Genomic DNA, 53,359 nt, shown 5'->3' with positions numbered 1-53,359 from the left:
CGAGGAAGAACAGCATCGCCGGATGCTGCTCGACCGCCTTCAGCATGTCGGCGAAGCGTCCGAGCACATGCGGCCTGATTGCCTCGCGCTCGAACGCGCCGGCCCAGATCCGCGCCAGCTCGCCCTTGGTCGCGGAAATGCAGAAATGGTTGGACCAGAACGCGACGAGACGCTCGGTGAAGCCGCAGGTGGCCAGTGTCGCGCGCTGCAGGCGCGCCAGTGCCTCGGCGCGGAAGGTCTTCTGAATCACGTTGAGCGGTTGCGGAGCCGGCTTTGCCGAAGGCGGTGCGACCGCACTGGGCTGTATCGCGTCCGGCTTTGCGACACTGTCCGCCGGCTTTGTCTCGGCCATCTGGCCGGCGACCTCCGTTGCTGCCGCATTCAGCGAGAGATTGCGGCGGAGCCCTGGCTTCTGATCCGTGGGCGCAGGCGACGGCGTCTCGGCGGGCGCGGCCGCCTTGGCCGTTTCGCGCGCCTGCCTGACTTGATCCTGATAGGCGAAGACTGCCTGCCCAAGTTGCTGTGTCGATTGCAGACCGGGCGCCTCCAGCAACACCCCGCTTGCGCGGACGAGCTCCGCCTTCACAAAGCCGCGTGGATCTGAGGCGGCATTGATGAGATCGCCGGAGGCGCCGCCGCGGGCGCCGAGGCCAAAACGGTTGAGCGCGACGAGCGCGGCTTGCGAATCGCGGGCCATCAATTTGTCCTTCGCGTGCCGAGAGCCGCTTTCGGAGTCCGCATGCGACGCCTAATATACAGCAGCGACCGATGAACCCGACATGAAAATCACGGCGAAGCTTCGACGGAAATCATGACAAATTCGAAAGATTTCTCAGCCCCGGAACCGCGCCGCCTCGCCTGCGCGCGCTGCGGCACCGAGTTCGGCTGCGATCTCTCGGGCACCTGCTGGTGCGCGGAGGAGACAGCGAAGCTGCCGATACCGGTCGAGAGCGAAGACTGCCTGTGCCGGGAGTGTTTGAGGAAAGCGGCGGAGGAAGCCCATAGCCCGGATGGAGCACGCGCGTAATCGGGGGATCGTTCCGTCGACGGCGGCCCCGGATTTCGCCGCGCTCATCCAGGCTACGAAACTAGACTGGATGCCCCGGCGATTTCCGCGCAATGCCGTCGAACGCGTCGAGCAGTTTTTCGCGCCAGGCATAAACCGGATCATCCGGCTCGAGCAGCTTGAACGGGCTGACCACGCGCGCCCATTGAAAGCCTCCGAACACGATATAGTCGGCATAGTTCGGCGTAGCGCCGCCGATGAAGGGCTGCTTCTTGACGGTCTGTCGCATCACCTCCAGCGATTTGCGGAACGCGACCACGCCGGTGTCGCGGCTCGCCATGACCTGTTCCAGGCTGTTGCCGCCGAAGCGCGCCTCGCGCGACTGGCGGAAATAGGCGGCATCGACTTCGGCGAGATTGTTCGGGATGTCGGCCACGATCAGCGGAAAGATGCCGCCGACGATCGCGATGTCGCCCCAGGCGTTGAGCATGCGCGCCATGGCACGGCCGCCTTCGCCGCCGAAGAGCGACGGACGGTCCGGGAAATTGTCTTCGAGGTAATTTGCGATCGTCCAGGAATCGACGACGGGCTTGTCGTGATGCAAGAGCACCGGCACCTTCTCCGAGCCGTGCGGCGCGATCGCGCTCTTTTCGGTGAAGCGCCAGGGCAGCGATTGCGCGGACAGGCCTTTATGCGCCAGCGCCATCCGCGTGCGCCAGCAATACGGGCTAAACGGGCGCGCGGGATCGATGCCGACGAGTTCGTAGAGCTTGAGTGACATGGTGGTCTTCCGTCATCGCGAGCGCGAGCGAAGCAATCCAGACTGCCGCCGCGAAAGACATTCTGGATTGCTTCGCTCGCGCTCGCAATGACGATGTGATGAGGCATCACCGCCCGTACGTGCGCAGCAACCTCTCGCCGTCTTCCGTCACCGCGATGACCAGCCCGAGACCTGGCAGGGTCTCGCGCGAGACGAGCCCGCGATCCGCGGCATCTTCCCAGATGGTCAGGCGCGGGCAGGAGGTCTTCCAGGTCGCGATCACCTCGGCATAGGCGCGCGGCTCGCGTGCGATCCATTCGACGAAGTCCAGCACCAGCGGATCGGCTATCTCGCTCATTGCAAACCTCCCTTTTCGAAGGCGGCCAGCACCGGTGTGCGAACCATCAACCAGCCGCCATAGGCGATGTAGTAACAGGCAATGGTGGTGATCAACTTGTTGGACCAGGCGATGAATTGCTGGTCGGTCATGGCTTCCAGGATGCGCCGCGCCAGCGTGGTGCCGAGCATCGAGGCGGCGATCGCGACGCCAGCGAGCATGGGATCGAGGCTCGCAGCCTGGTCGATGATGCCGCCGAAATAGATCAGCTTGGTGAAATGGCTGACGAGCTGGCACATCGCTTTCGTCGCCACCTTCTCGCGCCGGCCGAAATCGCCGCCGAGGAAGAAGGTATCGAGCAACGGCCCCGACACGCCGGTCATCAGCATCAAGCCCATGCAGATCATGCCGTAGACGGTGCCCTGCCAGAGGCTGTCGGGATTAGGCTTGATGCTCGCGGGCAACAGCCGTGCCATGAATGGGGTGATGCCGAGCAGCAGCAGCGCCATCGGCTTGTCAGGTACGTAGCGGGTGAGCGACCAAGCCGCGAGCGCGACGGCAGCGCCGACCATGTAGTTCGCGACCGGCCGCCAGCGGATATGCGCACGCCAGAGAAACGCGCGCCAGCCGTTCGAGGCCATCTGCGTGATCGCATGCAGCACCATTGCGGTCGGCAGCGGCATCAGCGCCAGCAGCACGCCGATCAGGATCAGCCCGCCCGCCATGCCGAACAGCCCCGACAGGAACGCGGTGGCCACCATCAGCAATCCGAGGGCCGCGATCATGATGGGCGTCACGAAGATTCCTCTCGGCAGGCATGGGGGTGCAGGCTGTCTCAACTCCTCGCCCCGCTTTTCCAAGGCGGAGAGGCGGAAGCGCTACCCGGAAAAAATCAGTCTGAAACGACGCTGCAAAATCTGCCCTGCTTGCTCCACCTTCGCAAACTGAGTTATCTTGGCCTGGCCTCAGCTTTCCTGAGGGTCCTGGACAAGGTCTTGCATTTGCGGCGCCTGTTGTTTCTCAACGGCATCAAGGCATTCGAAGCGGCGGCGCGGACCGGCAGCTTTGCGGCGGCCGGGCTCGAGCTGAGCGTTTCGGCGGCCGCAGTCAGCCGCATGGTGCATCTGCTGGAAGAGCGGCTCGGCGTCGCGCTGTTCGAGCGCAAGGCCAACAAGCTGGTGCTGACGCAGGCCGGCCGTGCCTATCAGAGCGGGCTGACGCCGATCTTCGATGCGCTGGCCAGCCTCACCGCGCAGGTGACCGCCCCGGCAAGCGTGCGCGTGCTCACCATCGGCGTCGGCCACACCTTTGCGATGCGCTGGCTGATCCCCCGCCTGTCGGAGTTTCGCAGCGAGGAGCCGGACATCGAGGTGCGCTTCACCACCGGCGGCGCATCCGTGCCATTCGGCGAGGACTGGAGCTGCGGCATCAAGCTCGGCACCGGTGACTGGCCCGGGCTGGTCGCCGAGCCGCTGTTCGCCGGCGATCTCACCCCGGTCTGCGTGCCCCGCCTCGCGAGCGGCCTGAAGCGCCCGACCGATCTCAAGGGCCCGAGCCTGATCCGGGTCGAACATTCACCCGAGGACTGGCCGATCTGGCTGAAGGCCGCAAACCTCCCTCGCATCAATCCGCGCGGGCCCGAGTTCCAGTTCTACGGCCAGGCGCTGCAGGCCGCTGCCGACGGGCTCGGCATCGCCATGGGCATCCGCCCCTATATCGACGACGACCTTGCCGCCGGCCGGCTGGTCGCCCCGTTCGACCTCTCGGTGCCCAAGGGCATGCGCTGGTATCTGGTCTATCGCAGTTTCCAGACCGAGCAGCGCGACTTCGCCGCGTTCCGCCGCTGGATCATGCGCGCGGCCTCGGAACCCGCAGCCCGCCCCGTCAAGCGGACGGGCCGTGTCACCGGGCGAAACTGACGCGGAACGGCAAAAAAGCCCGCCCCCTGTGAACGGCTTCACATTCCGCCATCCGCAAATGTGGTCTCCTGACCCTCCGAAAAGAAAGTGGGACCGACAAGAAATGACGACGCTCTACGACGGTTTTGACATTGAATCCTTCGAGGCGGGCAAAGGCCTCTGGCACGCCCGCATCCGCCGCGCCGACCTCAGCCCCGTTGCCATCGACGGCGTGCTGTTTCCGGCCATGGAAGTCGGTTTCGCCTGGCCCGATCCGAGCGCCGCGATCGCCGACGCCAAGCACCACATCGACCGCTTCCGGCGCCGGGCCGACAGCGACGACGAATAAGCAGGCCGGACGGCAAGCAACCAGACAACACGGCGAATAGGGGGGAACCGGGTCATGTCAGTCATCGAAATCGAAGACACGTCGCGACCGAGGATCTACAGCCGCGATGTGTTGTCGAAATGCCCGGAATGCAGCGGCGATCTCGAGGTGCTCCGTGTGATCGGCGGCCGCGCCGGATGCGAGTATTGGGCGATGCGCTGCGAGGAGTGCGGCGGTATCCACCTCGACATCCTCGAGCCGTATCTGGCGAGCGGGGACGACAAGGGTCCGCTGCCGGCGGCGTGAGCCCTGCTCTGCTGCCAACCTGCTGTCAGCAGGCTGCATGGCGGCGGTCATTCGCCCTTTTCTGAGGAGCGGACTCGTCCCATATTCGCCCCATGGCGAAGAAACCTGCTCCCCCGAAATCCCCCAAATCCAAGGCCCCGAACTCGAAGGCACATCGGCCCGATGTGCAGCCGATTGGGCCGGCGCTGGCTGAACTTCTGAATCCCGCGATCAATCGCGGCGACGCCGGGCTTGGATCGGGCACCGGGCTGCAGCCGCCGCCGGACAATTCGCGCGACCGCCGCTCGGGCGGCGAGGCTGCGGCCCATCGCGCGCGGGCCTCGACGCCCAAAGACCTGCAAAAGCAGTTTCCGCATGATAATGCGCGGCCGATACCGCTGCGGTCCAACCCGCAGCCGCCGGGCTCCCGCGACACCGGGAGCGGTGGCTTCGACGAGACGCCGCAGGCCAATTACGGCACCGCGGCCACGATCCCGACGCTCGATCCGGAACTGGCGCGGCAGCTCGGCCTGCCCACCGAGGAGGACGATGCCGAAGCGCTGGCGCGTCCACCGCGCAGCAAGCTGGAGGCGCTCGGCGTCAAGGCGACCGCCGACGCGCTGGAGTCGCTCATCCGCGAGGGCCGGCCGGAGTTCCGCAAGAACGACGGCTCTACCAAGGTGTGGACCCCGCACCGGCCGCCGCGGCCGGAAAAGTCCGAAGGCGGCGTGCGCTTCGAAATCAAGTCGCCCTATGAGCCGCGCGGCGATCAGCCGACCGCGATCAAGGAGCTCGTCGAAGGCATCCAGCGCAACGACCGATCGCAGGTGCTGCTCGGTGTCACCGGCTCCGGCAAGACCTACACCATGGCCAAGGTGATCGAGGCGACGCAGCGCCCCGCCATCATCCTGGCGCCGAACAAGACGCTGGCCGCCCAGCTCTATGGCGAGTTCAAGAGCTTCTTCCCGGACAACGCGGTCGAATATTTCGTCTCGTATTACGACTACTACCAGCCGGAAGCCTACGTCCCGCGCACGGACACCTACATCGAAAAGGACTCCTCCATCAACGAGCAGATCGACCGCATGCGCCACTCGGCGACGCGCGCGCTGCTCGAACGCGACGACGTCATCATCGTCGCTTCGGTGTCGTGCATCTACGGTATCGGCTCGGTCGAGACCTACACCGCGATGACCTTCGCGTTGAAGAAGGGCGAGCGCATCGACCAGCGCCAGCTGATCGCCGACCTCGTCGCGCTGCAGTACAAGCGCACCCAGCACGATTTCACCCGCGGCACGTTTCGCGTGCGCGGCGACGTCATCGACATCTTCCCGGCGCACTATGAGGACCGGGCCTGGCGCGTGAACCTGTTCGGCGACACCATCGAGACCATCGAGGAGTTCGACCCGCTCACCGGCCACAAGCAGGACGAGCTCGAATTCATCAAGATGTACGCCAACTCGCATTATGTAACGCCGCGCCCGACGCTGGTGCAGGCGATCAAGTCGATCAAGGCCGAACTGAAGCAGCGGCTCGACCAGTTGCACAACCAGGGGCGCCTGCTCGAAGCGCAGCGGCTGGAGCAGCGCACCACATTCGACCTCGAGATGATGGAGGCGACGGGCAGCTGCGCCGGCATCGAGAACTATTCGCGCTATCTCACCGGGCGCCTGCCCGGCGAGCCGCCGCCGACGCTGTTCGAATACGTCCCCGACAACGCGCTGGTGTTCGCCGACGAGAGCCACGTCACTGTGCCTCAGATCGGCGGCATGTTCCGCGGCGACTTCCGCCGCAAGGCGACGCTGGCCGAATACGGTTTCCGCCTGCCCTCGTGCATGGACAACCGTCCGCTCCGCTTCGAGGAATGGGACATGATGCGGCCGCAGACGGTCGCGGTGTCGGCGACGCCCGGCGGCTGGGAACTGAACGAGAGCGGCGGCGTGTTCGTCGAGCAGGTCATTCGCCCGACCGGCCTGATCGATCCGCCCGTCGACATCCGCCCTGCCCGCACCCAGGTCGACGATCTCGTCGGCGAGGTGCGCGCCACCGCGCAGGCCGGCTACCGCTCGCTGATCACGGTGCTGACCAAGCGCATGGCCGAGGATCTCACCGAATATCTGCATGAGCAGGGCATCCGCGTCCGCTACATGCACAGCGACATCGACACCATCGAGCGCATCGAGATCATCCGGGACTTGCGCCTGGGCGCGTTCGACGCGCTGGTCGGCATCAACCTGTTGCGCGAAGGCCTCGACATCCCCGAATGCGCGCTGGTCGCGATCCTCGACGCCGACAAGGAAGGTTTTCTACGCAGCGAAACATCCTTGATCCAGACCATCGGCCGCGCCGCGCGCAACGTCGACGGCAAGGTGATCCTCTATGCCGACCAGATGACGGGCTCGATGGAGCGCGCCATCGCCGAAACCAACCGCCGCCGCGAAAAGCAGGTCGAGTACAACACCGCCAACGGCATCACGCCGGAGAGCGTGAAGAAGCAGATCGGCGACATCCTCAACTCCGTGTACGAGCGCGACCACGTGCTGATCGAGGTCGGCGGCCACGACATGACCGACGACGTCATCTCGATCGGCCACAATTTCGAAGCCGTGCTCGGCGATCTCGAAACCCGCATGCGCGAAGCCGCCGCCGACCTGAACTTCGAGGAAGCCGCCCGCCTGCGCGACGAGGTCAAGCGCCTGCGCGCCACCGAGCTCGCCGTGGTCGACGACCCCACCGCCAAGCAGCGCGTTGTGCAGGGCAAAGCCGGCGCCTATGCCGGCAGCAAGAAGTACGGCGATGCGGCCAACCTGCCCGTCAGCGCGATGAAGAAGAAAACGGTGAGCTCCGCCCTGAAAGCCAGCGGCGGCGGCAGCGGCTCGAAGGTGCACAAACCGCATCTCGACGAGATGCACGGGCCGGAGTCACTGCCCTATCGCGAGAAGCAGACGCTGCCGGCAAAACCTTTCGGCAGCACGAGCCGGATCATCCAGCCGACGGATTCAAGGCAGTCGGGGCCGGAGTTCGGCCCGGCGCCGAAATCGACGGGCGGAATGCCGGGGCGACGCGGCGGGTGGAAAAAGAGGTAGGTTGCGCGGTATCAACCGTGCCATTCGTGGCTATGGATTCTCAGATGCGCAATTGCGCATCATAGCTCTCCGCGTTGCGGCGCTCCGGAACGAGAGGTCGCCCTCACCCCACACTCACTGCCAGCAGCGACAGCAGAAGCACCGAGGCCACGAGCTGCACCGACGTTGCGGGCCTGACGCGCCAGCGGGCGATCTTCTCGGAGAAGGACAGGCTCGCGTCGAAGAAATTCTTCTCGTAGCCGTTCTTCAATTTCGGGAATCTTGTTCCAAGCCAGATGACGAGGCCGCTGTAGAGCAGCGTCGCCATGACAACGGTGAGCGCGCGATGGCCGCCGCGATCATCGCCAAGCAGCTTCGCTATCAGCGATGCTGCCGCGAAGATCGGGAAGCCCTGCAGAGTCGCGGTCAGCGCAAAGCCTTCGAGCCAGTTGAGCGGGCCAAATTTCGGCGCGGTGATCGAGGTCATGATGCCCTCACCCCACGCTCGCCGTCACCACGGCCATCACCGACAGCAGCAGCACGATGGTCACGAGTTGGAGAGAGGCGACCGGCTGCGTGCGCCACGCGGTGATCTTGTCGGACAGCGACAGGTGGGCCTCGAAGAATTTCGGCTCGTAGACGGTCTTGAAGAAGCCCGGGAAGCTCGGGCCGAAGGTCACGGCCAGCATCGCGTGGGCGAGCGAGGCGATGGCGACGAAGATGGCCACGCCGGGGTCGCCGGACAGGTCGTGGTTGCCAGCGAGCTTGAGCAGGAACGCGGCGGCGGCGAAGGTCGGGAAGCTCTGCAGTGTCGCGGTCAGCGCGAGGCCTTCGAGCGCGTTGTGCAGGCGGGACTTTCTGGCGGTGGCAATGGCGGCCATGGCACGTCTCGCTGATGACATGGGGATGACGATACGCGCGGAGGGCCGGGCGTGATGTGAGATGGGTCACGCGCCTTTTGGGCTCCGGAACGGGAGCGAAATGGATCCCGGGGGTCGCGCCAGATGGCGCGCCCCGGAAAGACAGAGAATTACAGCTTCCCCTGCCCGTTCACCTGGCTTTGCTGCTGGCGCTGCTTGTCCTGTTCCTTGGCGTGGTGGCGGCCGTAGAGGCAGCCGGCGGCGGCGCCCAGCACGCCGTGATGGCCGGCATAATGGCCGGCGACGCCGCCGACGATGGCGCCCTTGATGCAGCCCTTGGCGTTGGCGGCGGAATTTGCGCCGAGCATGAGCAGCGCGGCGGTGACGGCGAGAAGCGGCGATTTCATGGGTCGATGTCTCCGAATGCGGCGGTTGGACGCTCAACGAGCGGGGGAGGGTCCGGGTTCCCCATCCGGACGAGGCGCGCCCGCCGATAGGCCCGCGGTTGTGCATGGTACAGGGTTGCGCAACCCGCAAATTGCACCCCATGAACGCGGCATGGCGCCGCCGCGTCAAACTCGGCAAGCCACCTGTGTTTTTGCGGATTGATGGACCCGCGACGCCCAAGGTAGCGTTTACATTCCACGTTCAACGAGGGCGGGAGCGGCATGACGGTCGAAATGCTGAACAAGCAGCGCGTGCTGCATCTGCTCGACGCCTTTGCGCGGGGCGATCTCGAGGCGGCGCTGGCGTGCTGTACCGAGGACGTCGACTTCCTCACCCATGCGCCGATCGACGTGCTGCCGCACATGGTGCCGCGCCACGGCAAGCAACAGCTGCGCGAGCTCTGGCAGACGATCTGGTCGCGCTATTCCGAGGTCCGCTACAAGGCGCGGCACATCGTTGCCGAGGCCGACCAGGTCGCGACCTACATGCACACCTACTTCAAGAAACGAAGCAACGACCGCATAGTGCAGTTCGACATGGCCGTGTTCTACACTTTCCGCGGCGGACTGGTGGCGGAGATCCGCGAGATCATCGATTCCTACGATCTGGTGCAGCAGGTGCTGGAGCGCGAGATCGGGCCTTTGATCGAGGGGCGGCAGCCGGATTAAGCCTTCCCCCGCCCTGGAACCCGGGCGCAAGGCGACCCACACCTGGAAATACGGGGTCCTGTTGCAAATCTCACATATTGCCATCAATTGTGCATTGCAAAAATGTGAATTGCGTTTTGGCCGAAACCACCTATTTGTTTGCATACAAATGAGTTGAGCCCCACCGCCGGACTGCGCCTGGGGTCGTTTTCCGTTTTTATCGCAAGCCAGCGTCAGGACTGCCCAAAATGACAGAGCACAGCCTCTGGCGTTTCTCGCGCGCGTTGCACCGCGCGATCAACGACCGGCATTTCGAGGACATCGAGGCCCTGATCGACGAGGACGTCGAATGGGCGCTCTACGGCCCGATCGACATGTTTCCGTTCCTTGGCGCGCGCCAGGGCAAGGACGCCGTGCTCGAGGTCATCCGCCAGCTCGGCGACAATTTCCAGGTCCGCCGCTTCGACCGCGAGAGCATCATGCTCGGTGTCGATTCCGCCGCCTCGATGCTGCGCTACTCGCTGACGGCACTGGATTCCAGCAAGCCGATCAGCTTGCGGGTCGCGCAGTTCGCCCAGTTCAAGGCGGGAAAGCTCACCAGCATGCGCGTCCTGATCGACACCTTCGACCTGGTCGAGCAGGCACTCGGCCGCGCCATTCATCTGCCGAAGATGACCAGCGTCGGTTGAGGGGGACACCAACGGGCCCCGTTTTTCGGGACCGATGACGATGCCTGACGCGACGTCCTGGCCTCCAGCCCCGCCGGATGCCGTCGCATCGAGAGCTGTCGTCGGGCGCGCACCTCTCGCGCGGCCCGTTGGTTCGCGTCCGCATGCCACAATTTCGCAACGATAAATCCGCATTGATGCAAGCAGACCGAATGGCGCATGGTCATCACCAGGGACCGCCTTATATTGGCGGCCAACATGCGTTGGGGTTCGCGGGCAGGACGATGGAATTCTCGACAGGTTTTGGCTGGACCAGGCTGCCGGTGGCGGCCGCGTTCATCTTGGGCTCGGTGCTGACGGCTTCTGCGCAGATCATTCCGCCCTTCTCTCCACCCGCGGCCGTGGCCGACGACGACGAGAGCGAGACGGCGGAGGCGCCCGACGTCAACGACCCCGACGTGATGAAGGGCATCGACGTCGACAAGCTCGACTGGAGCCAGCTAGCGGTCGACGCCGGCACCGGCATCGACCCCATGGCCGCCAAGAAGCGCGCGCAGGCCGCCGCCAAGGATGGCCTCGACTGGTCGTCGAACGCCAATGCCAACGGCTCCTCGGCGGTCACGGTGAGGCAATCCGTTTTCTCGTTCTGGGATACGCGGATCGGCGCTGACATGACGGTGGCGAGCGAGCCGCGGACGATGTCCGAGCTGCTGGCGCAAAAGGCCAGCAATGGCGGCAACCTGCCGCAATCCTCCGGCAGCGCCTGGGCGACGGCAACCGGGCCCGGCGCGGGCGTGATCTGGGACAAGACCGCGGTGGAAGCCCGAGTCGATCCCGGCTCGGAACAGAGCAGGCTCGGAGCGTCGCTGATCAAATCGGTGCCGCTGTCCGGCGACACCTCGCTGACGCTGCAGAACGGCTACAGCGTCAACCAGCAGGGCACGAGTGCGGTCCCCGGCCTCGGCGGCCACGTCACCCGCAATTACGAGACCGACCAGTCCGCCAAGGTCACCCTCACCGACACCGGCACCAGCGTCACCGCCGGCCAAACGCTGTCGACCACCGACGACAAATGGCTGCGCAAGGTCGGCGCCGAGCAGAAGCTGTTCGACAACGTCACCGTCTCCGGCTCGGTCGGCGAGACCTCGCAAGGCGCGATCAACAAGAGCGTGACGGCGGGCTTCAAGAAGAGTTGGTGACGCCTGCGCCTCTCCCCAGAAGCGGAGCGCGAGCGAGTCGCGCACCGGCTGTATCGAGGCGTTCAGATTCTCGTAACCATACGCCACGGCAAAACCCCCGAATGGTCCGCCCTTGCCGCATCTCGGCCCATTTGCGGCCAAAATCGGAAGAGCAGATGAGCGTGCCTCACAGAATTCGTCGTGCGGGGGACACTCGCGCTGCGCTCAACGCGAACAGGGGAATAACGATGAACGCCATGCGTCCGGAAAAGACCGAAGCCGCCGAAACCGAGACGGTCGACACCAACCTCGCTGCAGTCACCGAAGTCGAAGCCGGCATCCGCGACTTCGTCCGCAACGATATCGCCTATCTGCGCCGTCCGGCGGCAACGACCACCGACGCGCCGCCGCTCGACCCGAGCGCGGAAGCCACCGTCACCAACGTCAACTCGCTGATCCAGCGCGTCGCCGGCACTTCGCTCGCCGAAATCGAGAATTTGATCTCCGAACTCGAGAGCCTGCGCGACCTGCTGCATGCCGAAGGCCAGCGCGTCCAGCGCGAGATCTCCGGCTACGCCCAGCTCAGCCAGGCCGCGATGAAGTCGACCCGCATGATCGCCGACAACGTCGCGCAGTGGAAGCGCGCCGCCGACGGCCTGCGCAACAGCTGATCGCAAGCACCACTCATCATCAGCCGCCGCGTTCCGAAAGGGGCGCGGCGGTTTTGATTTAAAGAGATGTGATAAGGGGACTGTCTCTCCAAGGGTGGTGTCATCATCCGCGCAAGCGGGTGATCCAGTACTCCGAGACAGTGAGGCAGGGACCGAGACGCCGCGGCTGACTGGATGCGCCGGTCAGGCCGCGGCATGACAGCGGAGAGTGAAGCGACGAAGAGTCGGGCATCGCGGCGATGGACACGCATTCACACCGTCAACGTGGCCCGCATGGTTCACTTTGAACCGTCCGCCGCTCTCCGACGACCAATGCCGAGCGCCCGTGCCGCTGCGGCCGGGCCTGGGGACATTTCACATGGAAAGCATTCGGCCCGACACCACGGACCCCATACCCTTGCGGCCCGCGCCGAATCAATTCGGCACGATCATGCTGCGCTTTGTCGGGTTGTTGACGGTTGCGATCGCCGTCCTGGCGTTCGTCTATAGCCGCTGAGGTACGGCCGGATTACCGGCCGCGAAAGATTAACGAATGCTTACCGGCTCACGTCGACAGCCGAGGCTTCCAGGGTGTAGGCGCCATCAGCATAGCCCTTCACCACCATGCCGGCGACCAGCATCACTGCCAGTGTCGCGGTAGCAAAGAGAAATCCGACAAGCTTGAGTGCGCCGCGATCTGCCATGGTCCTCGTCCCCTGTACTCTGCCCAATTCGTTTCAATTAGACAGCGACAGGTTCATAATTAGTTAGCAACTCGATGGTTCCGCCAACTGCTTCGCGGTAACCATCTTGCGCAGGCTTATGGCAGCCGGTCGGAATCGCGTCCATAGCGCGCGTGCAACACTCGCGCATCATTCGCCGCGTTCATCCTGGAACAGATCTAACCGCTTTTCGCACGCCTCGGCACGAAGGCGCTGGCGGTGATGGAATAGACATCCTCGCCGCGCTGGTTGGTGCCGGTGGTGCGGGCAGTCAGGATGCCCCAGCCGGGGCGCGAGGCGGAGGTGCGCTTGTCGATGACGACATTGACGTAAGCGACGGTGTCGCCGGCGAGCACCGGCCGGATCCAACGCAGGTCGCGAAAGCCCGGCGACGGCCCCCAGACCGCGACCTCCTCGCCGCGCGCTGCGGCCTCGCGCGCCAGGCGCTGGCCATCGGCGACAAGCAGGCTCATGCAGGCCGAGCCGACATGCCAGCCCGAAGCGGCAAGCCCGCCGAACAACGAGTTCTTGCCCTCCTCCTCGTCGAGATGGAAACGCTGCGGATCGAATTTCGCGGCGAATGTCTTGATGGATTCAGCGCTGAAATCGTAGGTGCCGATCTCGCGGCGGTGGCCGATCTCGATGTCTTCGAAGAACCGCATCAGACAGCCCCCTCGCGCCGCTTGATTAGGATTGGCGAGGTCATCTCACCCAGCGCCTCCCCCTTGGCGTTGCGCACGGTGCATTTGAACTTGACGATGCCGAGTTCGGGCCGGCTCTTCGAGGGGCGTGCCTCCAACACGTCGACGTCGAGCGTGAGATCGTCGCCGGGCCGGAGCGGCGACAGCCAGCGCACCTCGTCGACGCCGGGCGAGCCGAGCGAGGCGGCCCGGGTGATGAACCCGTCGGCCATCATCCGCATCATCAGCGAACACAGGTGCCAGCCCGAGCCGGAGAGTCCGCGCAGCATGCTCTTGGCTGCGGCCTCCTCGTCGAGATGCATCGGCTGCGGATCGAACTCGGCGGCAAAGGCCAGGATCTCGTCGCGGGTGACATGGCGCGGGCCGAATGTTCCGAACCGGCCGGGCGGGAAATCTTCGAAGGTCAGGGTCATCTTGGGAAAGCTGAGAGGGAATGACAGATTGTGGCCGCACTTTGCGGCAATCTCAACCCGCCGGCCCGCATGGCTCGTGCTACATAAGGGGTGGCGGCGTTGGTCCTGAGTCGGATCAACCGAGGGCCAAGATCCATTTACCAAGGCCCGATGCCCTGGGGAGAGCAATGTTTTCATTCAGCGATCTGTTTCAGTGGGACCGCTTCATCACGCCGACGATCATCAAGACCTTCTATTGGCTGGTGATCGCGCTGATCTGCCTGTTCGGCCTCTCCGGCATCTTCTCAGGGCTCGCTGCGATGGCGATCAGCCCGTTCGGCGGTTTTTTGGTGCTGCTGTCGTCGATCGCGAGCGTCGTCGTCGGAATCGTGTTCTCGCGAATCCTCGCCGAGCTGATCCTGATCGTCTTCCGCATCAACGAGCATCTCGGCGCGATCCGCGACCAGGGCGGCGGGCTGCGGTAAGGACCTCCTGTCCCGGACGCGGCGCGGCATGAAATAACGCGAAACAGAGCCAGGACCCATCGCATCCGCAATCAATGCTGCTGGGCCCCGGCTCTGCAGCGCACCGCTAAAGAAGCGCTGCGCTCCGTCCGGGACACGCAGCCAGCGTCTTTACGTATTGAACCGGAAATGCATCACGTCGCCGTCGGCGACGACATATTCCTTGCCTTCGAGGCGAAGCTTGCCGGCATCGCGGGCGCCGGCTTCGCCGCCGAGTGCCACGTAATCCTCATACGCAATCGTCTCGGCGCGGATGAAGCCCTTTTCGAAGTCGGTGTGGATCACACCGGCCGCGGCGGGAGCCTTGGTGCCGCGATGGATGGTCCAGGCGCGCGCCTCCTTCGGGCCTACGGTGAAATAGGTGATGAGGTCGAGAAGCTGGTAGCCGGCGCGGATCAGTCGGTCGAGACCGGCCTCTTCGAGACCCAGCGTCTCCAGGAAATCGGCGCGCTCCTCGCGCGAAATGGTGGCGATCTCGGATTCGATCTTGGCCGAAATGACGACGGCAACGGCGCCTTCCTTGGCGGCCTGCTCCTGCACCGCCTTGGAGAAGGCATTGCCGGTCGCGGCCGAGCCTTCCTCGACATTGCAGACATAGAGCACAGGCTTGGACGACAACAGGCCGAGCATGCCGAAGGCGCGCTCCTCCTCCGCCTTGCGCTCGACGAGGCGCGCGGGCTTGCCCTCGCGCAGCAGCACCAGCGTGCGGTTGACGAGGTCGAGTTGCTCCTTGGCGTCCTTGTCGTTGCCCTTGGCCTTCTTGGCCAGGTTGTCGACGCGCTTCTCAAGGCTGTCGAGGTCGGCGAGCATCAGCTCGGTCTCGATGGTCTCAATGTCGGCGAGCGGGGCGATCTTGCCCTCGACATGGGTGATGTCGGAATCCTCAAAGCAGCGCACGACATGCGCGATGGCGTCGACCTCGCGGATGTTGGCGAGGAACTGGTTGCCGAGGCCTTCCCCCTTGGAGGCGCCGCGGACGAGGCCGGCGATGTCGACGAAGGTCAGCCGGGTCGGGATGATCTGGCCGGACTTGGCGATCGCTGCGAGCTTGTCGAGCCGCGGATCCGGCACGGCGACTTCGCCGACATTCGGCTCGATGGTGCAGAACGGATAGTTCGCAGCCTGCGCCGCGGCCGTCTCGGTCAGCGCATTGAACAAGGTCGACTTGCCGACATTGGGCAATCCGACGATCCCGCATTTGAATCCCATGGTGATCCTGGCCTCCGCGCTTCGCGCGCAAATGTCTTCCGCATTCGTCATGCGCGGGTTTGACCCGCGCATCCATCGTCTTCGAAGGATGGATCGCCGGATCAGGTCCGGCGATGACAGGTGTTATTCCTTGCCGTTGTCGTCCTTGGTCAAGAATCCCTTCGCCTGCATCGCAAGATGCACCCTGTTGGCGAAGGTCGCGTCCGTGCCCTTGGCGACCAGTGCGGCGTGCTCGGCGACAGCGTCGCAGAGCGTCGCCACCCAGTCGTTGTCGGCCTTGGCGAAGTCCGACAGCACGTGGCCGTGCACCAGTTCCTTGACGCCGGGATGACCGATGCCGAGCCTGACGCGGCGATAGTCGTTGCCGATATGGGCGGAGATCGAGCGCAACCCGTTATGGCCGGCGATACCGCCGCCGATTTTCACCCGCACCTTGCCCGGCGGCAGCTCGAGTTCGTCGTGAAACACAGTGACGTCGCCCATGGCGATTTTGAAAAAGCTTGCGGCTTCCTGAACGCTGCGGCCGGAATCGTTCATGTAGGTCGTGGGCTTGAGCAGGATCACGCGCTCAGGTCCGAGCGTGCCTTCCGCGGTTTCGCCCTGAAAGCGACGGCGCCATGGTGCGAAACCATGACGCCGCGCAATCTCGTCGACGGCCATGAAGCCGATATTGTGCCGGTTACGTGCGTATTTCGCGCCGGGATTGCCGAGCCCAACAAACAGTCGCATCACGCGGCGCGCCCCTCGCTCGGCGCGCGATCAGAGACCGCGCGCCAGCTTTGAGAGATTACTTCTTCTTGTCGCCGCCGGCGGGAGCCTTGGCAGCGGCCGCCGGAGCAGCAGCACCAGCAGCCGGAGCAGCACCAGCCGCCGGAGCAGCCGCAGCAGCGCCAGGAGCTGCCGCCGCAGCAGCGGCCTTCTGCTCTTCGGCGTAGCCGGACGGCGGCACGATGGTGACGAGGGTCGCGTCCTCGCGGGTCAGCGCCTTCACGCCGGCCGGCAGCTTGACGTCCGACAGATGCAGGGAGTGACCGATTTCGAGCGAGCCGACATCGGCCTCGATGTACTGCGGGATGCTCTCGACGCCGCATTCGATCTCGATCGCATGAGCGACGATGTTGACGGCGCCGCCGCGCTTCACGCCGGGCGAACCTTCCGCCTTCACGACATGCAGGGGAACGCTGATGCGGATGGTGGCGCCTTCGCCGAGCCGCATGAAATCGACATGGATCGGGAAGTCCTTGACCGGATCAAGGTGATAGTCGCGCGGAATCACGCGGTGCTTCTTGCCGTCGAGGTCGATGTCGACCAGCGTGGTCAGGAACCGGCCGGCGAGGATGCGCTGGCGCAATTCACGATCGTCAACGGAGATCGGGAGCGGGGGTTGCTTGTTGCCGTAGATCACTCCGGGCACTTTCCCGGCGCGACGCTCAGCCCGGGCGGCCCCCTTGCCGCTCTTCGGACGTGCGGTCGCCTTCAATTCCTTGACGGTCGTCGCCATGTCGTTAAGTCCTTGTTTTTGCAAAAGTTAATGGGCCGCAGCGCGGCCCATGGCATCGTTCGCAGCAAGCCTCCAGGGGTGCGGGGGCCACGAACTGCCGGGCTTTTACCCGGAAGATGCGGACATGACAAGGAAATGCGAGGATTTTTTGCCGCCGGTGGGGCCCGGAACCCGTCATGGCCGGTCTTGTCCCGGCCATCCGCCTCTTGCGGGACTGGAGGTGAGAACGGGATGCCCGGGACAAACCCGGGCATGACGACCTCAGCTAGCCGCTCCGCCGAGCTTGTCCTCCAGCGCCGCGATGCGCGCCTTCAGCGCCTCGTTTTCTTCGCGCGCCAGACGGGCCATGTCCTTGACCACCTCGAACTCCTCACGCTTGACCAGATCCATGTCGCGCAGGAATTTTTCGGCCTGGGTGCGCATCACCGTGTCGAACTCGCGCTTGACGCCCTGGGCGGCGCCGGCGGCATCGTTCATCAGGCGGCCGATCTCGTCGAAAAACCGGTTGTTGGTCTGGGTCATCTCGGTCTCCTGGCGGCCTCAACTTTGCGCGAACTCTCGAAAAGACAATGGCAATCCGAGCGGTACGGTTCAAGGCCCGATCGGCGGTATCCTTGTCATGAACCGGTTTCCTTGCAATCGTATTCGACGTCCCTGCATAAGAAGAATCACAAGGTGCATGAGATGATCGACCAGCAGATCGCAATTCCCACCAGGGACGGCCATACCGCAACCTTCATCTCCCACCCCGAACGCGGCGGGCCGTTTCCGGTCATCCTGTTCTACATGGATGCGCCCGCGATCCGCGAGGAGCTGCGCGAAATGGCGCGCCGGCTCGCGACCTCAGGGTATTACGTGATGCTGCCGAACCTCTATTACCGCTCCGGCGTGATGGAGCTCGGTGCGCTGCCGGCCGATCCGAACGCGCCGGAACGCAAGCGCATGTTCCAGCTGATGGGCTCGCTCACCATTCCCATGATCATGGACGACACCAGAGCGCTGCTCAGCTATGCCGAAGGCCAGACAGCCGCGAACACCAAGCTGGTCGGCACCGTCGGCTACTGCATGAGCGGCCGCTACGCGGTCAACGCCGCCACGCATTTTCCTGATCGCGTCAAGGCGGCCGCCTCGGTCTATGGCGTGCAACTGGCAACGGATCAGGACGACAGCCCGCATTTGGCCGCGGCCAAGACCACAGCCGAACTCTATTTCGCGTGCGCCGAGACCGACGTCTATGCGCCGCCGGAGATCGTCGAGAAGGTCAGAGAGGGCATGAAGGGCGCGAAAGCCGAGGTCGAGATCTATCCCGGCACCCATCACGGCTTCGCCTTTCCCAAGCGCCCGGTCTACGACCGCGACGCGGCCGAGCGGCATTGGGAGCGTCTCCTGGCGCTCTACCGCCGTAACCTCGTCCAGGTATAGAAGGCGCGATGCCCTTTCTGCTCATCGACTTCCCCGCATTCAAGCCGATCGCGCTCGAGATCGGCCCGTTCGCGATCCGCTGGTATGCGCTGGCCTATATCTGCGGCATCGTGTTCGGCTGGCTCTATGCGCGCTCGCTACTGAAGAAAGAGCGCCTGTGGGGCGGCCCCGCGCCGATGTCGCTGCTGCAGATCGACGATTTCATCCTCTGGGTCACGCTCGGCATCATTCTCGGCGGCCGCACCGGCTACGTGCTGTTCTACAATCTGCCTTTCTTCATCGAACATCCCGCCGCGATGTTCAAATTGTGGGAGGGCGGCATGTCCTTCCATGGCGGCTTCCTCGGTTGCGTCGTCGCCGTGATGTGGTTCGCCTATCGCAACAATATCTCGATCCTGTCGCTCGGTGACATCACCACCGCAGTCGCCCCGGTCGGGTTGTTGCTCGGGCGCATCGCCAATTTCATCAACGGCGAATTGTGGGGCCGCGCCACCGATGCAAGCCTGCCCTGGGCGATGATCTTCCCCCACGATCCCACGCAGCTGCCGCGCCATCCGAGCCAGCTCTACGAGGCCGGCATGGAAGGCATCCTGCTGTTCACCGTGCTCGCGGTGATGATCCGGCTCGGCGCGCTGAGGCGGCCGGGCATGATCCTGGGCGCCTTCATCCTGATCTATGGCCTGTCCCGGATCGCCGGCGAGCACTTCCGCGAACCGGACGCGCAGCTCGGTTTCCTCTGGGGCGGATTAACCATGGGCATGCTGCTGTCGATCCCGATGCTTATCGTCGGCCTCATACTTATTGTATTGGCAGTCAGGCGCGGCGCGCCGAAGCCCGCACGGGCGATTGGTTAATTCATTTCGAGAAGATCACCGTGACCGAACAGCCGCTACTCAACGAGATCAAGGCGCTGATCAAAGCCTCAGGCCCCATGCCGGTCTGGCGGTACATGGAACTGTGCCTGATGCATCCGCGCCATGGCTATTACGTCTCGCGCGATCCGCTCGGACGCGAGGGCGACTTCACCACCGCGCCCGAAGTCAGCCAGATGTTCGGCGAATTGCTCGGACTATGGACCGCCTCGGTGTGGAAGCAGATGGGCTCGCCGCAATTCCTGCGGCTGATCGAGCTCGGCCCCGGCCGCGGCACCATGATGGCGGACGCGTTGCGCGCGCTTCGCGTGCTGCCGCCGCTCTACCAGGCGCTTCATGTCCACATGGTCGAGATCAATCCCGTGCTGCGCGAGCGGCAGGGTGCGACGCTGTCGGGCGCGCGCAACATCGCCTGGCACGACAGCATCGACGATGTGCCTGAGGGACCAAGCATCATCCTCGCCAACGAATATTTCGACGTGCTGCCGATCCACCAGATGATCCGCCACGAGAACGGCTGGCATGAGCGCGTGATCGAGCTCGACGGCAACGGAAAACTTCAATTCGGTGCGGCCCCCGAGCCGACGCCACGCTTCGACGTGCTGCTGCCGCCTCTGGTCCGCGCCGCGCCCGTCGGCGCCGTGTTCGAATGGCGGCCCGACGGCGAGATCATGAAGCTCGCCACGCGCGTGCGCGACCAGGACGGCGCCGCGCTGATCATCGACTATGGCCATTTGCGCAGCGATGCCGGCGACACGTTCCAGGCGATTGCACGCCATACCTTCACCGATCCCTTGAAGGCGCCGGGCCAGGCCGACGTCACCGCCCATGTCGACTTCCAGGCGCTGGCGCGCGCGGCCGAAGATGTCGGCGCGCGCGTGCACGGGCCGGTGACGCAAGGCGACTTTCTCAAGCGCATCGGCATCGACACCCGCGCCGCCGCCTTGATGCAAAAGGCAACGCCGGAGGTCGCCACCGACATTTCGGTCGCGCTGAAGCGCCTGACGGACACCGGCCGCAGCGGCATGGGCTCGATGTTCAAGGTGCTCGGAATCTCCGAGCCGCGGCTGACCGCCATTGCCGGCCTCAGCGATCTCGAACAGGCCGGAGGCAATTGATGACCCTCACCTCGTCGCTGCTGGCAGCTGCACCCGGCCTGCGCCATGCTTTCTTCACCCGCGAAGGCGGCGTCTCCAGCGGCATCTATTCCGCGCTGAACGGCGGGCTCGGCTCCAACGACGATCAGACCCTCGTCGCAGAGAACCGCCGCCGCATGGCCGAACATGTCGGTGTGGCCCCGGACCGGTTCCTCAGCCTGCACCAGATCCATTCGCCCGACGTGCTGATCGCCGAGACGCCGTGGCCGAACGGGCCGCGGCCGAAGGGCGATGCGCTGGTGACAAACACGCCCGGCCTCGCGCTCGGCGTCTCGACCGCCGATTGCGGGCCGGTGCTGTTCGTCGACCCCCATGCGCGCGTGATCGGCGGCGCGCATGCCGGCTGGAAGGGCGCGCTGACGGGCGTGCTGGAATCCACGATATCGGCGATGGAAAAACTCGGCGCCACCCGCAACGGGATCATAGCCGCGATCGGCCCGCTGATCCGACAGGACAGCTACGAGGTCGGCAACGAGTTCGTCGCGCGCTTCATCGAGGCCGATGCCGACAACGCAGTCTTCTTCATCCCGTCGGTGCGCGAGGGACACGCGATGTTCGACCTCGCCGGCTTCATTCGCAACCGGCTCGAGGCCGCCGGTATTTCGATGATCGACGACCTCGGCCTCGACACCTACGCCGACGAGCGCTTCTTCAGCTATCGCCGCTCGGTGCATCGCAAGGAGCCGGACTACGGCCGTCACGTTCACGCGATCGCGCTCGAACCGTGAACACAGCGGCAACCCCGTGTCATTCCGGGGCGATGCCCTGATGCGATGACTGTGGCCTGTGTCGCCCGCGCCCTAGACCTTAATCGATTTTAACGATATCGCTGCCCTCCATAATGAGGGACGCGTCATTCATCATGGGCCGTGCGGGTTCGCGCGTGCTGGCGGTCTTGCTGCTGACGGCAGCGACCGCGCTCGGCGGCTGCGCCGGCGGCGGTGGGGCTGCCAACTCCTATGCAATGGCGCCGAGCGCCGGCTCCGGGGCGACGGTCGCCTTCGAATCGATCGACGGGCCGCCGCCGCAGGTGTTCGACCGCATGGTCGGCGTGCTCGACAGCGAATCCAAGCTGCGCAGCCTGTCTGTCGTCTCCCGCGAAGGGACCGCCGCCTATCGCGTGCGCAGTTATCTCTCCGCCCAGGTGGTGCGCGGCAAGACGGTGATCGCCTGGGTCTGGGACGTCTACGACGCCAACCAGCAGCGGGCGCTGCGCCTCTCCGGCGAGGAGCCGACCGCCGTCAAGGGCGGCCGCGATCCCTGGAACGCGGCCGACGACCTCGTGCTGCGGAAGATCGCCCAGGCCGGATTCAGCGGACTTTCCAACATGATCAACGGAACCCCGGATGCACCGAGCACGGCGCCGGGCCTGCGGGGACCAGCGGTCGCGAGCGTCGCTCCGATCGCGCCCGAACCCGAGATGCCGGCCGCGGCACTCGGCTATGCCGAACGATAACCCCCGCTAAACCACGGCCTCAAGTTGCGGCCAAGCCGTTGGCCCGACTCATGATTTTCGAAGGGAAAACGTAGCCTCCCGGGTTGCCATCGCAGCCCCCGGCCTGATATTTGCTCGCCCGTCGTAACCGTGCTTCCAGTGGGATCTGAGATGTTGAACGTCGTATCCAGCAAAGCGCGGGAGGAAGCATCCATGTCGGGCAAGAACGGCTCCATCAAGCTCGTCGCCGGCAACTCCAACCCGGCCCTCGCGCAGGCAATCGCGCAGGGCCTGGACCTGCCGCTGACCAAGGCGGTGGTGCGGCGTTTCGCCGACATGGAAATCTTCGTCGAGATCCAGGAGAACGTCCGCGGCTCGGACGCCTTCATCATCCAGTCGACCTCGTTCCCGGCAAACGACCATCTGATGGAATTGCTGATCATCACCGACGCGCTGCGCCGCTCCTCGGCGCGCCGCATCACGGCGGTGCTGCCCTATTTCGGCTATGCCCGGCAGGACCGCAAATCGGGCTCGCGGACACCGATCTCGGCCAAGCTGGTCGCCAATCTGATCACGCAGGCCGGTGTCGACCGCGTCATGACGCTCGACCTGCACGCCGGCCAGATCCAGGGCTTCTTCGACATCCCGACCGACAACCTCTACGCCGCGCCATTGATGGTGCGCGACATCAAGGAGAGGTTCGACCTCTCCAAGACGATGGTGATCTCGCCCGACGTCGGCGGCGTGGCCCGCGCGCGCGGCCTCGCCAAGCGCATCAACACCCCGCTCGCGATCGTCGACAAGCGCCGCGAGAGGGCGGGCGAATCCGAGGTCATGAACGTGATCGGCGACGTCGCCGGCTACACCTGCATTCTGATCGACGACATCGTGGACTCCGGCGGCACGCTGGTGAACGCGGCCGACGCGCTGATCGCCAAGGGTGCCAAGGACGTTTATGCCTACATCACCCACGGCGTGCTTTCCGGCGGCGCGGCCGCCCGTATCGCCGGCTCCAGGCTGAAGGAGCTCGTGATCACCGACTCGATTTTGCCGACCGACGCGGTGACCAAGGCGCCGAACATCCGCACGCTGCCGATCGCCAGCCTGATCTCCGACGCGATCGCGCGCACGGCGGCAGAAGAGTCGGTGTCGAGCCTGTTCGACTAGTATTCCGGTCCCGGGTTCGCAGGGTGGGCTAAGGTGCGTTGCGCCGTGCCCACCTTTTCTTTTGAGATCAGGATGGTGGGCACGCCTGCGCTTTGCTCTCCCTGCAGAACCCGCGCTCTGGCGCGCCGCAGCACGCCTTGCAGCCCACGGGTTGTTGCCGCCCGCCGCCCATGACATCATCCGGATACCGAGTCATCTCTGCCCTCTGGATCCCTGATGCCAAGCCGGAAATTTGCCTGGGAGAAGCTGTCGGATGACGAGTTGCTCAAGCAGCGCCTCTCCAGCCTGAGGGTGACGGTCGAAGGCACCTGGCTCGAGGACTGCGTCAGCACGCTTCATGAGGAGCTCGAAGAGCGGGGCATCCGGCTGCGACCACACACATGGATCTCGAGCGAGTGGTTCAGCCCGGGCGATGTGCCGGGCATCGCCATCCCCTTCTATCTCGCCCATCCCCGTCTGATGAAGCTTGAGAAGAAGATGATGTTCGACGTCGAGGGCGGGACCTGGCGCGAATGCATGGCTATCCTCCGCCACGAGGCCGGCCATGCCGTGCAGCACGGCTACCAGCTGCAGCGTCGCCGGCGCTGGCAGCGGCTGTTCGGCCCGTCGTCGAAACATTACCCGCGCTACTACCGGCCCAATCCTGCCAGCAGGCGCTACGTCCAGCATCTTCGGCTGTGGTACGCGCAGAGCCATCCGGACGAGGATTTTGCCGAGACCTTTGCGGTGTGGCTGCGGCCACGCTCGAACTGGCGGACGCGGTATGCCGGCTGGCCAGCCCTGAAGAAGCTCGAATATGTCGACGAACTGATGAGCGAGATCGCGGGAAAGCGGCCGCCGATCACCACGCGAGAGCGCGTCGATCCGCTGGGTCGGCTCAGCCAGACGCTCGAAGACCACTACAAGAAGAAGCAGGCGTTCTACGCCTTCACGCCACCGAAGACCTACGACCGCGACCTCTCCCGCCTGTTTTCGGCCGATCCGCGCCATCACCGCTCGAAGCCGGCTTCGGCCTTGATCCGGCGCCACCGCGCCCACATCAGGCGATTGGTCGCGCGATGGACCGGCGAAAACCAGCTCACGCTCGATGCCGTGCTCGACGACATGATCTCCCGCTGCCGCGAGCTCGATCTGCGCGCCGTCGGCCCCGAACAGAAGCTCGTTCTCGATTTCATCGTCCTCGTGACCGCCAAGACGACGCACGCGCTGTTTGGCCCGTCTCGGCGCAAATGGATCGCGCTATGAGACGCTTTCGCATTCTGGTCCTGATGCATCCGGACTTCATGCCTCCGGACTCCTCCGACGGATACACCGCGCAGGAAATCAACAATTGGAAAACGGAATACGACGTCGTCAGCACCTTGCGTGCGGCCGGCCACGAGGTCCGCGCGCTTGGTGCGCAGGAGGAAATCAAGCCGGTGCGCGAGGCGATCGAGGAGTTCAAGCCGCACGTGGTCTTCACGCTGCTGGAGGAATTCCACAACAACGTCGCCTTCGACCAGCACATCGCGAGCTATCTCGAGCTGATGAAGGTCCCCTATACCGGATGCAATCCGCGCGGCCTGATCCTGGCGCGCGGCAAGGACCTGTCAAAAACCCTGGTGCATCACCGGCGCATCGCGGTGCCGGCCTTCGCCGTTTTTCCGATGCGACGCAAGGTCAAGCGGCCGACGCATCTTGCGCTGCCGCTGATCGTCAAGAGCCTGAACATGGATGGATCTGCCGGCATTTCCCAGGCCTCGATCGTCGACACCGACGAAAAGCTCGCCGAGCGCGTCGCCTTCATCCACGATCGGAGCGAAACCGCCGCCATTGCCGAGCAATTCATCGAGGGGCGAGAGCTTTACGTCGGCGTGATCGGCAACAATCGTCTGCGCGTCCTGCCGGTCTGGGAACTGAAATTCGGCAGCATGGGCGGGCGCAGGTCGCGGCACATCGCCACCGAAAAGGCCAAGCACGACACCGACTATCAGGAGAAGGTCGGCATCGTCGACGGGCCGGCGAAAGACCTCACGCCCGAAGTGACCGCACGCATCCAGCGCGCGGCGAAACGCATCTATCGGGCGCTTGGCCTCGACGGCTACGCGCGTATTGATTTTCGTCTCACCGTCGACGGCACGCCGTATTTCATCGAAGCCAATCCGAACCCCGAGATCGCCAAGAGCCAGGAGTTCGCCACGGCGGCTCAACATGCCGGGCTCAAATATCCGGATCTCCTGCAGCGCATCCTGACGCTCGGCATCAGCCGGGCCAAGGCGGGGGTGTCACTGGGGTGAGATCCGAATTCAGCCAAAGCTCGGTAGCACGACGTCCTGCAAGAGCGCGATTAATATGGCAGCCTGCTCCTGCCCCGATCGCCGATAATTTCCGCAGTGGATCACGAAGGTGAGATCACGCCCCGGAACCACGTATAGATATTGGCCGCCCCAACCGATGCCGCAGAACCAATGCAGCGGTTGCGGAGTGGCGAAATCGCCCATGTACCATTGATAGCCGTAATTGCGACCAACTCGGGTCTGGATAACAGGCGTGGTCACGCGCTTCACCCAGTCGGCCGGAACGATGGACTTTCCAATCCAGCTGCCATTCGCCAGCATGAGCTGTCCGATCTTGACGAGATCGCGCGGCAGGAGACGCGCGCCTGACGCCGCGCGTGGTTCGCCGTCACGGCCGATGCTCCAATCGGACGGGCCAAATCCCATGGGATCGAACAAGACACGACGACAATAGGCCGGTAGGGCTTCGCCGGTGCCCTTGGCGATGAGACGCCCAAGCAGTGCAGTGGCGCCGCCGCAATAGGTCCATTTCACGCCGGGCCCTTCGGCGATCGGGCGCTCGAGGATGAAGCGGTAGCGATCGGGCGCGGCTTCCATCGCCATCTCGCTGTTGCGCGGATCGCCATAGGGAATGGTGAGTTCGTCCCATTCGAAGCCAAGCGTCATCGACAGCACATGACGGATCGTGATCTTGTCGCGGCCGGGCTGCGCGGCTAGATCGGCGTATTCGGGGAACTGCGCATAGAGCTTCGCGTCCGGCGGCGGCACCTTGCCTTCAGCAAGGGCAACTCCATAGGCGAGACCGACGACGCTCTTTGACACCGAGCGCAGATCGTGCAGCACATCAGGACCGAACACGACATGGCCGACCAGCCGGTCCCAGCCCTCGTCTTCGCCCTCCCCGTAATGCTCGAACACGAGCTGGCCACCCTGGCTCACCAGGAACGCATGCATACCGGGCAGCTTTCCCGCCCGGTGGAGGCCGGCGAAACGTTCGGCGACATCGGCCGACGCAGCAACGGCAGGCATAGCCCATGGGATAGCCACGTTGGCGCCAAGGCCCGCCAGCAGATGACGACGGTTGAGATAGGCCATAGGTTCTTCCCTCCAGAAGCGGGTATTCACAGGTACCTTGCAACGCATGGTACCTTGCTATATAAACCCGCTCGGAAGCTGTGTAGTCAAGGAGGAAATGGTCGAGGCGACGAATCAGGTTCAGCTCAAGAAGGGCGCGCTGGAGCTCTGCGTGCTCGCTCTACTCGCGCGCGGCGAGAGCTATGCCTATGAGATCGCGAGCACGCTGTCGGCCGGCGTCGGCATGGGTGAAGGCACGATCTATCCGCTGATGCGGCGGATGCAGGATGACGGGCTGGTCGACACCCGCCTCGAGGAATCCAGCAGCGGTCCTCCGCGCAAATATTATCGGCTGACGGCCGCCGGCCGCGCCGCCTTCTCCGCGCAGAAGCGCGAATGGCGAAACTTTTCGGACGCCGTGGACCGGTTGCTCGGAGATTCCAAATGAACCGCGCCGATTTTCTGAGCATTCTCGGAGATGGGCTTGCGGGACTTCCCGCCGCTGAGATCGACGACATCCTGGCGGATTACGCCGCCCATTTCGAGGAGGCCCGTGCGTCCGGCCGGGCTGAGCATGAGGTCGCTTCCGCGCTCGGCGACCCCAGACGACTGGCGCGCGAGTTGCGCGCCGAGACGGGATTACGGCGGTGGGAGAACCATCACTCCTTCCGCAACTCCACGGCCGCGCTGTTTGCGCTCAGCGGCCTGGCCGTGGTCGACATCGTCCTGCTGCTGCCGCTGCTGCTCGCCGTGCTACTGATCCTGATCGTAATCGCTTTCGTGATGTGCGTGCTTGGAATCGTCGGCATCGGCTTGCTGATCAGCGTCTACAAGTACGCGGGCGACGGACGGATCTTCGAGCTGATCTTGCGCGGGCTCGCGGGCGTCGCGCTGGTCACCACGGGCGCAGGTTTCGCTGCGTTGCTGGCACTCGGGCTCAATGCTGCTGTCCGGTGGCTCGGTAACTACGCGCGGCTGCATTATCGGCTGCTCAAGCCGGAGCGGACGGGCGCATAAGTCAGGATGCATGGTCATCCGGGGCGGCGAGGTCGCCGCCCGGAACAACCTTGTCGTGGCTACACGATCCCCGCCGCGACCTGGCCGCGCAGGCGCTCGAGGCCGAGCAACGTCTCCGCACAGGCCGCCGCGACCTCGACGCCCTTGATCGCAAAGTGCTTGCGGAAGAAGTCGTAGTGCACCTCGGTCTCGTGGAATTGCTGCGGCGTCAGCACCGCGGAGAACACCGGCACTTCGGTGCGCAGCTGCACATCCATCAGCGTCTTGATCACGGTGTCGGCGACGAACTCATGGCGATAGATGCCGCCGTCGACGACCAGGCCGGCCGCGACGATGGCGGTGTAGCGCCGCGTCTTGGCGAGGACCTGAGCATGAAGCGGGATCTCGAACGAGCCCGGCACCTCGAACACGTCGACATGGGTGAGGTGGCGCGCTTCGGCCTCCTTGATGAAGGCGATGCGGGCCTCCTCGACCACGTCGCGGTGCCAGCAGGCCTGCACGAAGGCCACCCGCTGCGGCTTTGCAAAGCGCGGGTGGTCGGGCGCCGGGTCGTGCGGAACCGGCGGTGGAGTGACTTCGGAAGTTTCGGCTTTGGGGTCTTGCAGCATCTGATTCATGGCTTTCCTCGGTTTAAGGACCAGAATCAGGGCACACGGAACGACGAACAGCCGCACCCTGCGATGCGTCTGCCTTCGACCGTTCTCTTTCATCCGGACTTTAACCGTCGGCTTCGGAGTTGCACCGAATCTGCTGACCCTTCCCCTCGGGAGAGTCCCCTTCAGGACATCCCTCACGGAAGGCGCTCGCGGGCTTGGGCCTTTCGGCCCTTACCGCCGGTGGGGACTTTCACCCCGCCCTGAGAACATCGGCCGCCCGGGATGAGCGGCCTGACCGGAAATATGACGCTGTCCGGCGGCCTCAGCAAGCGTGTTCCTCATGGGGAGAGCGCATGGTCCCATGCCGCCATTGAGGTCCTCTTGGCGCCACGGCCCCTCGCGGGGCGGAATTAACGATTGGCACGGGGCTTCGGAATCCGATTCCGGTTTGTTCTCATCGTTAAGAATTGTGGCCGAGAGATGAGCTGTGGACGAACGAGTCCTGACTTGTGGACGGACTCGGCAGCCAGTTGCGCAGATTCCGCAAATCACATCACTTGATCCGCGACAGGCCCGCACCGATCCGAGGGGATCGCAAGAGCGACCCCGAGGGGAATCGCGATAGCGACATTGAGGGAGCGTACCGGGCCGACCGCGTGCGTATCAAAGACAACAAAAAGGCAAGAGGTCGAGACGGCATGTCCCTGCTCGAAGGCACTATCGATTCCAGAAGCCATCCGCTCGCGGTGGTCGAGGATATCGCTGCCAGCAATAACTGGCCGTTCGAACGCTCCGGCGAAGACGAACTCACCATTGTCTCGAAGGGACAATGGACCGACTACCAGATCTCCTTCACCTGGATGGGTGAGATCGAGGCGCTGCATCTGGCCTGCGCCTTCGACATGAAGATTCCGGTCGCGCGCCGCGGCGAGGTGCAGCGGCTCGTTGCCGCGGTCAACGAGCAGCTGTGGGTTGGCCATTTCGATCTGTGGACCACCACCGGGATGATCATGCACCGCCAGGCCCTGGTATTGCCGGGCGGCCTCACCGCCTCGACCGCGCAATGCGAAGCCATGCTTGCCGGCGCCATCCACGCCTGCGAGCGCTATTTCCCGGCGTTCCAGTTCGTGGTGTGGGCCGGCAAGACCACGGCGCAGGCCATGGATGCGGCGATGTTCGACACGGTGGGAGAGGCATAAGGTCTCGCCCGCCTCTCCGCCGGCGTCCCGGACAAGCCAGACGCAGATCCGGGACCCGCACCGTGTGATGCCTCCATGGGACACGCGGCTTGTTGCCAACACCTGCATCCACTAGAACCGCCTGTGGCAACGCGACGAGCACGAGCGCTCGCGCGGGGACGACAGCGTACGTGTGGCAGCAGCGATGACGAACAACCTCCTCCAGAACATCACAGGCACCATCCTCCTCGCCGGCGCCGGCAAGATGGGCGGTGCGATGCTGACCGGATGGCTTTCGGGTGGACTCGATCCGCGCCGCGTCGCCGTGGTCGATCCGCACATATCGCCCGAGATCACCGCGCTTGCCGCCAAGGGCGTCGCGCTCAATCCCGACGCGGCGACGGCCGGCAAAGTCGAGACGATGGTCGTGGCGGTGAAACCGCAGATGTTTCGGGAGGCCGGCGCAACGTTGAAGCAATTCGTCTCGGACACCACGTCGGTGGTGTCGATCATGGCGGGAACCACGATCGCTTCGCTACAGCAGGTCTGCGGCGGCGCCGTGGTGCGCGCAATGCCGAACACGCCGGCCGCGATCGGCCGCGGCATCACCGTTGCGGTCGCAGCCAACAATGTCAGCGCCGCGCAGCGCGCGGTGGCCGACTCGTTGCTGCGCGCCACCGGCTCGGTGGAATGGGTCGACGACGAGAGCCTGATGGACGCGGTCACCGCCGTCTCCGGCTCCGGACCGGCCTACGTGTTCCTGCTCGCCGAAGAGCTCGCCCGCGCTGGCGTCGAGGCCGGATTGCCCGAAGCACTGGCGACCAAGCTCGCACGCGAGACGGTTGCCGGCTCGGGCGAACTGCTCCACCAGTCGGAGTTGCCCTCGAGCACGCTGCGCCAGAACGTCACCTCGCCCGGCGGTACCACCGCAGCCGCACTCGGCGTGCTGATGGGCGAGCCGGGTCTGCGCGAGTTGATGATCCGCGCGATTGCCGCGGCGACGCAGCGGTCGAAGGAATTGGCGAAGTAGGCAGAGAGCGCTTCGGACCCGGCCCCGGGGGAGTCCGAATGCGCGACGATCCTGGCTGTTGCCGACAGGGAGAGCGATCGTGAACCTCTACGCGAAACTTCTTGAACGACAAGCCAGTGGTCGCCCCATCAGGATCGGACTGATCGGAGCGGGCAAATTCGGTGCGATGTACCTTCATCAGGTACTACGCACACCCGGCGTCCATCTCGTCGGAATTGCCGACCTGTCGCCGTCTCGCGCCCGCGAAAACCTGAACCGTGTCGGCTGGCGCCCCGAGCAATTCGCCGCGACCTCGCTCGAGGATGCCCTCAAGAATGGGACGACCTTCCTGACCGACGATTGGGAAGCGTTGATGAACTGCGACGGCATCGAGGTGATCGCCGAATGCACCGGAAATCCCGTTGCGGCGGTCGAACATTGCCTTGGCGCCTTTGCCAACGGCAAGCCCGTCATCAACGTGACCGTCGAGGCCGACGCCTTCTGCGGACCGATCCTCGCGCAACGAGCAAGGCAGGCCGGCGTGATCTACAGCCTCGCCTATGGCGATCAGCCGGCCCTCGCCTGCGACCTCGTCGATTGGGCAAGGGCCTGCGGTTTCCCGGTCGTGGCGGCCGGCCGCGGCCACAAATGGCTGCCGCATTACCGGGAGTCGACGCCTGAAACGGTCTGGGACCATTGGGGCCTTTCCGCCGAGCAAGCCGCGCGCGGCGGCATGAACCCGAAGATGTTCAACGCATTCCTCGACGGCTCCAAGCCGGCGATCGAATCCGCCGCGATCGCAAACGCCACCGGGCTGCAGGCGCCCTCGCAAGGCCTCGCATTCCCACCGGGATCGGTCGACGACATCCCGACGCTGATGCGCCCCCGCTCCGAGGGCGGCGTCCTGGAATCCAAGGGACAGGTCGAAGTCGTGTCCTGCCTGACGGCGGACGGCAAACCGATCCCCAACGACATCCGCAAGGGCGTCTGGGTCTGTTTCGAAGGCGACAGCGAATACATCCGCAACTGTTTTCAGGAATATAGCGTCGTCACCGATCCGAGCGGCCGCTACATGAGCTCCTACAAGAAGTGGCATCTGATTGGTCTCGAGCTCGGAATTTCGGTTGCCTCGATCGCCCTGCGCAAGGAGGCGACGGGGGTCGCAACGACGTTCAACGCCGATGTTGCCGCGACGGCCAAGAAGGATCTGCGCGCAGGAGATACGCTGGACGGAGAAGGCGGCTACACGGTGTTCGGCAAGCTGAATCCGGCGAGCACCTCGCTCGCAAAGGGCTATTTGCCGCTCGGGCTTGCTCACAATGTGCGAGTGACCAGGGCAGTCGCAAAGGATTCCTGCATCACCTGGGCCGATGTGGCGATCGACGAGACGTTGCCCGCCGTGCGCATTCGAAGGGAGCAGGAAGCGTTCTATTCGTCGCAGGGAGCGCGCTAGAGTACCGTAGGGCGGCCAAAGCGAAGCGTGCCCACGATCTGTATCCATCAAGAAGGAATGGTGGGAACGGCGCTTTGCGCCTTTGCCCACTCTACGGCAGCTACTAGCAGCGCGTCCTTGTTGGCTACGCCCCGAGCCGCTTGTTGAACATCTCGACATTGACAAGCCCGCGCGCGTGGCGGCCCTCGCCGAGCTTGCGCGTGCCCTCGAACGCCTCGACCTCGAACCGTATGACGCGGCGCTCGACCGCGACGACTCTCGCGGTGGTCCGCACCGTTGCGCCGACGAGCGCAGCGGCGAGATGGCGGATGTCGACCTCGGTGCCGACAGTGACCCAGCCCGGCTGAAGCGCCGAGCGGATCGCATCGCCCGACGTCATCTCCATTTCCAGGATCATCATCGGGGTCGCATAGACCATCGGCATACCCGGCACGAAATGCCCGACCGTTCGCTCCGCCGGGACCACCAGCGTGCGCGCGGCGCTCATGCCGATCGAGATGTAATCGCGTGCGTCCATGGTTCTTGCTCTATGTCGTCCCGGACAAGCGAAGCGCAGATCCGGGACCCATAGCCACAGGATCGAATTTGGCGAAGACTCGGAATTACCAACTCGTCCATAACCACCCCCTGTGGTTATGGGTCCCCGCTTTCGCGGGGACGACATCCGTGATCGACGCTAAAGTGGCGGCTACTTCTTCGCCGCCGCCGCGCGCTCCACGAAGGTCTTGCCGCCCTTCATCTTGTGACGGAGCGGGGCTTCGTTGATCTGGATGACGACGGCATCGGCGTCGACGCCGAGATTCTTCACCAGCGCCTGGGTGATGTCGCGCATCATGCCGGCCTTCTGCTCGTCGGTGCGGCCTTCGGCCATGCTGACAGTGATCTCAGGCATTTCGTTCGCTCCCTCTTCTCTCTCCGTCGTAGCCGGGCTCGTCCCGGCCATCCACGGTCTTCGCTATCAAACAAGACGTGGATGCCCGGGACAAGCCCGGGCATGACGACGCCAGTGAATGGCTAGCCCCAGCCCACGTCATGGCGGGCCAGGACCTCGCGTACCTTGGCGACGAGATCTGCTTCGCTGCACGAAAACTGCGCCGGGCGGCTCTCGCGCCATTCCTGGTTGGAAGCGATCGCGGCCGCCGCCTTGGCGCCCTCGACCAGATCCTTGATCTGCACCTCGCCGCGCGCCTTTTCATCCGAACCCTGAATGATGACGCAAGGCGAGTTGCGGCGGTCGGCATATTTGAGCTGGTTGCCCATGTTCTTGGGATTGCCGAGATAGAGCTCGGCGCGGATGCCGGCGCTCCGCAAGGACGCCACCATCTTCTGATAATCGGCGACGCGGTCGCGGTCGAACACGGTGACGACCACGGGGCCGAACTCCGGCTTGGTGTCGAGCTTGCCGAGCAGCGTCAGCGCGGCCTGCAGGCGCGACACGCCGATCGAGAAACCGGTCGCCGGCACCGGCTCGCCGCGGAAACGCGAGACGAGGCCGTCGTAGCGACCACCACCGCCGACCGAGCCGAAGCGAACGGGACGGCCTTTGTCGTCCTTGGTTTCGAGCAGGAGTTCGACCTCGTAGACGGGGCCGGTGTAATATTCGAGGCCCCGCACGACGGAGGGATCGATCTTGATGCGATCGGCGCCATAGCCTGCTGCGATAACGAGCTTTGCAATCTCGCCTAACTCATCGAGTCCAGTTCCAAGAAGACCTTTGCCTTCCATGGCAGAGTAGCGCTGGGGCAGTTCGCCGATTAACTGGTTGTGCCATGCGCCGTCGGGAAGTTGTTCGAACTTGAACCGGAATTGCAAGCTCTGACGAATGGCCTCGATCTGGTCAGAGTCCAACCCAGCGCCTCTGGTAAAGTCACCGCTCGGATCTTTTCTTCCAGGACCAAGCAGCTTTTCTATCTCAGCCCACTCGAACTTGTCGGCCTTATCAATAGCTCTTAGAACGGTGAGGCGTCGGCCGGAATTCTCGTCTCCGCCGAGACCAATGATTTCCATCACACCGTCCAGCACTTTGCGGTTGTTTACCTTCACCACGTACTGGCCGCGCGCGACACCAAGCGCTTCCATCGTGTCCGCCGCCATCATGCAGATCTCGGCGTCCGCCGCCGGCGTCGCCGATCCGACCGTATCGGCATCGAACTGCATGAACTGGCGGAAGCGGCCGGGGCCGGGCTTCTCGTTGCGGAAGACGTAGCCGACGCGGTAGCTGCGATAGGGCAGGACCAGCGCATCGGTGCCGTAGCGCTCGCCGACGTAGCGCGCCAGAGGCGCGGTCAGATCGTAGCGCAGGCTGATCCACTGCTCGTCATCGTCCTGGAACGAGAACACGCCCTCGTTCGGACGGTCCTGGTCGGGCAGAAATTTGCCGAGCGCGTCGGTGTACTCCATCGCCGGCGTCTCCACCGGCTCGAAGCCATAGAGCTCGTAGACGGCGCGGATTTTCTCGACCATCTCGCGCGTCGCCCGGATCGCGGAGGGATCGCGATCCTCGAGCCCGCGCGGCAGGCGCGCCTTCAGTTTCTGGGGTTTTTTGGGTTTTTCGGCCATGCGGGCGTTTACCAGCCGGGGCGCGAAGCGGCAACCGGTGTGTCCATAGAACTCGTCATGGCCGGGCATAGCCGTCCGAAGGACGGCGTCGCTTCCGCTCGCCTACGTCCCGGCCATCCACGCACCGCGATGACGGCGCCAAAGACGTGATGCCCGGGACGAGACCGGGCATGACGGAGAGTGTGACTAGGCAGGGCTAGAGATTTACGGCTGCTCCATCCGAGCCCTCAGGGCATCCGCGTCCGCTTTCGGCAGCGATTTCAGCGTCGGCTTGATTGTTTCGCCTCCGACGATCTTGCCGTTGCGCATGAACATCCAGTCCGAGATATCGGCCTCGGCGAACTTGACTGCGTCGCCGGCCCGCTTGCCGGGCAGGTCCCGCGGTTCGTTGGCGAACACGCCCGAATAGCCTCCGCCCGGCAGCTTCTTCACCTCGCCGATCCAGATGTGCTCGCCACCCTTGCGGGTCGAGAAGCGCACCTTCAGGGCGTGCCCGGCTTCCGTCGGCTTGGGCGATTCGTAAGAAGCCCAGAAGGCGGGCAGCGTGCCGCGGGCGCGCGCGATCGCGGCGTTCATTTCGGGATCGGTGGTGCGCACGTCGACGATCGGCGAGCGGTCATCGGCTGCGACCTCGTGCGTTGGGCCGATAGTGAGGATGCCGAAAGCGGAGATGCCGGTGATGGCGGCGAGAACGATCCACTTCAGTGGTTGGGAGAGTTTTATTGCCATGATCGCGATGTCCAGGATGACTTGATATCTCCGGGCTTTGTCGCGAGATCATGGCGAGGCGTTCATGGCGCGTGACTGGATCCTGCGTTCCCCGGATGCAGCGCAGCGCGCCGCCTCTTGGCGGCGTGGTGCGCTGCTGATCCGGGGTCCATTGACCGCGAGATGGGTCCCGACCCTGCGCAGCAACGCTGCAGCGCGTCCGGGACACGAGACCTTCGATCAGAACACCTTGCGGATCCAATTGTGGGGATCGTTGGTGCGGCCGTACTGGATGTCGACGAGCTGCTTGCGCAGGCCCATGGCGACCGGGCCGGCGGCGGCGCCGCCGATGTCGAAATCGCCGCTCACCGAGCGGACCTTGCCGATCGGCGAGATCACGGCGGCGGTGCCGCAGGCAAACGCTTCCTTCAGCCGGCCCGAGGCCGCATCCTTGCGCCACTGATCGAGCGAGTACGGCTCCTCGCGCACGGTCTTTCCGGCATCGCGGGCGAGCGCGATGATGGAGTCACGGGTGATGCCGGGCAGGATGGTGCCGAGCGGCGGCGTCGACAGCGAACCGTCGTCGAACACGAAGAACACGTTCATGCCGCCGAGCTCTTCGATGTAGCGGCGCTCGATCGCATCGAGGAAGACGACCTGGTCGCAGCCGTGCTGCATTGCCTCGGCTTGTGCGCGCAGGCTCGCGGCGTAATTGCCGCCGCATTTGACGGCGCCGGTGCCGCCGACGGCCGCGCGCGTGTAATTCTCCGAAACCCAGATCGAGACCGGCGCGGGACCGCCCTTGAAGTAGGAGCCGACGGGCGAAGCGATCACCGCGAAGATGTATTCTGACGACGGCTTGACGCCGAGGAAGGTCTCGCTCGCGATCATGAAGGGCCGCAGGTAAAGGCTGCCCTCGCCGCCCGGCATCCAGGCGCGATCGATGCGCACGACCTGCTCGACCGCCTCGATGAAGACGTCCTCGGGCAGTTGCGCCATCGCCATGCGGTCGGCGGAGTCCCTGAAGCGCCGCGCATTGGCGTCGGGGCGGAACAGGTTCACGCCGCCGTCGTCGCGCTTGTAGGCCTTGAGGCCCTCGAAAATCTCCTGGGCGTAGTGCAGCACCGCGCCGGCCGGATCGAGCTGGAAGTTGGCGCGCGCTTCGATCTTCGCCTCGTACCAGCCGCCCTTGGCCTGGTTGTAGCGCACGATCGCCATGTGATCGGTGAAGACCCGTCCAAAGCCGGGGTCCACCAGCTTGGCGACGCGGTCCTTCTCGGGCGTCGGATTGGATGCGGGCTGGATATCGAATTTCATGCTCATGTCCTTGCCTCCCGCTGCCGGTGGCGGCGCCGTACCGGCGCCGGCCTGCCCCTTCTTGGGCCCGGCTGGCTTGATTGGTTTTAGGCCGAACCACCGCCAGCCTTGTTACGGCCGGTTTCCGTGGCCAGCATATCGCCGAGGACATGCTTTTGCGGAAGGCGGAAGTCCAGTATGTTTTGCCGAAACGCCGCTCGACAATCGCACGGTAGATCTGATCCGGCCGTCGTCGCCTGTCCGGCTCTCTCCAGCCGCCCCTGCTTCGATGCCAACCCGCGCGAAACGATCTAAAATTTCGTGCTGGTCAATCGTTTTGTAACATTGAACCCAAGATACGTCAATATGCCTGACATAAATTTCGCGACTTCCTCTCACGACGCCGCCGAGCCCAGGCCGGCCGCAGACGACGGGGGCAATTTGCGCTGGGATATCATCGAGCTACTGTTCTTCGCTTATCGCGACTTCGTCGGCGACCCCGACCAGGAGCTGGAGGCTTTCGGCTTCGGCCGGGCCCATCACCGGGTCATGCATTTCGTCTACCGCTATCCAGGCCTCAAGGTCGCCGACCTGCTCGACGTCCTGCGCATCACCAAGCAGTCGCTCGGCCGCGTGCTCAAGCAGCTGCTGGACGAGGGCTACATCGTGCAGAAGACCGGCGACAATGACCGCCGCCAGCGCCTGCTCTATGCCACGGCGAAGGGCGAGGCGCTGGTCCAGAAGCTCGCAGGCCTCCAGACCACGCGGATCACCAAGGCGCTCGCCGAGATGGCTCCGCAGGATGCGGAAACCGTCAAGCGCTTCCTGCGCGCGATGATCGATCGCGACGATCCGGACAAGGTGCTCGAGACGATCTTCGCGTCCGTCAACAACGACACCAAGGAGTGACCGTGCCGTTCGCAGCCACGCTCGCCCGCCCGCCGGCGCGCCCGGCCGATGATGCCCCGCATCTGCTGCTCGTCGACGACGACCGACGCATCCGCGATCTGCTCTCGCGCTTCCTCGCCGCCGAAGGCTACCGCGTCACCACCGCGGCGAGCGCCGGCGATGCACGCTCGAAGCTGCTGGGCCTGCATTTCGACCTCCTCATCCTCGACGTGATGATGCCCGGGGAGACCGGCTTCGATCTCGCCCGCTTCATCCGGACGTCCTCCTCGGTGCCGATCGTGATGCTGACGGCGCGCCATGAAGCGGAGGCCCGCATCGAGGGCCTGCAGATCGGCGCCGACGACTACGTGGCGAAACCGTTCGAGCCGCGCGAGCTGGCGCTGCGCATCAACAACATCCTCAAGCGAGCCGCGCCGCCGCCGCAGGCCGCGGCGGTGGAGAAGATCGCCTTCGGCCCCTACATCTATCATCTCGATCGCGGCGAGTTGCGGCAGGGCGAGGAGGTGATCCACCTCACTGACCGTGAGCGCGAGATGCTGCGCATTCTCTCGGAGACCCCGGGCGAGACCGTGCCGCGCAGTGCGCTGACCGGCAACGGCAGCGTCAACGAGCGCGCCGTCGACGTGCAGATCAACCGCCTCAGGCGCAAGATCGAGACCGACCCCGCCAATCCGCTATTCCTCCAGGCGGTGCGCGGCATCGGCTACCGGCTCGTGGCCTCGCCATAAATCAGTGAAACGCGACCGATGAGTACGATCGACACCGGCCTGACGCTGCTCCGAAGCGCCGCCGGCCGCGTCTCCGCCGTCAACGGCTGGATGGGCAACGCGTTCAAGGGCTGGATGCCGACCGGACTCTACGCCCGCGCGCTGCTCATCATGATCGTGCCGATGGTCGTGCTGCAATCGGTCGTCGCCTTCGTGTTCATGGAGCGACACTGGAACACAGTGACGCGCCGCCTGTCGGCCGCGGTGGTGCAGGACATCGCCGCGCTGATCGACGTCTACAAGGGCTATCCGCAGGACAAGGACCGCGACCAGATCCGCCGCATCGCCCAGCAACGCCTCGGCCTCGTCGTCGACTTCCTCCCCCCCGGCGACATGCCGCCGCCGGGACCGAAGCCGTTCTTCTCGCTGCTCGACCAGACGCTGTCGGTGCAGCTCGGCCGCCAGATCGGACGCTCGTTCTGGATCGACACGGTCGGCCGCTCCAACCTCGTCGAGATCCGCATCCAGCTCGACGATGCCGTGATGCGCGTGTTCGCGCAGCGCAGCGCCGCCTACGCCTCGAACTCGGAGATATTCCTGTTCTGGATGGTCGGAACGTCGTCGATCCTGCTGATCGTCGCCGTGCTGTTCCTGCGCAACCAGATCAAGCCGATCCTGCGCCTTGCGGACGCCGCCGAAAGCTTCGGCAAGGGCCGCGAGGCACCGAACTTCAGACCACGCGGCGCGCGCGAGGTGCGGCGGGCGTCGGTGGCCTTCCTCGAGATGAAATCGCGCATCGAGCGCACCATGGAGCAGCGCACCGCGATGCTTGCCGGCGTCAGCCACGATCTGCGCACCATCCTGACCCGCTTCAAGCTCGAGCTGGCGCTGATCGGCGACAATCCCGAGCTCGAGGGAATGCGCAAGGACGTCGACGAGATGTCGATGATGCTGGAGGATTACCTCGCCTTCGCCCGCGGCGACTCCGGCGAGCAGTCGCAGCCGACCGACATGGCGCAGGCGCTCGAGGAGCTGCGCGGCGACGCCGAGCGCCATGGCCATGCCGCGACCGTTGCGTTCAATGGACTGCCGGTGGTGACGGTGAAGCCGGCCTCGTTCAAGCGCTGCCTCGCCAACCTCGTCACCAACGCGGCGCGCTACGGCAAGAACATTGCCATCACCGGCCAGCGCGATCACCGCTATTTGACCGTGACCATCGACGACGACGGACCCGGCATTCCCGCGCATTTGCGCGAAGAAGTGTTCAAGCCGTTCCTGCGGCTGGACAACGCCCGCAACCAGGACGAAGGCGGCACCGGCCTCGGCCTCGCCATCGCCCGCGACATCGCCCGCTCGCATGGCGGCGACATCACGCTGGGCGACAGCCCGATGGGGGGATTGCGGGCAAGCGTGAGGATACCGGTGTAGATGCCGCAGCCCGGATGGAGCGTACCGATCCGGGCTACGATCCCACGATGACCACCTACTTCGGCAGCAGCGCCTTCAGCTTGTCCATGTCGCGCACGTTCATCTTGAAGCCGCCGGGCATCACGATGTCGCCCGGCTTCTGGTCCGGCTTGCAGGCCCCAAGCCACTTGGCTTGCAGCGTCATGGTGCTATCGCGCCCGGCAGCGCCCGCGACGCCGCCTTTCGCGTGCGACGAGGTCTTCACGGTGTAGGCCGAATTGAAATCGCCGGTGATCTCGGCATGCGAGGTCGTGCTGACGCCGGCGACGCTGCACTCGGAATCGCTGACATAGCCGGTCGCGGTCTTCTTGATGTCCTGCTTGGAACAGATCTGCTTCGCCATCGGCGAGACGTTGTTGTTCATCTCCTTGTCGACCGTCTCGTCGGTGCAGTGCTGCATGGTCATCTCGGGAATCGGCGAGCCCGTCGTGACCAGCTTCATTTCCCAAAGACCGGCCTTGCGCACCGGCAGGTCGTCGGCGCAGGCGCCGGCCGCCGACAGCACGAGGCAAAGGGTCGAGCCGAGCAAAGCGAGTTTTCGCGTCATGCGAGAGGCTCCCGGCTGAGATTGCGGCGTTCCGGCAACGCCTCAGTAGAGCGTGCGGATCGGCTGGTCGGCGGCGCCATAGGGCACCCAGCGGCAGGAGAACGAGATGTAACCGCCCTCGTAGGCCTGCACCGCCAGGAATTTCACGACCTTGCCATAGCGCGCGCAGTGATCGACCGCGGCCTGCCGGGCATCGACCTGGGTGGCCATCGAATAGGCGATGATGCCGCCGGTGTCGTTGCCCTTGAAAGGCGGCACATAGTCGGCGCGTGCCGACTGGCTCGCCATCATGCCCGAGACAACCAGGCTGGCGAGAAGACCCGCGGCCGCAATGATTCGCATTCCCGTCACTCCAATTGGCTGGCGGCCAGTTTACGGTGCCGGGAGGGAAGTGAAAAGAACGGAAGCCCTGCCACCGCGATGTTGTGGTCAACTCCTGGCGAAGTGTTGCCGCGCTGCACTTGACCTCCCCTGGCCTTCACGGCACCGTCCACCGTCAACTTTAGATGTCCGGATTGATCATGCGCGCCTCCTCCCCGAAATCGCTCCGCTATGCCGCCGTGCTCGGCCTCGTGTTCGGGGCGGTGTCGTTCGGCGAGGCCCGGGCCGCCAATCCGCTGGAGCTGAATTTCTGGCTGAGCGGACCGCGCTATGACGGCGCCGTCGCCGATTGCGACCGGGCGCTGCCGACCATCGCCACCCAGTTCTGGGAAAAAGAGAGCACGTTCTGGAATTCCTCGTTGAAGATCACCGGCTTCTCGGCCGTTCGCGAGACCGCATTCCGGCCCTGGCAATCCGACAACATTCCGCGCCGCTATTGCACCGCTGACGCCATGCTCAATGACGGCAAGGTGCGCAAGGTGCATTTCTCGTTGATCGAGGATGGCGGCTTCGCCGGCTACGGCAGCGGTGTCGAATGGTGCGTGGTCGGGGTCGACCGCAACTGGGCCTACAATCCGGCCTGCCGGGCCGCTAAGCCCTGATCGAACGACTCTGATTCGGGTCGCCCGAGGCGCTGAACGCATTCGCCCGAAATTTGTTCTTGAAATGTTCCCATCGCCTGCTAGGCTTCCTTGCACAGTCTAGTTGAGGGGCGTCGCCATGTTTCATTCCAGATTGCATTCGTTTTCCCGCTTCGTGATCTCCGTGACCTTGGCAGCCGGATTAGTCTTGCTCGCCGGCGGCGCAAACGCCCAGGACAAGCGGCAGAACGCGCCCGGCGAATTCGACTTCTATGTGCTGGCGCTGTCGTGGTCGCCGTCGTTCTGCGAGGAAGCGGCCGAACGTGGCGGCCGTTCCCAGATCCAGTGCGGCGGCCGGCCTTATGCCTTCGTGGTGCATGGGCTGTGGCCGCAATATGAGAATGGCTTCCCGGAATATTGCCAGCGGCCCGCACCGCGGCTGAACCGCAGCATCGTCTCCTCGATGCTCGATTTGATGCCGGCGCCGGGCCTGATCTTCAACGAGTGGGACAAGCACGGCACCTGCTCCGGCCTCGCCGACCGCAGCTATTTCGAGACGATCCGCAAGGCGCGCGCTGCGATCAAGATTCCGGCCGAATATCTCGATTTGTCTCAGGCCAAGACCGTGGCGCCGGCGGAGGTCGAGGAGGCCTTCATCAAGGCCAATCCGGGGCTGAGCAATACCGCCGTCTCGGTCACCTGCAACCGGACGCGGCTGTCCGAGGTCCGCATCTGCCTCAGCAAGGACCTGCAATTCCGCGCCTGCGACGAGAACGAACGCCGCAGCTGCCGCCGCGACCAAGTGACGATGCCGCCGATCAGGGGCGGGTAAGTCGAGGTCTTCGCATCGTCAATGCGGGGGCGCGCGGAGCGCGAACCCGGAATGACAAGCCGTTACTTTCGGCGCGCGATGTCGTAACTCTGCGCCATGAACTACCACCACGCCTTCCACGCCGGCAGCTTCACCGATGTCATCAAGCACCTCGTGCTGGCGCGCATCATCACCTATCTGCAAGACAAGCCCGGGGCGTTCCGCGTCATCGACACCCATGCCGGGGCCGGCCTCTACGATCTCGACAGCGACGAGGCGCGCCGGGGCGGCGAATGGCTGACCGGCATCGCGCGGCTGATGCAGGCGCGCCTGTCGAACGAGAGCGCGGCGCTGGCCAAGCCCTATCTCGACATCGTCCGCGCCTTCAATCCGAAGGGTGAGCTCAAGGCTTATCCGGGCTCGCCGTTGATCGCGCGCGCCCTGCTCAGGCCGCAAGACCGCCTCGTCGCCTGCGAGATCGAGCCGAAGGCGCGAAAGGCGCTGATCGCCGTGCTGCGCCGCGACGAACAGGCCCGCGTGGTCGACCTCGACGGCTGGGTGGCGCTGCCGGCCTTCGTGCCGCCCAAAGAGCGGCGCGGTGTCGTGCTGATCGATCCGCCCTTCGAGGCCAAGAACGAGTTCGAACGGCTGGGCGAAGCCTTCTCCGCGGCCTTCGCGAAATGGCCGACCGGCATCTACGTCATCTGGTATCCGGCTAAGAGCCGGCGTGCCACCGATACGCTGGCCCAAACCGTGGCGCGGCTCGCAGCTGCAGCAAAGCCGCCGGGAAATTGTCTGCGGCTCGAGTTCAGCGTCGCGCCCCAGCTCGATGGCGGGGCTCTCGCCTCCACCGGGCTCCTGATCGTCAATCCGCCCTATACCCTGCAGGGCGAGCTCAAGACGATCCTGCCCGAGCTGGAAATGCCGCTCGGCCAGGGCGGCGCTGCCAGATTCCGATTGGAGACACCGAAGCCGTAACACTCCGGCATTCTTGGGAAAAATATGCAGGGGCGGTAGTCAATCTGCGGAGAACCGTATTATGCTGTTTCCGTGACTGGCTTTACGTTCCGCTTCCGCGAATGGTTGCGGCGGAGTGAAGGCCTAAGAAAGATCCGGCCGGACCGCAAGCGGTCCGCCCAAGGATGGCCAGCTCTCCCGGGCTTCGTAGCGCCCGGTCATGTCGTGACGTGAGTCTGCGTCGCGACGGAGGAGCAATGAGGGGGAGTTTCCCGATGGCCATGACGGGAACGGTCAAGTTTTTCAACGGCGAACGCGGCTACGGTTTCATCAAGCCTGACGACGGGGGCCGCGACGTCTTCGTCCATATTACCGCTGTGGAGCGAGCCGGACTGAAGGATCTGGCGGAAGGACAGCGCATTACTTTCGAAGTCGAGCCGGACAAGAAGGGCAAGGGACCGAAGGCGGTCAATTTGGTGATCCTGTCCTAGCGGGCTTCACGCGCGGCATTCGGCGCATTACCCGGCGCAAAAACACCTGGCGAAAAAAAATCCCGGCCGCGAGCGGCCGGGAGTTGGTCGTCCGGTATTTTCTTCTGCAGCTATCAGAAGTGATAGTTCACGCCTGCGCGCACAACGCTGGCGCTATAGCCGTTTGACACGCCCGTAATCGCGAACTGGCTCGACGACAGATCGATGTAGAGATATTCGAGCTTCGCGCTCCAGTTCGGCGCGAAGCCGACCTCTGCGCCGGCACCGATGGTCCAGCCGGCGGTGGTGTGCGACTCCGTCCAGCCGAACGTCTGTGCGCGCAACTCGCCGAAGGCCAGGCCCGCGGTGCCGTAGAACAGGATGTTGTTGAAGGCATAGCCGGCGCGACCGCGGATGGTGCCGAACCAGGGATTGGAGAACTTCCACGGCGCGAAGGTGTCATCGGCACCGGCGGCCTGGATATCGCCCTCGACGCCGAACACCCATGGGCCGTTCTGGAAATTGTACCCGGCCTGCACGCCGCCGACGAACCCGGCGGGCTTTGCGGGATTGTTGCTCACCGAGCCCCATTCGTAACCGAGATTGGCGCCGAGATACGGGCCCGCCCAGCTATAGGCATTGAGCGGCTGGTTGACGGTATAAGGCGCGCGCTGACCGTAATTCATGTCGGCGGCCTCTGCCGAAGCTGTCCAGCCGGCCGCAACCAACGCGGCTGCGCCCACAACGAACCTCTTCATCACTTTACTCCAACGCAACTGTCGCAACCGGAGCGAAGCCTGACGCCGCCGCGCGAGGCCAACCGCATGGTTACGGAACCACGACCTTTTCGCGTAAGATTTATCGAGAGTTTTAAGTTAAAGGGCTGTTAAGCCGGGTTACCGCGCTGTTAACAGGCTTAAGCAAGCGTTACCGGGAACTGCGCCGCCATCCTGTGCGTGCCGCACGGCCGGAACTTCAAATCGGCACCCCCAGCGCCTAAATTCGCTCCATGGCTCACGATTCCACCGACAATCCGGACGACCGCGCGCGCAAACCCCTTCCTGACACCGCAGCGGTCATCCCGGCCGAGACGCCGCCCGACCTCGATCCCGCCACCAGCGGCGGCGACGACGAGGACGATGCGCGGCTGCCCGATATCCTGGAAGAGAGCGGCGCCGTCGGCGAAGCTACGCTCGCGACCGGCCACGAGGCGATCGAACGCGCGGTCCGGCTCGCCCCCACCTCGCCCGGCGTCTATCGCATGCTCAATGCGAATGCCGACGTGCTCTATGTCGGCAAGGCCAAGAACGTCAAAAAGCGCCTGTCGAGCTACGCGCGCCAGAATGCGCCACAGCCCGCGCGCATCCTGCGCATGATCGCGGCCACGGTGACCGTGGAGATCGTCTCGACCAACACCGAGACCGAGGCGCTGCTGCTCGAAGCCAACCTCATCAAGCAGTTGCGGCCGCGCTTCAACGTGCAGCTGCGCGACGACAAATCGTTTCCCTACATCCTGATCACCGGCGACCATTGGGCGCCGCAGATCCTGAAACATCGCGGCGCGCAGAGCCGGCCCGGGCGCTATTTCGGCCCGTTCGCCTCCGCCGGCGCCGTCAACCGCACCATCACGGCGCTGCAGCGCGCCTTCCTGATCCGCTCCTGCACCGATTCCTTCTTCGAGAGCCGCACCAGGCCCTGCCTGCTCCATCAGATCCGCCGCTGCGCCGGCCCCTGCACCCGCGAGATCGACTTCGGCGGCTACACGACCCTGGTGCGCGAGGCGAGCGACTTCCTGTCCGGCAAGAGCCATGCGGTGAAGCAGGAGCTCGCCGGCGAGATGGAGAAGGCTTCCGGTGAACTCGAGTTCGAGCGCGCCGCGCTCTACCGCGACCGTCTCGCCGCCTTGTCGGCGATCCAGTCGCAGCAGGGCATCAATCCGCGCACGGTCGATGAAGCCGACGTGTTCGCCATCCACCAGGAGGGCGGCTTCTCCTGCGTCGAAGTGTTCTTCTTCCGCACCGGCCAAAACTGGGGCAACCGCGCCTATTTTCCGCGCGCGGAGAAGACGTTCACCCCGGAAGAGGTGCTCGGCTCCTTCCTCGCTCAGTTCTACGACGACAAGCCGCCGCCCAGGAACATCCTGCTCTCGCACGAGATCGAGGAGAGCGAACTGCTCGCCAATGCGCTCTCGCTCAAGGCCGGTCACAAGATCGAGGTCACCACGCCCAAGCGCGGCGAGAAGAAGGAACTCGTCACCCACGCGCTGACCAATGCGCGCGAGGCGCTCGGCCGCAAGCTTGCGGATACCGCCACGCAAAGCCGTCTGCTGGACGCCATCGCGACGACGCTGGGCCTGCCGCATTCGCCCAAGCGCATCGAGGTCTACGACAACAGCCACATTCAAGGCACCAATGCGGTCGGCGCCATGATCGTCGCCGGCCCCGATGGTTTCGTGAAGAACCAGTACCGCAAGTTCAACATCAAGTCGGAAGAGATCACGCCCGGCGACGACTTCGCCATGATGCGGGAGGTGCTGGAGCGGCGATTCAAGCGCTTGATCAACCCGCCCGAGGAGGGCGCGGCCAAAACAAAAGACGACGATTTCCCGCAATGGCCCGACCTCGTCATCATCGATGGCGGCCGCGGCCAGCTCAATGCTGTCCGCGAGATCTTCGCAAATCTCGGCCTGACCCAGGTGTCGCTGATGTCCGTTGCCAAGGGGCCGGACCGGGATGCCGGCCGCGAGACCCTGTTCATGCCGGACCGCGAAGCCATCAAGCTGGAGCCGCGCGACCCCGTGCTCTATTTCATCCAGCGGCTGCGCGACGAGGCCCACCGTTTCGTCATCGGCTCGCACCGCAAGCTGCGTAAGAAGGACATCCGCGAGGCCGGCTTGCAGGAAATCCCGGGCATCGGCCCGTCACGCAAACGTGCCTTGCTGCATCATTTCGGGACCTTGAAGGAGATCGAACGGGCCTCGATCGGCGATCTCGGCAAAGTTCCGGGGGTGAGCGCCGAAAGCGCCCGCAGGATTTTCGAGTATTTCCATCCCCAACCGGGATGAATTAAAGGGGGGCCGCGGTCATATGGTCGTCGTATCCCGCACCCCATCTTGCGGAGCGGAACGGTTGACCTTCAGGCACGAGCGGTATTGGTAGGACGGATGAACATCGCCACGACACGAGGGACGACCAGCCGCGCGATGTCCCTCCCGAACCTCCTGACCTATGGCCGGATCGCCGCGATCCCGGTTGTGGTCGGATGCATCTATGCGCAGTCGATTCTGGATCAGCCGCTCTGGCTGCGCTGGGTGGCGGTGGCCCTGTTCATCGCGGCCGCGGTCACCGATTACCTCGACGGCTATTACGCGCGAATCTGGAATCAGCAATCGGCATTCGGCCGGATGCTCGACCCGATCGCCGACAAGCTGCTGGTCGCCTCGTGCCTGCTGATGCTGGCCGCCGACGGCATCATCCATGGCTGGTCGCTTTGGGCGGCCATCGTGATCCTGTGCCGCGAGATCCTGGTCTCGGGCCTGCGCGAATACCTCGCCGCACTCCGCGTCAGCGTGCCCGTCACCAAGCTTGCGAAGTGGAAAACCACGGTCCAGCTCGTCGCCATCGGGTTCCTGCTCGCCGGGCCTGCCGGCGATGAGGTGGTGCCTGTGGTTTCGATGATGGGCCTCGTGCTGCTATGGGCCTCCGCCATCGTGACCATCTACACCGGCTACGACTATTTCCGCGCCGGCATCCATCACCTCATCAAGGAGGACGAGGGATGAAGGTGAAATATTTCGCCTGGGTGCGCGAGCGCGTCGGCAAGGCGGAGGAGACCATCGAGCCGCCGGCGACCGTGCGCACCGTCGAGGACCTGATCGCATGGCTGTCCGGCCAAGGCGAGGCCTACGCCTACGCCTTCGAGAAGCCGAAGGTGATCCGCACCGCGATCGACCACGCCCACGTGAAATCGGATGCCGCAATCGCCGGCGCCCGCGAAATCGCGTTTTTTCCGCCGATGACCGGCGGCTAGGCCATGACCTCCCCTGTTGGCGCCTGCCCAGTCACCATTCGCATTCAGCAAGACGATTTCGACATCGCGCGCGAGATCGCAGCCCTGACCACAAGCCGTACCGACATCGGCGCGGTCGTCAGCTTCTCCGGCATCTGCCGCGCGGACGATGACAGCGCCAAGGTCGCCGCGCTGACGCTCGAGCACTATCCCGGCATGGCCGAGGAAGAAATCAGGCGTCATACCGACGAAGCCGTTTCGCGCTGGCCGCTCAACGGCGTCACCGTGATCCACCGCGTCGGCCGCTTCATGCCCGGCCACAACATCGTGCTGGTGCTGACCGCTTCGCAACACCGTCGGGCGGCGTTCGAGGCGGCGGAATTCCTGATGGACTACCTCAAGACCAGCGCACCGTTCTGGAAGAAGGAAGAGAGCGAAGCCGGCACCGGCTGGGTCGAGGCCCACACCCGCGACGACGAGGCCGCCGCACGCTGGACCCGATCCTGATGGCCAAAGCAGCCAAAAAGACCGTACGCGGCCGCGCCGCGCCGAAGCTCGCCAAAGTCAGCCCGGGCGAACTTCTCACGCTGCTCGATTTCGTCCGCTATGCGGTGAGCCGCTTTGTCGAAGCCGGGCTCGCTTTTGCGCACGGCACGACCGATCCGGTTGCCGAAGCGGCCTTCCTGGTGAGCGAAGCGCTGCATCTCAATCCCGAGCAGTTCGAGATATTCGCCAACGCACGCGTCACCGCGGCGGAAGGCAAGACCATCCTCGACCTCATCCATCAGCGCGTCACCACGCGCAAACCGGCCGCCTATCTCGTCAACAAGATCTACATGCGCGGCCTGCCCTTCTATGTCGACGAGCGTGTCATCGTTCCGCGCTCCTTCATCGGCGAACTGCTGGAGTCGCATTTCGGCGGCGACGGCGAGACGGGATCGCTGATCGACGATCCCACGGCGGTCGAACGGGTGCTCGATCTCTGCACGGGATCGGGATGCCTTGCCATCCTCGCCGCGCACCATTTCCCGAACGCTGCCGTCGATGCCGTCGACATCTCCAAGGGCGCGCTCGACGTCGCTGCGCGAAATGTCGGCGCATATGGGCTCGAGGACCGGATCAGCCTCTATCGCGGCGACCTGTTCGCCCCGCTCGGCGACGCCAGGTACGATCTGATCATCACCAACCCGCCTTACGTCGATGCCGAGGGCATGGCCGCGCTGCCGCCGGAATGCCGGGCCGAGCCGAAGCTCGCCTTCGACGGCGGCGCCGACGGTCTGGATGTGGTGCGCCGCATCCTGGCCGAGGCGCCCGGTCACCTGACGCCGGACGGCGGGCTGATCTGCGAGATCGGCCGCGGCCGGGACCTGGTCGACGAGGCCTTTCCGGAGCTGCCGCTCCTCTGGCTCGACACCGAGGACTCCGAGGGCGAGGTGTTCTGGATCGCGGCCGCCGATCTGGCCTGATCCGTCACGCACTCCTGCTCCAACGGAACAAGTCAAATTCCGCCACGTTCATCCCCCGACGAACCGTCTCGCTTTTGGAGGATGTCCAGATGCTCGCGCCATCGGGCGAATTGCTGCGCGCCGGCATGGCGCTGAAACTCAACCATCTCAGGCGCGCCGCCCAGTCCTATCTGCGGGACCGCACCAGCCAGGCCACGGGACGTGCAACGTCCTATATGGTGGCTGCCGGATTGTTCGCGGCAGCCGGGCTGTTTCTGATCGCGACCTTCTTCGTCGGCCTTATCGCCCTGTATCGCTGGATTGCAATTACCCATGGCCAGTTCTGGGGCTTTGGTGCCGTCGCGGCCGTGCTGCTGGTGCTGACCGCGGCCTGCGCCGGCGTGGCGATGGCGATGATGAAGCGACCGACCAAGACGATCGTGCCGCTTGCCAGCCGGATGCGCGTTGCCATCGCGACGCCGCGGATTCCGCGTGGAACGGTCACAGAGGCGGTGAAAGAAGTCGCAACCGCCATTCCCCTGGCGCCGCTCGCGCCGGGCGAACGCCGCCACGGTCGACCCGCCTGGCCCCCCAAGCGGCCCGTGCAGCTTGGCCTGATGCTCGCGGCGGTTGGGCTTGCGGGGTTCACCGCGGTGCGCCGCAGGCGGCACGGCCAAAGATTGGACACCTGAAATGCCGGTGCGGCGCTCCGAGCAGCTCGACTCATGGCTCCTGGTCGCAGCCACCGCCGTCTTTGTGCTCACCGCAGAGCGCTATCTTCAGGATTCCGGCCTGATCCGTCCGGGACCTCCATCAGACCATCGCAACAACGAGGGCAATTCACCGGAAACTCACCCCGCAGGTGCGGCGCTGGAGCCCGGTCGTGGCCGCCACGCGAAGAGCCCGTTCGCGATACCTTGGGCGGGCTGGAAGGACATCTTCTGGCGCACCTATCAGCGCATCGACGATGATCGCCTGCTTGCGACGGCGGGCGGCGTCGTCTTTTTCGGGCTGCTCGCGATCTTCCCGGCGGTGACGGCGCTGGTTTCCTCATATGGCCTGTTCGCCGATCCCGCGACGATCAGCGCCAATCTGCAGACGCTGGCGACGATGCTGCCGCAAGGCTCGTTCCAGATTGTCGAGGACCAGGTGGCGCGCGTGGTGTCGAACGGCAATACCACCCTCGGTGCCACCTTCCTGCTCGGTCTTCTGCTTGCGATCTGGAGCGCCAATGCCGGCGTCAAAGCGATCTTCGACGCCCTCAATGTCGCCTATGAAGAGCGCGAGAAGCGCAGCTTCATCAAGCTCAACATGATGTCGCTGGCCTTCACGGTCGGCAGCATCGTGGCGCTTCTGGTGATGGTGGGGGTTGTCGTCGCCTTCCCACTCGCGCTCAATCATCTCGGCATGGCGCCCGAAAGCAAGCTGATCGTGGCGCTGGCACGATGGCCGCTGATGTTCCTCATCCTCCTCATGGCGCTTGCGGTGCTTTACCGCTTCGCGCCCAGTCGCGATGCGCCCCGTTGGCAGTGGCTCAGCTTCGGCGCAGTCATCGCCGCCATCCTCTGGATTGCCGGGTCAGCGCTGCTATCCTGGTATCTCTCGGCCTTCGCCAACTACAACGCGACCTACGGCTCGCTCGGCGCCGCCATCGGCCTGATGACGTGGATGTGGATGTCGGCCATCGTCATCATGTTCGGCGCGGAGCTGAATTCGGAGATCGAGCGGCAGACGCTCAGCGATACGACCACCGGGCAGCCCAAGCCGCTCGGCACCCGCGAAGCTGTCTCGGCCGACACCGTCGGCGCCGCCGCGCCGGCCTGACCGCGCGTCCGAGAGCGGGGCGCTATCCCCTCGAATCAACAATGATGTTAAGGTCTCGCGGCGTGGGGGAGCGCGAGGCGTGGCGGATTCGCACGGCGACCCGTGTTTTCCCGGGTGAGGCAGTCAGCTCTTGAGGCGTAACCGCGGCATGATTCGCATTTCGACGATCTTCATCGCCATCTGCATGGTTCTGGTCGCGGCCTCGCTCGGGCTTGTGCTCTACGCCGTCGCCGGCATCAGCGGGATTGAATCCGCGATCGTGGCGCTGACCGCGCTGACCTTCCTGATCCTCTACAACGCGGTGTCGATGCGGCTGCGCGACCGCAACGACGTCGGCAGCCAGATTACCGATCTGTCGCGTGGCACCGCCGACCTCGCCCGCCAGGTGGCCGAGTTCGGCCGCCGGCTGGCTGCGATCGAGGGCCGCATCGCCTCGTCCAATTCGACCAACTCCGACCGCATCCAGTCGGTGGTCGGCGAGATCAACGAGCTCGGCGGATTGGTCAGGCAGCTCGCCACCACCGTATCGACCCATGAGGATCTGTTGGCCGGCAATGCGCCGGCGCCCGTTCCCGCTCCGATCGCCAGGCAAGAACCGGAAGCGCAGATCGACCTGATGACGGCGTTCGAGGAGCAGCCGGCCCCCCCGCCCCCGCTCCCTGTGGCACCCCCGCCTCCGGTGGCGCAGCCGCGGCCTTCGCCGTCGATCCAACCCCAGACCGCCACGCCGGTCCAGACCGCCGGACGCAACCAGACGCAATTGCTGGCGACGCTGCGCAACGCGATCGACGAAAACCGCGTCGACATCTTCCTGCAGCCGATGGTGACGCTGCCGCAACGCAAGGTGCGGTTCTACGAAGCGGTGACGCGCCTGCGCGACGAGCGCGACCAGCTGATCGCCGCCGAGGAGTTCATCAGCATCGCGGAAGCGTCGGGGCTGATCGGGCGCATCGACAACATGGTCATGCTGCGCTGTGTGCAGGTGCTGCGGCGCCTGATGGTGCGCAACAAGGACGTCGGCGTGTTCTGCAACGTCGCAGCGTCCACCCTCGGCAATTCCACCACCTTCGCGCAATGCCTCGACTTCCTCGAAGCCAACCGGGCGCTGGCGCCCTCGCTGGTGCTGGAGTTCAAGCAATCGACCTTCCGCAATCTCGGCCCGGCCGAGACCGAGAACCTCGCCGCACTGGCCCAGCGCGGCTTCCGTTTCTCGATCGACCACGTCACGGATCTCAGGATCGAGCCGCGCGAGCTGGCCGACCGCGGCGTGCGCTTCATCAAGGTTCCAGCCACGCTGCTGCTCGACCCCAGGCAGGCCTCGACCTCGGACATCCATCCTTCCGACCTCTCCGACCTGCTCGGCCGCTTCGGCATCGACCTGATCGCGGAACGGATCGAAGGCGAGCGCGCGGTCGTGGACCTGCTCGACTATGACGTGCGGTTCGGCCAGGGCTTCCTGTTCGCGCCGCCCCGGCCATTGCGGCCGGAGGGGGCATCTGCTACCGGCGGGGCCGCGCCGACCCAGGCGCAGGATATTCAGGGATCCAATGGCTCCGCTCCCCCCAGCCCAGGCGCGACATCTGCCGAGACGTCGGCCGCTCCTCCGGCGCAACGCATCACCGGCAACGCGGCTCTCGCGCGCCGCATCTGATCGGCCGCGCGCATCATGACCACGCTGCATTTTGCCGAAAGCCTGCGCGAGCTCGTGGTCGGCGTCGATGTCGTGCTCAGCGACATCTGGGGCGTCGTCCACAACGGCCTCGAATCCTTCCCCGAAGCCTGCGAGGCGCTGCACACCTATCGCAGCCGCGGGGGTACGGTGATCCTGATCACCAACGCACCGCGGCCGGCGGACAGCGTACAGCGGCAATTGCGCAAGCTCGGCGTCGCCGACGAGACCTATGACGCGATCGTTTCATCGGGCGACCTGACCCGGCTCTATGTCGCCGAGCATCCCGGCCGCAAGATGTTCTGGCTCGGCCCCGACCGCGACAACTCGATCTATCGCGGTCTCGATGCGAAGACCGCGCCGCTGGAGGAAGCCGACTACATCGTCTGCACCGGCCTCTATGACGACGAGACCGAAACGGCGGAAGATTATCGCGGCATGATGTTGAAGGCGCGCGAGCGCAAGCTGACGCTGGTCTGCGCCAACCCCGACATCGTGGTGGAACGCGGCGACCGGCTGATCTATTGCGCCGGCGCCATCGCGGAGCTCTACCGCGAGCTCGGCGGCGAAGTGATCTTCTACGGCAAGCCGCACCGCCCGATCTACGAGCGCGCAATGGCACTCGCCGGTGAGCGCCAGGGCCATCCGATCGACCGGAAAAAAGTGCTGGCGATCGGCGACTCCGTTCGCACCGACCTGACCGGCGCGCGCGAATTCGGCATCGACTGCCTGTTCGTCACCCGCGGCATCCATGCCGAGGAGTTCGAGGGCCTCGACCAGCTCGACCCGAATTCGGTGATGGAATTGTTCGGCCACCCGCCGAAGGCGCTGATGCGCGAATTGAAGTGGTGATGGCGCCGCTGACCGCGCGCGCCTTAAGCCCAGACGTCGTCATGGCCGGGTCTTGACCCCGCCATCTACGTCTTATCTCCAGCATCAAGAACGTGGATGCCCGGGACAAGCCCGGGCATCACGACCTCGATGGAAAATTGCTGATCCGGAGAGGAGCGCGCTTACGCGCTCGCCATGTCCGGGAAGACCGCCTCGATCTTGGTCTTCAGCGTCGCCGCGTTGAACGGCTTGACGATGTAGTTGTTCACGCCGGCCTTCTTGGCCGCGATCACGTTCTCGGTCTTGGATTCCGCCGTGATCATGATGAAGGGCGTGGTGGCGAGGTTCGGATCCG

General features: G+C 64.8%; 65 protein-coding genes and 1 riboswitch (2 of these 66 running past the window's edge). Of the genes, 40 read left to right on the top strand and 25 right to left on the bottom strand.

Annotation, left to right across the window (positions count from 1 at the left end; all coding sequences use genetic code 11):
- Positions 1-697 carry the start of a DUF1800 domain-containing protein gene (locus JQ580_RS14790; RefSeq protein WP_212280779.1) on the bottom strand. 860 nt of this gene lie to the left of the window's left edge, so 697 of the gene's 1,557 nt are visible here — the first part of the coding sequence; it begins with the start codon at positions 695-697; the stop codon falls past the left edge of the window.
- Positions 698-811: 114 nt separating this feature from the next.
- On the opposite strand from JQ580_RS14790, the gene JQ580_RS33820 reads away from it, so the two are divergent.
- Positions 812-1,027, top strand: coding sequence for a cysteine-rich CWC family protein (locus JQ580_RS33820; protein ID WP_249134160.1), 216 nt, complete (start codon positions 812-814; stop codon positions 1,025-1,027).
- A gap of 61 nt (positions 1,028-1,088) precedes the next feature.
- Here the strand turns inward: JQ580_RS33820 and JQ580_RS14785 are convergent, their stop codons facing one another.
- From JQ580_RS14785 to JQ580_RS14775, 3 genes are all read right to left on the bottom strand, one after another.
- Positions 1,089-1,787, bottom strand: coding sequence for a glutathione S-transferase family protein (locus JQ580_RS14785; RefSeq protein ID WP_212280778.1), 699 nt, complete (start codon positions 1,785-1,787; stop codon positions 1,089-1,091).
- A 106-nt stretch (positions 1,788-1,893) separates the two neighbouring features.
- Complete coding sequence (locus JQ580_RS14780; RefSeq protein ID WP_212280777.1) at positions 1,894-2,124, bottom strand: hypothetical protein; 231 nt, start codon at positions 2,122-2,124, stop codon at positions 1,894-1,896.
- Positions 2,121-2,900 carry a sulfite exporter TauE/SafE family protein gene (locus JQ580_RS14775; protein WP_212280776.1) on the bottom strand — a complete coding sequence of 260 codons (780 nt, stop codon included), beginning with the start codon at positions 2,898-2,900 and terminating at the stop codon, positions 2,121-2,123. Before JQ580_RS14775 ends, JQ580_RS14780 begins: the two co-directional genes overlap by 4 nt.
- A gap of 204 nt (positions 2,901-3,104) precedes the next feature.
- On the opposite strand from JQ580_RS14775, the gene JQ580_RS14770 reads away from it, so the two are divergent.
- The 4 genes from JQ580_RS14770 (at position 3,105) to uvrB (ending at position 7,700) form a co-directional block, all read left to right on the top strand.
- Positions 3,105-4,022, top strand: a complete 918-nt coding sequence (locus tag JQ580_RS14770; RefSeq protein ID WP_212280819.1) for a LysR substrate-binding domain-containing protein — start codon at positions 3,105-3,107, stop codon at positions 4,020-4,022.
- 103 nt (positions 4,023-4,125) lie between these two features.
- Entirely contained in the window at positions 4,126-4,350 is a 225-nt protein-coding gene (locus JQ580_RS14765) for a hypothetical protein (protein ID WP_212280775.1), read from the top strand.
- 54 nt (positions 4,351-4,404) lie between these two features.
- Positions 4,405-4,635 carry a hypothetical protein gene (locus tag JQ580_RS14760; RefSeq protein WP_212280774.1) on the top strand — a complete coding sequence of 77 codons (231 nt, stop codon included), beginning with the start codon at positions 4,405-4,407 and terminating at the stop codon, positions 4,633-4,635.
- 92 nt (positions 4,636-4,727) lie between these two features.
- On the top strand, positions 4,728-7,700 hold the full coding sequence (gene uvrB / locus JQ580_RS14755) for an excinuclease ABC subunit UvrB (protein WP_212280773.1): 2,973 nt from the start codon (positions 4,728-4,730) through the stop codon (positions 7,698-7,700).
- A gap of 103 nt (positions 7,701-7,803) precedes the next feature.
- On the opposite strand, the gene JQ580_RS14750 is transcribed toward uvrB, so the two are convergent.
- From JQ580_RS14750 to JQ580_RS14740, 3 genes are all read right to left on the bottom strand, one after another.
- Positions 7,804-8,166 carry a hypothetical protein gene (locus tag JQ580_RS14750; RefSeq protein ID WP_212280772.1) on the bottom strand — a complete coding sequence of 121 codons (363 nt, stop codon included), beginning with the start codon at positions 8,164-8,166 and terminating at the stop codon, positions 7,804-7,806.
- Between the two features lie 7 nt (positions 8,167-8,173).
- Entirely contained in the window at positions 8,174-8,560 is a 387-nt protein-coding gene (locus JQ580_RS14745; protein WP_212280771.1) for a hypothetical protein, read from the bottom strand.
- 149 nt (positions 8,561-8,709) lie between these two features.
- Entirely contained in the window at positions 8,710-8,946 is a 237-nt protein-coding gene (locus tag JQ580_RS14740; protein WP_212280770.1) for a hypothetical protein, read from the bottom strand.
- 261 nt (positions 8,947-9,207) lie between these two features.
- Here JQ580_RS14740 and JQ580_RS14735 point away from each other — a divergent pair, with 261 nt between their 5' ends.
- The 5 genes from JQ580_RS14735 (at position 9,208) to JQ580_RS14715 (ending at position 12,646) form a co-directional block, all read left to right on the top strand.
- On the top strand, positions 9,208-9,654 hold the full coding sequence (locus JQ580_RS14735) for a nuclear transport factor 2 family protein (RefSeq protein WP_212280769.1): 447 nt from the start codon (positions 9,208-9,210) through the stop codon (positions 9,652-9,654).
- Positions 9,655-9,881: 227 nt separating this feature from the next.
- Positions 9,882-10,322 carry a nuclear transport factor 2 family protein gene (locus JQ580_RS14730; RefSeq protein ID WP_212280768.1) on the top strand — a complete coding sequence of 147 codons (441 nt, stop codon included), beginning with the start codon at positions 9,882-9,884 and terminating at the stop codon, positions 10,320-10,322.
- Between the two features lie 263 nt (positions 10,323-10,585).
- Positions 10,586-11,500: a hypothetical protein gene (locus tag JQ580_RS14725; RefSeq protein WP_212280767.1), complete on the top strand. Its 915-nt coding sequence runs from the start codon at positions 10,586-10,588 to the stop codon at positions 11,498-11,500.
- A gap of 227 nt (positions 11,501-11,727) precedes the next feature.
- Complete coding sequence (locus JQ580_RS14720) at positions 11,728-12,150, top strand: hypothetical protein (protein WP_028140177.1); 423 nt, start codon at positions 11,728-11,730, stop codon at positions 12,148-12,150.
- 358 nt (positions 12,151-12,508) lie between these two features.
- Entirely contained in the window at positions 12,509-12,646 is a 138-nt protein-coding gene (locus tag JQ580_RS14715) for a hypothetical protein (RefSeq protein ID WP_212280766.1), read from the top strand.
- A 40-nt stretch (positions 12,647-12,686) separates the two neighbouring features.
- Here the strand turns inward: JQ580_RS14715 and JQ580_RS14710 are convergent, their stop codons facing one another.
- The 3 genes from JQ580_RS14710 to JQ580_RS14700 all read right to left on the bottom strand — a co-directional run bounded on the left by JQ580_RS14710 (position 12,687) and on the right by JQ580_RS14700 (position 13,965).
- Positions 12,687-12,833, bottom strand: a complete 147-nt coding sequence (locus JQ580_RS14710) for a hypothetical protein (protein ID WP_212280765.1) — start codon at positions 12,831-12,833, stop codon at positions 12,687-12,689.
- A 197-nt stretch (positions 12,834-13,030) separates the two neighbouring features.
- Positions 13,031-13,513, bottom strand: coding sequence for a MaoC family dehydratase (locus tag JQ580_RS14705; protein ID WP_212280764.1), 483 nt, complete (start codon positions 13,511-13,513; stop codon positions 13,031-13,033).
- Positions 13,513-13,965 carry a MaoC family dehydratase gene (locus tag JQ580_RS14700; protein WP_212280763.1) on the bottom strand — a complete coding sequence of 151 codons (453 nt, stop codon included), beginning with the start codon at positions 13,963-13,965 and terminating at the stop codon, positions 13,513-13,515. The genes JQ580_RS14705 and JQ580_RS14700 overlap by 1 nt, the downstream gene beginning before the upstream one ends.
- A gap of 167 nt (positions 13,966-14,132) precedes the next feature.
- On the opposite strand from JQ580_RS14700, the gene JQ580_RS14695 reads away from it, so the two are divergent.
- Positions 14,133-14,429, top strand: a complete 297-nt coding sequence (locus JQ580_RS14695; RefSeq protein WP_094895030.1) for a DUF4282 domain-containing protein — start codon at positions 14,133-14,135, stop codon at positions 14,427-14,429.
- A 150-nt stretch (positions 14,430-14,579) separates the two neighbouring features.
- Here JQ580_RS14695 and ychF read toward each other — a convergent pair whose 3' ends face one another.
- The 4 genes from ychF to JQ580_RS14675 all read right to left on the bottom strand — a co-directional run bounded on the left by ychF (position 14,580) and on the right by JQ580_RS14675 (position 17,700).
- Complete coding sequence (ychF, locus tag JQ580_RS14690) at positions 14,580-15,677, bottom strand: redox-regulated ATPase YchF (RefSeq protein ID WP_212280762.1); 1,098 nt, start codon at positions 15,675-15,677, stop codon at positions 14,580-14,582.
- Between the two features lie 123 nt (positions 15,678-15,800).
- Positions 15,801-16,406, bottom strand: coding sequence for an aminoacyl-tRNA hydrolase (gene pth / locus JQ580_RS14685; protein ID WP_212280761.1), 606 nt, complete (start codon positions 16,404-16,406; stop codon positions 15,801-15,803).
- A gap of 58 nt (positions 16,407-16,464) precedes the next feature.
- The gene (locus tag JQ580_RS14680) at positions 16,465-17,178 is read right to left on the bottom strand and encodes a 50S ribosomal protein L25/general stress protein Ctc (protein ID WP_212280760.1); all 714 of its coding nucleotides are present in this window, start codon (positions 17,176-17,178) and stop codon (positions 16,465-16,467) included.
- Between the two features lie 261 nt (positions 17,179-17,439).
- The gene (locus JQ580_RS14675) at positions 17,440-17,700 is read right to left on the bottom strand and encodes an accessory factor UbiK family protein (protein ID WP_212280759.1); all 261 of its coding nucleotides are present in this window, start codon (positions 17,698-17,700) and stop codon (positions 17,440-17,442) included.
- Between the two features lie 162 nt (positions 17,701-17,862).
- Between JQ580_RS14675 and JQ580_RS14670 the strand changes: the two genes are divergently transcribed.
- The 8 genes from JQ580_RS14670 (at position 17,863) to JQ580_RS14635 (ending at position 25,507) form a co-directional block, all read left to right on the top strand.
- The gene (locus tag JQ580_RS14670; protein ID WP_212280758.1) at positions 17,863-18,600 is read left to right on the top strand and encodes a dienelactone hydrolase family protein; all 738 of its coding nucleotides are present in this window, start codon (positions 17,863-17,865) and stop codon (positions 18,598-18,600) included.
- Between the two features lie 8 nt (positions 18,601-18,608).
- On the top strand, positions 18,609-19,454 hold the full coding sequence (gene lgt, locus JQ580_RS14665; RefSeq protein ID WP_212280757.1) for a prolipoprotein diacylglyceryl transferase: 846 nt from the start codon (positions 18,609-18,611) through the stop codon (positions 19,452-19,454).
- Between the two features lie 20 nt (positions 19,455-19,474).
- Positions 19,475-20,590, top strand: a complete 1,116-nt coding sequence (locus JQ580_RS14660) for a class I SAM-dependent methyltransferase (RefSeq protein ID WP_212280756.1) — start codon at positions 19,475-19,477, stop codon at positions 20,588-20,590.
- Positions 20,590-21,357 (top strand): peptidoglycan editing factor PgeF, encoded by a 768-nt coding sequence (gene pgeF / locus JQ580_RS14655; RefSeq protein WP_212280755.1) that lies wholly within the window; start codon positions 20,590-20,592, stop codon positions 21,355-21,357. The genes JQ580_RS14660 and pgeF overlap by 1 nt, the downstream gene beginning before the upstream one ends.
- 113 nt (positions 21,358-21,470) lie before the next feature.
- On the top strand, positions 21,471-22,085 hold the full coding sequence (locus JQ580_RS14650; protein WP_212280754.1) for a hypothetical protein: 615 nt from the start codon (positions 21,471-21,473) through the stop codon (positions 22,083-22,085).
- A gap of 192 nt (positions 22,086-22,277) precedes the next feature.
- A complete protein-coding gene (locus JQ580_RS14645; protein WP_212280753.1) occupies positions 22,278-23,231 on the top strand; it encodes a ribose-phosphate pyrophosphokinase in 954 nt (317 codons plus the stop codon).
- A gap of 216 nt (positions 23,232-23,447) precedes the next feature.
- Complete coding sequence (locus JQ580_RS14640) at positions 23,448-24,476, top strand: putative zinc-binding metallopeptidase (protein ID WP_212280752.1); 1,029 nt, start codon at positions 23,448-23,450, stop codon at positions 24,474-24,476.
- Positions 24,473-25,507: a D-alanine--D-alanine ligase family protein gene (locus JQ580_RS14635; protein ID WP_212280751.1), complete on the top strand. Its 1,035-nt coding sequence runs from the start codon at positions 24,473-24,475 to the stop codon at positions 25,505-25,507. Before JQ580_RS14640 ends, JQ580_RS14635 begins: the two co-directional genes overlap by 4 nt.
- Positions 25,508-25,516: 9 nt before the next feature.
- Here JQ580_RS14635 and JQ580_RS14630 read toward each other — a convergent pair whose 3' ends face one another.
- Entirely contained in the window at positions 25,517-26,602 is a 1,086-nt protein-coding gene (locus tag JQ580_RS14630) for a serine hydrolase domain-containing protein (protein ID WP_212280750.1), read from the bottom strand.
- A 97-nt stretch (positions 26,603-26,699) separates the two neighbouring features.
- On the opposite strand from JQ580_RS14630, the gene JQ580_RS14625 reads away from it, so the two are divergent.
- Both JQ580_RS14625 and JQ580_RS14620 read left to right on the top strand, forming a co-directional pair.
- Complete coding sequence (locus JQ580_RS14625) at positions 26,700-27,029, top strand: PadR family transcriptional regulator (protein ID WP_212280749.1); 330 nt, start codon at positions 26,700-26,702, stop codon at positions 27,027-27,029.
- Positions 27,026-27,598, top strand: a complete 573-nt coding sequence (locus tag JQ580_RS14620; protein WP_212280748.1) for a DUF1700 domain-containing protein — start codon at positions 27,026-27,028, stop codon at positions 27,596-27,598. The genes JQ580_RS14625 and JQ580_RS14620 overlap by 4 nt, the downstream gene beginning before the upstream one ends.
- A gap of 59 nt (positions 27,599-27,657) precedes the next feature.
- Here the strand turns inward: JQ580_RS14620 and JQ580_RS14615 are convergent, their stop codons facing one another.
- Positions 27,658-28,215 (bottom strand): 6,7-dimethyl-8-ribityllumazine synthase, encoded by a 558-nt coding sequence (locus JQ580_RS14615; RefSeq protein ID WP_212280747.1) that lies wholly within the window; start codon positions 28,213-28,215, stop codon positions 27,658-27,660.
- A 77-nt stretch (positions 28,216-28,292) separates the two neighbouring features.
- Positions 28,293-28,466, bottom strand: a riboswitch (FMN riboswitch).
- A gap of 426 nt (positions 28,467-28,892) precedes the next feature.
- Here JQ580_RS14615 and JQ580_RS14610 point away from each other — a divergent pair.
- The 3 genes from JQ580_RS14610 (at position 28,893) to JQ580_RS14600 (ending at position 31,834) form a co-directional block, all read left to right on the top strand.
- Positions 28,893-29,393 (top strand): type III secretion system chaperone family protein, encoded by a 501-nt coding sequence (locus tag JQ580_RS14610; protein WP_094895016.1) that lies wholly within the window; start codon positions 28,893-28,895, stop codon positions 29,391-29,393.
- A gap of 184 nt (positions 29,394-29,577) precedes the next feature.
- Entirely contained in the window at positions 29,578-30,402 is an 825-nt protein-coding gene (gene proC / locus JQ580_RS14605) for a pyrroline-5-carboxylate reductase (protein ID WP_212280746.1), read from the top strand.
- A gap of 79 nt (positions 30,403-30,481) precedes the next feature.
- Positions 30,482-31,834 (top strand): NAD(P)H-dependent oxidoreductase, encoded by a 1,353-nt coding sequence (locus JQ580_RS14600; protein WP_212280745.1) that lies wholly within the window; start codon positions 30,482-30,484, stop codon positions 31,832-31,834.
- A gap of 124 nt (positions 31,835-31,958) precedes the next feature.
- Here JQ580_RS14600 and JQ580_RS14595 read toward each other — a convergent pair whose 3' ends face one another.
- From JQ580_RS14595 to JQ580_RS14575, 5 genes are all read right to left on the bottom strand, one after another.
- Entirely contained in the window at positions 31,959-32,351 is a 393-nt protein-coding gene (locus JQ580_RS14595) for a thioesterase family protein (protein WP_212280744.1), read from the bottom strand.
- 171 nt (positions 32,352-32,522) lie between these two features.
- Positions 32,523-32,726, bottom strand: coding sequence for a tautomerase family protein (locus JQ580_RS14590; protein WP_008144861.1), 204 nt, complete (start codon positions 32,724-32,726; stop codon positions 32,523-32,525).
- A gap of 122 nt (positions 32,727-32,848) precedes the next feature.
- Positions 32,849-34,393 carry a histidine--tRNA ligase gene (hisS, locus tag JQ580_RS14585; RefSeq protein ID WP_212280743.1) on the bottom strand — a complete coding sequence of 515 codons (1,545 nt, stop codon included), beginning with the start codon at positions 34,391-34,393 and terminating at the stop codon, positions 32,849-32,851.
- A gap of 204 nt (positions 34,394-34,597) precedes the next feature.
- A complete protein-coding gene (locus tag JQ580_RS14580) occupies positions 34,598-35,122 on the bottom strand; it encodes a YegJ family protein (RefSeq protein WP_212280742.1) in 525 nt (174 codons plus the stop codon).
- Between the two features lie 219 nt (positions 35,123-35,341).
- Positions 35,342-36,424 (bottom strand): branched-chain amino acid aminotransferase, encoded by a 1,083-nt coding sequence (locus JQ580_RS14575; RefSeq protein WP_212280741.1) that lies wholly within the window; start codon positions 36,422-36,424, stop codon positions 35,342-35,344.
- A 339-nt stretch (positions 36,425-36,763) separates the two neighbouring features.
- On the opposite strand from JQ580_RS14575, the gene JQ580_RS14570 reads away from it, so the two are divergent.
- From JQ580_RS14570 to JQ580_RS14560, 3 genes are read left to right on the top strand one after another with little or no spacing between them, the layout of a single operon-like run.
- A complete protein-coding gene (locus JQ580_RS14570; protein ID WP_249134158.1) occupies positions 36,764-37,306 on the top strand; it encodes a MarR family winged helix-turn-helix transcriptional regulator in 543 nt (180 codons plus the stop codon).
- Entirely contained in the window at positions 37,303-38,034 is a 732-nt protein-coding gene (locus tag JQ580_RS14565) for a response regulator (protein WP_212280740.1), read from the top strand. The genes JQ580_RS14570 and JQ580_RS14565 overlap by 4 nt, the downstream gene beginning before the upstream one ends.
- Positions 38,035-38,052: 18 nt before the next feature.
- Positions 38,053-39,441, top strand: a complete 1,389-nt coding sequence (locus JQ580_RS14560; RefSeq protein WP_212280739.1) for an ATP-binding protein — start codon at positions 38,053-38,055, stop codon at positions 39,439-39,441.
- A gap of 55 nt (positions 39,442-39,496) precedes the next feature.
- On the opposite strand, the gene JQ580_RS14555 is transcribed toward JQ580_RS14560, so the two are convergent.
- Both JQ580_RS14555 and JQ580_RS14550 read right to left on the bottom strand, forming a co-directional pair.
- Positions 39,497-40,027 (bottom strand): DUF3617 domain-containing protein, encoded by a 531-nt coding sequence (locus JQ580_RS14555; protein ID WP_212280738.1) that lies wholly within the window; start codon positions 40,025-40,027, stop codon positions 39,497-39,499.
- A gap of 42 nt (positions 40,028-40,069) precedes the next feature.
- The gene (locus JQ580_RS14550) at positions 40,070-40,369 is read right to left on the bottom strand and encodes a hypothetical protein (protein WP_038947472.1); all 300 of its coding nucleotides are present in this window, start codon (positions 40,367-40,369) and stop codon (positions 40,070-40,072) included.
- 179 nt (positions 40,370-40,548) lie between these two features.
- Between JQ580_RS14550 and JQ580_RS14545 the strand changes: the two genes are divergently transcribed.
- From JQ580_RS14545 to JQ580_RS14530, 4 genes are all read left to right on the top strand, one after another.
- Entirely contained in the window at positions 40,549-41,010 is a 462-nt protein-coding gene (locus JQ580_RS14545; protein WP_212280737.1) for a hypothetical protein, read from the top strand.
- Positions 41,011-41,128: 118 nt separating this feature from the next.
- Positions 41,129-41,821 (top strand): ribonuclease T2 family protein, encoded by a 693-nt coding sequence (locus tag JQ580_RS14540; RefSeq protein ID WP_212280736.1) that lies wholly within the window; start codon positions 41,129-41,131, stop codon positions 41,819-41,821.
- A 96-nt stretch (positions 41,822-41,917) separates the two neighbouring features.
- Positions 41,918-42,778: a 23S rRNA (adenine(2030)-N(6))-methyltransferase RlmJ gene (locus tag JQ580_RS14535; RefSeq protein ID WP_212280735.1), complete on the top strand. Its 861-nt coding sequence runs from the start codon at positions 41,918-41,920 to the stop codon at positions 42,776-42,778.
- A gap of 254 nt (positions 42,779-43,032) precedes the next feature.
- Entirely contained in the window at positions 43,033-43,248 is a 216-nt protein-coding gene (locus JQ580_RS14530) for a cold-shock protein (RefSeq protein ID WP_008544396.1), read from the top strand.
- 113 nt (positions 43,249-43,361) lie between these two features.
- Here JQ580_RS14530 and JQ580_RS14525 read toward each other — a convergent pair whose 3' ends face one another.
- The gene (locus JQ580_RS14525; protein WP_212280734.1) at positions 43,362-43,985 is read right to left on the bottom strand and encodes an outer membrane protein; all 624 of its coding nucleotides are present in this window, start codon (positions 43,983-43,985) and stop codon (positions 43,362-43,364) included.
- A gap of 251 nt (positions 43,986-44,236) precedes the next feature.
- On the opposite strand from JQ580_RS14525, the gene uvrC reads away from it, so the two are divergent.
- The 9 genes from uvrC (at position 44,237) to JQ580_RS14480 (ending at position 53,025) form a co-directional block, all read left to right on the top strand.
- Positions 44,237-46,291, top strand: coding sequence for an excinuclease ABC subunit UvrC (gene uvrC, locus JQ580_RS14520; protein ID WP_212280733.1), 2,055 nt, complete (start codon positions 44,237-44,239; stop codon positions 46,289-46,291).
- A 99-nt stretch (positions 46,292-46,390) separates the two neighbouring features.
- Positions 46,391-47,008 (top strand): CDP-diacylglycerol--glycerol-3-phosphate 3-phosphatidyltransferase, encoded by a 618-nt coding sequence (pgsA, locus tag JQ580_RS14515; RefSeq protein WP_094895001.1) that lies wholly within the window; start codon positions 46,391-46,393, stop codon positions 47,006-47,008.
- Positions 47,005-47,256 (top strand): molybdopterin converting factor subunit 1, encoded by a 252-nt coding sequence (gene moaD, locus JQ580_RS14510; protein WP_212280732.1) that lies wholly within the window; start codon positions 47,005-47,007, stop codon positions 47,254-47,256. The genes pgsA and moaD overlap by 4 nt, the downstream gene beginning before the upstream one ends.
- A 3-nt stretch (positions 47,257-47,259) precedes the next feature.
- Positions 47,260-47,742 (top strand): molybdenum cofactor biosynthesis protein MoaE, encoded by a 483-nt coding sequence (locus tag JQ580_RS14505; RefSeq protein ID WP_212280731.1) that lies wholly within the window; start codon positions 47,260-47,262, stop codon positions 47,740-47,742.
- The gene (gene prmB, locus JQ580_RS14500; protein ID WP_212280730.1) at positions 47,742-48,701 is read left to right on the top strand and encodes a 50S ribosomal protein L3 N(5)-glutamine methyltransferase; all 960 of its coding nucleotides are present in this window, start codon (positions 47,742-47,744) and stop codon (positions 48,699-48,701) included. Before JQ580_RS14505 ends, prmB begins: the two co-directional genes overlap by 1 nt.
- An 89-nt stretch (positions 48,702-48,790) precedes the next feature.
- Positions 48,791-49,372 carry a phage holin family protein gene (locus JQ580_RS14495; protein WP_212280729.1) on the top strand — a complete coding sequence of 194 codons (582 nt, stop codon included), beginning with the start codon at positions 48,791-48,793 and terminating at the stop codon, positions 49,370-49,372.
- A 1-nt stretch (position 49,373) separates the two neighbouring features.
- Complete coding sequence (locus tag JQ580_RS14490; protein ID WP_212280728.1) at positions 49,374-50,504, top strand: YihY/virulence factor BrkB family protein; 1,131 nt, start codon at positions 49,374-49,376, stop codon at positions 50,502-50,504.
- Positions 50,505-50,652: 148 nt separating this feature from the next.
- Positions 50,653-52,155 carry an EAL domain-containing protein gene (locus JQ580_RS14485; RefSeq protein ID WP_212280727.1) on the top strand — a complete coding sequence of 501 codons (1,503 nt, stop codon included), beginning with the start codon at positions 50,653-50,655 and terminating at the stop codon, positions 52,153-52,155.
- A 15-nt stretch (positions 52,156-52,170) separates the two neighbouring features.
- The gene (locus JQ580_RS14480) at positions 52,171-53,025 is read left to right on the top strand and encodes a TIGR01459 family HAD-type hydrolase (protein WP_212280726.1); all 855 of its coding nucleotides are present in this window, start codon (positions 52,171-52,173) and stop codon (positions 53,023-53,025) included.
- Between the two features lie 161 nt (positions 53,026-53,186).
- Here the strand turns inward: JQ580_RS14480 and JQ580_RS14475 are convergent, their stop codons facing one another.
- Positions 53,187-53,359 carry the final stretch of a response regulator gene (locus JQ580_RS14475; protein ID WP_008567674.1) on the bottom strand. 223 nt of this gene lie beyond the right edge of the window, so 173 of the gene's 396 nt are visible here — the last part of the coding sequence; its start codon lies off the right edge, out of view; the stop codon is at positions 53,187-53,189.

The organism is Bradyrhizobium sp. SZCCT0148, assembly GCF_018129985.1.
Lineage (GTDB): Bacteria > Pseudomonadota > Alphaproteobacteria > Rhizobiales > Xanthobacteraceae > Bradyrhizobium > Bradyrhizobium japonicum_H.
The sequence above is the reverse complement of the archived record's forward strand: the minus strand, read 5'-3'. Positions and strand labels throughout refer to the sequence as shown.

Bases quoted from the DNA above. Each gene is read 5' to 3' on its own strand.
- JQ580_RS14730 (WP_212280768.1), top strand. From the start codon at position 9,882: ATGACAGAGCACAGCCTCTGGCGTTTCTCGCGCGCGTTGCACCGCGCG.
- JQ580_RS14580 (WP_212280742.1), bottom strand. From the start codon at position 35,122: ATGGCAATAAAACTCTCCCAACCACTGAAGTGGATCGTTCTCGCCGCC.
- JQ580_RS14485 (WP_212280727.1), top strand. From the start codon at position 50,653: ATGATTCGCATTTCGACGATCTTCATCGCCATCTGCATGGTTCTGGTC.
- JQ580_RS14745 (WP_212280771.1), bottom strand. From the start codon at position 8,560: ATGGCCGCCATTGCCACCGCCAGAAAGTCCCGCCTGCACAACGCGCTC.
- uvrC (WP_212280733.1), top strand. From the start codon at position 44,237: ATGGCTCACGATTCCACCGACAATCCGGACGACCGCGCGCGCAAACCC.
- prmB (WP_212280730.1), top strand. From the start codon at position 47,742: ATGGCCAAAGCAGCCAAAAAGACCGTACGCGGCCGCGCCGCGCCGAAG.
- JQ580_RS14645 (WP_212280753.1), top strand. From the start codon at position 22,278: ATGTCGGGCAAGAACGGCTCCATCAAGCTCGTCGCCGGCAACTCCAAC.
- JQ580_RS14705 (WP_212280764.1), bottom strand. From the start codon at position 13,513: ATGCGGTTCTTCGAAGACATCGAGATCGGCCACCGCCGCGAGATCGGC.
- JQ580_RS14785 (WP_212280778.1), bottom strand. From the start codon at position 1,787: ATGTCACTCAAGCTCTACGAACTCGTCGGCATCGATCCCGCGCGCCCG.
- JQ580_RS33820 (WP_249134160.1), top strand. From the start codon at position 812: ATGACAAATTCGAAAGATTTCTCAGCCCCGGAACCGCGCCGCCTCGCC.
- JQ580_RS14700 (WP_212280763.1), bottom strand. From the start codon at position 13,965: ATGACCCTGACCTTCGAAGATTTCCCGCCCGGCCGGTTCGGAACATTC.
- pgsA (WP_094895001.1), top strand. From the start codon at position 46,391: ATGAACATCGCCACGACACGAGGGACGACCAGCCGCGCGATGTCCCTC.
- JQ580_RS14570 (WP_249134158.1), top strand. From the start codon at position 36,764: ATGCCTGACATAAATTTCGCGACTTCCTCTCACGACGCCGCCGAGCCC.
- JQ580_RS14780 (WP_212280777.1), bottom strand. From the start codon at position 2,124: ATGAGCGAGATAGCCGATCCGCTGGTGCTGGACTTCGTCGAATGGATC.
- JQ580_RS14695 (WP_094895030.1), top strand. From the start codon at position 14,133: ATGTTTTCATTCAGCGATCTGTTTCAGTGGGACCGCTTCATCACGCCG.
- JQ580_RS14530 (WP_008544396.1), top strand. From the start codon at position 43,033: ATGGCCATGACGGGAACGGTCAAGTTTTTCAACGGCGAACGCGGCTAC.
- JQ580_RS14620 (WP_212280748.1), top strand. From the start codon at position 27,026: ATGAACCGCGCCGATTTTCTGAGCATTCTCGGAGATGGGCTTGCGGGA.
- ychF (WP_212280762.1), bottom strand. From the start codon at position 15,677: ATGGGATTCAAATGCGGGATCGTCGGATTGCCCAATGTCGGCAAGTCG.
- JQ580_RS14550 (WP_038947472.1), bottom strand. From the start codon at position 40,369: ATGCGAATCATTGCGGCCGCGGGTCTTCTCGCCAGCCTGGTTGTCTCG.
- proC (WP_212280746.1), top strand. From the start codon at position 29,578: ATGACGAACAACCTCCTCCAGAACATCACAGGCACCATCCTCCTCGCC.
- JQ580_RS14540 (WP_212280736.1), top strand. From the start codon at position 41,129: ATGTTTCATTCCAGATTGCATTCGTTTTCCCGCTTCGTGATCTCCGTG.
- JQ580_RS14535 (WP_212280735.1), top strand. From the start codon at position 41,918: ATGAACTACCACCACGCCTTCCACGCCGGCAGCTTCACCGATGTCATC.
- JQ580_RS14615 (WP_212280747.1), bottom strand. From the start codon at position 28,215: ATGAATCAGATGCTGCAAGACCCCAAAGCCGAAACTTCCGAAGTCACT.
- JQ580_RS14480 (WP_212280726.1), top strand. From the start codon at position 52,171: ATGACCACGCTGCATTTTGCCGAAAGCCTGCGCGAGCTCGTGGTCGGC.
- JQ580_RS14630 (WP_212280750.1), bottom strand. From the start codon at position 26,602: ATGGCCTATCTCAACCGTCGTCATCTGCTGGCGGGCCTTGGCGCCAAC.
- JQ580_RS14650 (WP_212280754.1), top strand. From the start codon at position 21,471: ATGAGGGACGCGTCATTCATCATGGGCCGTGCGGGTTCGCGCGTGCTG.
- JQ580_RS14765 (WP_212280775.1), top strand. From the start codon at position 4,126: ATGACGACGCTCTACGACGGTTTTGACATTGAATCCTTCGAGGCGGGC.
- JQ580_RS14710 (WP_212280765.1), bottom strand. From the start codon at position 12,833: ATGGCAGATCGCGGCGCACTCAAGCTTGTCGGATTTCTCTTTGCTACC.
- JQ580_RS14635 (WP_212280751.1), top strand. From the start codon at position 24,473: ATGAGACGCTTTCGCATTCTGGTCCTGATGCATCCGGACTTCATGCCT.
- JQ580_RS14715 (WP_212280766.1), top strand. From the start codon at position 12,509: ATGGAAAGCATTCGGCCCGACACCACGGACCCCATACCCTTGCGGCCC.
- JQ580_RS14680 (WP_212280760.1), bottom strand. From the start codon at position 17,178: ATGGCGACGACCGTCAAGGAATTGAAGGCGACCGCACGTCCGAAGAGC.
- JQ580_RS14555 (WP_212280738.1), bottom strand. From the start codon at position 40,027: ATGACGCGAAAACTCGCTTTGCTCGGCTCGACCCTTTGCCTCGTGCTG.
- JQ580_RS14490 (WP_212280728.1), top strand. From the start codon at position 49,374: ATGCCGGTGCGGCGCTCCGAGCAGCTCGACTCATGGCTCCTGGTCGCA.
- JQ580_RS14495 (WP_212280729.1), top strand. From the start codon at position 48,791: ATGCTCGCGCCATCGGGCGAATTGCTGCGCGCCGGCATGGCGCTGAAA.
- JQ580_RS14625 (WP_212280749.1), top strand. From the start codon at position 26,700: ATGGTCGAGGCGACGAATCAGGTTCAGCTCAAGAAGGGCGCGCTGGAG.
- JQ580_RS14505 (WP_212280731.1), top strand. From the start codon at position 47,260: ATGACCTCCCCTGTTGGCGCCTGCCCAGTCACCATTCGCATTCAGCAA.
- JQ580_RS14740 (WP_212280770.1), bottom strand. From the start codon at position 8,946: ATGAAATCGCCGCTTCTCGCCGTCACCGCCGCGCTGCTCATGCTCGGC.
- JQ580_RS14525 (WP_212280734.1), bottom strand. From the start codon at position 43,985: ATGAAGAGGTTCGTTGTGGGCGCAGCCGCGTTGGTTGCGGCCGGCTGG.
- JQ580_RS14610 (WP_094895016.1), top strand. From the start codon at position 28,893: ATGTCCCTGCTCGAAGGCACTATCGATTCCAGAAGCCATCCGCTCGCG.
- pgeF (WP_212280755.1), top strand. From the start codon at position 20,590: ATGACCCTCACCTCGTCGCTGCTGGCAGCTGCACCCGGCCTGCGCCAT.
- JQ580_RS14595 (WP_212280744.1), bottom strand. From the start codon at position 32,351: ATGGACGCACGCGATTACATCTCGATCGGCATGAGCGCCGCGCGCACG.
- JQ580_RS14725 (WP_212280767.1), top strand. From the start codon at position 10,586: ATGGAATTCTCGACAGGTTTTGGCTGGACCAGGCTGCCGGTGGCGGCC.
- uvrB (WP_212280773.1), top strand. From the start codon at position 4,728: ATGGCGAAGAAACCTGCTCCCCCGAAATCCCCCAAATCCAAGGCCCCG.
- JQ580_RS14590 (WP_008144861.1), bottom strand. From the start codon at position 32,726: ATGCCTGAGATCACTGTCAGCATGGCCGAAGGCCGCACCGACGAGCAG.
- JQ580_RS14675 (WP_212280759.1), bottom strand. From the start codon at position 17,700: ATGACCCAGACCAACAACCGGTTTTTCGACGAGATCGGCCGCCTGATG.
- JQ580_RS14545 (WP_212280737.1), top strand. From the start codon at position 40,549: ATGCGCGCCTCCTCCCCGAAATCGCTCCGCTATGCCGCCGTGCTCGGC.
- JQ580_RS14750 (WP_212280772.1), bottom strand. From the start codon at position 8,166: ATGACCTCGATCACCGCGCCGAAATTTGGCCCGCTCAACTGGCTCGAA.
- JQ580_RS14575 (WP_212280741.1), bottom strand. From the start codon at position 36,424: ATGAGCATGAAATTCGATATCCAGCCCGCATCCAATCCGACGCCCGAG.
- JQ580_RS14720 (WP_028140177.1), top strand. From the start codon at position 11,728: ATGAACGCCATGCGTCCGGAAAAGACCGAAGCCGCCGAAACCGAGACG.
- JQ580_RS14640 (WP_212280752.1), top strand. From the start codon at position 23,448: ATGCCAAGCCGGAAATTTGCCTGGGAGAAGCTGTCGGATGACGAGTTG.
- moaD (WP_212280732.1), top strand. From the start codon at position 47,005: ATGAAGGTGAAATATTTCGCCTGGGTGCGCGAGCGCGTCGGCAAGGCG.
- lgt (WP_212280757.1), top strand. From the start codon at position 18,609: ATGCCCTTTCTGCTCATCGACTTCCCCGCATTCAAGCCGATCGCGCTC.
- pth (WP_212280761.1), bottom strand. From the start codon at position 16,406: ATGCGACTGTTTGTTGGGCTCGGCAATCCCGGCGCGAAATACGCACGT.
- JQ580_RS14670 (WP_212280758.1), top strand. From the start codon at position 17,863: ATGATCGACCAGCAGATCGCAATTCCCACCAGGGACGGCCATACCGCA.
- hisS (WP_212280743.1), bottom strand. From the start codon at position 34,393: ATGGCCGAAAAACCCAAAAAACCCCAGAAACTGAAGGCGCGCCTGCCG.
- JQ580_RS14735 (WP_212280769.1), top strand. From the start codon at position 9,208: ATGACGGTCGAAATGCTGAACAAGCAGCGCGTGCTGCATCTGCTCGAC.
- JQ580_RS14560 (WP_212280739.1), top strand. From the start codon at position 38,053: ATGAGTACGATCGACACCGGCCTGACGCTGCTCCGAAGCGCCGCCGGC.
- JQ580_RS14760 (WP_212280774.1), top strand. From the start codon at position 4,405: ATGTCAGTCATCGAAATCGAAGACACGTCGCGACCGAGGATCTACAGC.